This is a genomic window from Bradyrhizobium sp. UFLA05-108 (assembly GCF_059803455.1).
In genome coordinates, this window is the sequence record NZ_JBANAZ010000001.1 from 1 (window position 1) to 57442 (window position 57442).

Genomic DNA, 57442 nt, shown 5'->3' on the forward strand with positions numbered 1-57442 from the left:
CAAGCTCGCCGGCGGCGTCCACCGTCTCGACGGCCAGCTCATGGTCGTCCTCGACGTCGATCGCGTCCTCGAACTCGAAACCAAAGTGCAAATGGCTGCGTGAGCCCAACAACATCGAAGCCGGAGAATAAAAATGAAGACATGTTTGGTCGTCGATGATTCCAGCGTCGTGCGCAAGATCGCGCGCCGCATCCTGGAAGGCCTGGAATTCGAAGTTACAGAAGCCGAGGACGGCTCGAGGGCGCTGGAGATTTGCCAGCAGAAGCTACCCGATGCCGTGCTGCTCGACTGGAACATGCCGGTCATGGACGGCTTCGAATTCATGGGCCATATGCGCCGCCTGCCCGGTGGCGACCGGCCCAAGGTGGTGTTCTGCACCACCGAGAACAACGTCGCCCACATCGCCCAGGCGCTCAGCGGCGGCGCCAACGAGTACATCATGAAGCCGTTCGACAAGGACATCATCGCCGACAAGTTCGCTGAAGTCGGCTTGATCCCGGTCGGACAAGCCTTTGCCTAAGCCTTCCTGGCCTGAGTGTTCCGGTAATCCTGAAAGAGGCTGCCCTGTGACCCCGCCCGAGTACGAGTATCTGCGGAAGTTCCTGAGAGACCATTCCGGTCTCGACCTGTCTGCCGACAAGCAATATCTGATCGAGAGCCGGCTATTGCCGCTCGCGCGCAAGGCCGGACTCTCCGGCATCGGCGAGCTCGTCCAGAAACTGCAAGCTGGTTCGAGCGCGCTGATCACCAGCGTGGTCGAAGCGATGACCACCAACGAGACCTTCTTCTTCCGCGACAAGGTCCCGTTCGATCATTTCCGCGATACGATCATGCCGGAGGTGCTGAAGGCGCGCGCGCCGCGCCGGAGCGTGCGCATCTGGTGCGCCGCCGGTTCGACCGGGCAAGAGCCCTATTCGCTGGCGATGAGCCTGAAGGAGATGGGCGCGGCGCTCACCGGCTGGCGGGTCGAGATCATCGCCACCGACCTGTCGCAGGAGGTTTTGGAGAAATCCAAGGCGGGCATCTACAGCCAGTTCGAGGTGCAACGCGGCCTGCCCATCCAGCTCCTGGTCAAATATTTCAAGCAGACCGGCGAGACCTGGCAGATCAATCCCGAGCTGCGAGCCATGATCCAGCATCGGCAGCTCAACCTGCTGCACGACTTCTCCCAGCTCGGCACCTTCGATGTGATCTTCTGCCGCAACGTGCTGATCTATTTCGACCAGGAGACCAAGATCAACATCTTCAACCGCCTCGCGCGTCAGGTCGAGGGCGACGGCTTCCTGGTGCTCGGGGCGGCGGAAACCGTGGTCGGGCTGACCGACAGCTTCCGTCCGGTTCCGGAGCGGCGCGGCCTCTACAGGCCCAATGACACACGCAGCGCCGGCGCAAAGCCCGCGATGACGGCGGCGCCTCCGAGGACCGCTGCGATGGCAGGGCTGCGCGCATGAGCGAGGATGGCAAGGGTGCGGAACGTGTGACGTTCAGTCGCGGCTATGACGTCTGCATCATGGCGATCGACGGGACCTGGCGTCGCGATTGCAAGCTCAACGCGATTTCCGACACCGATGCCATCCTCACGGTCGAAGGCTCGATCCAGGGCCTGAACCTCAAGGAATTTTTTCTCCTGTTGTCCTCGACGGGCCTTGCCTATCGCCGTTGCGAGTTGGTGCGCGTCAACGGCGCGGAAATGGACATCCAGTTCCTGCGCGGCAAGAACAAGAAGAAACGCGCCGCCGCGGGTCATGACGCAACAGTCTGAGCACGGCAGCGGCCTCTTGCTCGCTTTCTTAACGCGTTGTGTCGGATTTGCTCAAAACATCCGATTGAATTCGCGGCCTCCATTTTACGCGGCCTAAGCGCGTGCGCTGTATGAATTGCCGGTCTCAATCGCAGGATCCGGTAATGCCAAGAAGCTCCTTCTCCTCTCTCCCGTCAAACCTGTCCGATGCCGGCGAACGGCGCCCGCTGCAGCTTCTGGTCGTCGATGACGATGCCACGCAGCGTAGCCTGATCACGGTCGCAGCCAAGCATGCTGGCCATGAGGTGACCGTGGCGTCCTCGGTTTCGGAGGCGATCAGCAAACTTCGCGCCGGGCGCTTCGACTGTGTGACGCTCGATCTCGTGCTGGAGGACGGCGACGGCATCGAGGTGCTGCGCGTGATGTCGGAGGCGAAATTCGCGGGCTCCGTGATTGTCATCAGCGGCATGGATGCCCGGCGCCGCAGTGCCGCCCGCCACTTTGCCCGCTCCGTGGGGATCGAACTGCAGAGCCTGCCGAAGCCGCTGGATCTCGCGGCGCTCCGTATCAGCCTCGCCAATCTCGGCAAGACCACGATGGGTCTGCCGACGATGCATACCTGGGGCGGCGTCGCCACCGATGCAATCGTGGAGCGTCACCGCGCCTAAGACGCGCGGCATGCGCGCCGACTCAGCCGATCAGGCGCGGCTGCCCCGCCGCTGCGGTCGTGGTTTCAGCCAATCTGCCGGAATCAGAGAGCGATTTTAAGGCGACGTCGAGACCGACCCTGCAGGCGCCAAGCGCCGCGCTCGCCGTGGCGTAGCGGGGCGTGAGGTCGTCCAGCACGAAGACGTCGATGGAACCCGGCGGATCGCAGGCGTCAACCAGCATGATCGCGGCCTCGATCCGGCGTATGCTGGTCTCGATCTGCGCGATCAAAGAGCGAAGATCGGCCGCGATCAACTGACGGCTGTCGGAAATGGCCGCCGCGACACGCGGATCGGTGCCAGCAAAATTTTGCATGGATATTCTCCGTCCCCCAGCCATTAGGCACTACGCCGCTACTTGTGCGTTAACTTCATGTCCCGTACAAATGCGGGGTGGGCCGAATCCGTGCCGATCGCCAAAACGCTTGGCGCGGACACAAGTCTTCTCATGCCGGATGGACGTGGCACATGGCCGAAAAAACCTCCCGTGGCGAGATCTTTGTGGTCGACGACGACCCTGCCGTTCGCGACACCCTGTCGATGGTGTTGAAGGCGGCGGGCTATGAGGTGATCTGTTTTGCCGACGGCGCCGCGCTGCTCGCGGTCGCGCGAAACCGCACGCCCGCCGCGATCCTTCTCGACGTCCACATTCCCGGCAAGTCGGGCCTCGACATCTTGAGGGAATTGCACGGCGAGGATTATCCCGCGCCGATCTTCATGATCTCCGGGCAGGGCGATATCTCGATGGCGGTCAGCGCCATCAAGAACGGCGCACTCGACTTCATCGAGAAGCCGTTCCGCGGCAGCGAGATCGTCAACCGGCTCGACGAGGCAATTGGGGCGTATGCACGTCGGCAGGCGGAGAGCGCCTCGCCCAAGTTCGGTCAGCTCCACTTTCCCGGACGCGAGCCCCTGACCCGGCGTGAGCGCGAGGTGCTCGAGCAGTTCGCCGCGGGTGCCTCCAACAAGGAAGCCGGCCGCACGCTCGGGATCAGTCCGCGCACCATCGAGGACCATCGCGCCAACATCATGAAGAAGCTCGGTGCCCGGAACGCGGCCGATCTGATCCGCATCGTGATGACGGCCGCGCAACGCGCGTCGTAGACGCTCCTCTCTCGTGCCCCGGACGCAGCGCGTCACGCAGTGATGCGCTGCTGAGCCGGGGCCCATCTCTCCAGTTTAGAGCAAGCGTTGTGGGTCCCAGCTCTGCACAGCAGCGCTGGCGCGCTGCAGTGCGTCCGGGACACGAGAGAAAGCTCGAAACGCTTGCCTCAGCCGCCCAGCGCCTTGCGCAAAATCCTTGCGAGATCCGACTTGCGGTACGGCTTGGCGAGCAGCAGCACGCCGGAGTCCAAGCGTCCGTGATGGATGATCGCGTTCTCGGTATAGCCTGATGTGTAGACCACTTTGAGATCTGGCCTGGTCTTCAGGATTTCGTTGGCAAGCTGCCGGCCGTTCATCTTGCCCGGCATGATCACGTCGGTGAACAGGAGGTCGAACGGCTTTCCGGCCGCGACGATTGCGAGCGCGTCAGCCGCATTGGCCGCCTCCAACGTCGCGTAGCCCAGCGAGTGCAGCTGCGCCAACACATAGTCGCGCACCAGGCGGTCGTCCTCGACCACCAAGATCGTCTCGTCTCCGCCCTCGAGTGTGGCCGGCGTCACGCCCTCGCTGCTCGCAGTCGCCGTCACGCCAGGCGGCAGGTACATCTTGATCGTGGTGCCGTGTCCCTCTTCGCTGTAGATCCTGATATGGCCGGCGGACTGCTTGATGAAGCCATAGACCATGGAGAGGCCGAGCCCGGTGCCCTTGCCGGGTCCCTTCGAGGTGAAGAAGGGATCGAACACCCGGTCCAGGAGCTTTGCCGGAATGCCGGCGCCGGTATCGCTGACCGCGATCAGCACGTAGTGACCGGGGCGGATGTCGTTGATGTTGGCGTAGACCTCGTCGAGATAGGCAGCTCCCGTCTCCAGGATCAGCTTGCCGCCGTTCGGCATGGCGTCGCGGGCATTGAGCGCCAGATTGAGAAGGGCGGTGGTGAGCTGGTTGGGATCGACGATCGCCACGCAGCCTTCCGCCTCGAACACGGATTCGATCTGGATCTGCTCGCCCAGCGTCGGGCGCAGCAGCTTGGCCGTGTCGACGATCAACGAATTGACGTCGATCTCGCGCGGTTGCAGCGGCTGCTTGCGCGCAAAGGCGAGCAGGTGCTGGGTCAGCTCGGCGCCGCGCGCTGCGGCCTCGTCGATCATCTTGGTGATGGCGGCAAGCTGCGGCTCCTTCTCGACTGCTTCCGCCAAAATCTCGATCGTCCCGGTAATGACGGTGAGGATGTTGTTGAAGTCGTGCGCCACGCCGCCGGTGAGCTGTCCGACCGCCTCCATCTTCTCGGCGTGGCGGATACGTTCCTCGGCCGCGATCTTGTCGGTGAGGTCGCGGTAAAAGACATTGAACAGCAGTCCTTCGCGACGGTTCAGCGCGGTGACGCTCAGCTCGGCCTCGAACTCCTTGCCGTCTCGGCGGCGGACCATCATCTCGCGCCGGCGCTCGAGGAGCGTGCCGTCTCCCGAGGTCACGAAGCGTTGCAGACCGGCCTTGATCGTTTCGCGCTCGCTCTCGGCGACGATCAGGTCGATGTTGTTCCTGCCCAGTGCCTGGTCACGCGACCAGCCGAACAGCTTTTCTGCCTGCGAGTTCCAGGCCAGGATGGTGCCGTTCTCGTCGGTCTGGACGAAGGCGTCGAGCGATGTCTCGATGATGTTGCGGGCGAGCTGCTCGCTTTCCCGTAGCGATTCCTGTGCAAGCCGGGCTTCGGTCATGTCGCGCCCGACGAAATAGAAGCGCTTCATCTCGGCAGACCAGGTCCCGAGCCAGGAGAGCCAGACCTCGTGCCCGTCCTTGTGGAGGCAGCGAGTGTCGGCGAGCTTCGGCCGTTCGCCGCGCCGCAAGGCCCGCATATCCTCGCGTGACCGCTCCAGATGATCGGAATGGATGAAGTCGGCGCCGCTGCGGCCGACCATCTCCTGCGGCCGATATCCGAGGATGGCTTCGGAGCTCGGACTGATCTGGGCGACATAGCCCCTCGCATCCATGATCATGATCAGGTCCTGCGAGGCGTCGAAGATCCGCCGGCGTTCCTCAAGCTGTTGCTGTAGCGCCCGCTCGGTGCGTCTGGCTTCGGTGATGTCACGAGCCGATCCGGACGCGCCGATGATCTCGCCGCCAGGACCCTTGATCGGCGACAGGCTGAGCGCGATCTCGACAGGGGTGCCGTCCTTGCGCAGGCGCACCGTCTCGAAGCGCTCGATCGGCTCGCCGCGTGCGATCCGTCGCAGATAATCCTTGCCCTGCTCGCGGCGGTCGGGAGGCACGATGATCGAGGTGTGCTTGCCGATCGCCTCGTCCGCCGAATAGCCATAGAGCCGTTCCGCCGCGGGATTCCAGCCGGTGATGATGGCGTCGAGCGACTGCATGACGATTGCATCGTCGGAGGATTCGACCGCAGCATTGAACAGGCGCTCGCGCGCGGCATGATGGCTTCGCGCGGCCTCAGTGCGGCGGTGCTCGCGGACCTCGCGTTCGAGAGCCGCGGTCTTGGCCTGCACCTCCGCTACCATGCGCGCGAAGGCCCGTGCGAGTGCGCCGGTTTCGCCCGGCGCATCGACCGGAATGGCGATCTCGCCGCCTCGGCCGACGGTCTCGACGGCGCGCGTCAGTTGCACGACCGGCCGTGTCAGGGTTCTCGCGAGGAGGAGCGCCAACGCGGCTGCGCCAAGCACCGCAATCAAGCCGACCGACAACGTCGTGTTCTGGATCGCCGCGGCGAAACGGGCGAAAGTCGTGTTGGGGGCAATCTCGATGATTCCGAGCCACTCTTTGCCGGCTAGTAGCGCCGGCGCGAAAGCTGCGCCGCCAACCCGGCCTCGCGCATCCCTGACGACTTGGCCAGCACCCTTGCTGGCCCCGATCAGACCCGCAAAATAGGGAAAATCCTTCACCCAATTGTTGGGCTCGCCGCGCGCAAGGCCGAACTCGCGGCTGCGGTCGGGATGCACGATATAGTCGCCGCGCGCATTCACGACGTAGAGCTGCTCGCCCGGGCGGACCAGCGAACGGAGACGCTCCAGCGCCGGACGCATATCGACATTGACGAGGATGATTCCGAACGGCTTGCCGTCCGGCGTGAACAGCGCAGCGGCCACGCGCAGCGTCGGTGTGTGGGCTGTCGTCGTGCCGCCCCGATCACTCGCCGGTTCGAGTTGCGAGACGTAGAGCTCGCCCGGGGGAAGACGAATCGTGTCCTGGAAGTAGGTGCGTTCACCCTTGCGTTGGAGCTCGTCATTCGGAGCAACCCGCGCCGAGCCGCCGGGGCCGGTTCGGTCCACCCGGACCAGCTCCGGCTCGCCCTCCTCGACACCGATAATACGAAACTGCGCGTAAGCCGGCTTGGAATCGATCTCGGCGGCAAGGCGCGCCGCGAGGCGGTCGCGCCAGGTTTTCTCGGACACGCCATCCTGCGTGTCGGTCCCGCCCGCAATATGCGCGCGGATCAGGCCGTTGAGTGCGGCTGCCGCGCGGTAGCTGGCGATATCGCCGCGCGCGCCGGCGACGTAGCCTTCGATGTCGGATGCCAGCAGCCGCGAGTGGGTCTCGAGCCGATCGATCACCCGGGGCAGAACGGCCTGCTCGACGCTCGAGGAGCTCAGCCAGCCCACCGCAGCCACGGTCATCGCAACCAGCAGAGTCATGGCGATAGCGAGCCGCGTCGCCAGCGTCATGTCGCGCGTCTCGCGGTTTCGGGCACGGTTCGGCTTGTCCTGGTGCGTCGCAGAACCGCTGCCCTCATCATCTGCCGCTGGTGCTGGCATCAGGAGTCCTTGGCTTCCTCGCCTGGAGGCAATCGTCGACGGCCGCAAGCAGCGCCTCGGGGCGGAACGGCTTGGGCAAGCTCGCCACTGCGCCGAGCCTCGTCGCCATCTTCAGGAAGTCCGGCTCGGAATAAGCATCGGGCGCGGCCGACCGGCCGGAAATCACGATGATCGGCACCGCCGGCGCTCGCGCCCGGATGTGCCGCATCGTCTCCAGTCCATCCATTCCGGGCATGAAAATATCCAGGAACAACAGCTCGAACTGACCTGCCTCGAACAGTGCAAGGCCCTGGCGGCCGTCGCCGGCGACCGTTACGCGGTGACTAGCCCTCTCCAGCAGCAGCCGGATCGTCATCTGCACGGCCGGATCGTCATCCACGATCAGGATGTTGGCCAAGTTCCAGTCCCCCGAGCCTGGTCCAGGTCGACCATGTCGGTCGAAGCAGGGACTGGGAAATTGTTGCGCGGATTCCGCGTAACCTGCAAGCACTTCGCGACGATGGAATGTGTCCTGTGGCGCGGCTCGGACGAGAGCTACCCATATGCGCGCTTGTAAGCCTACCATGTTACAGCCGGTGGCTGTACCGCGTCTAGTCGCTCAGATATTCCGGATAACGCGCCCGGATCCTGTCGAGCTCGCTGAGCGTGCCTGACAGATGCGTACGCAAGTGCTGCTGCGCGGTAACGGCGTCGCCGGCCTCGATCGCGCGGGTGATCAATCTGTGGTGCCGCACGATGTTCTGGGCCTTGCCGGGGGAAGGCAGGTGCAGCCGCCGCAAACGGTCGATATGTCCGCTGCGGCTGCGCACCAGCGTCCAGAGCTCCTGCTTCCCCGCGGCCGTGTAGAGCTGGGCGTGGAAATCATTGTCGCCAGCGATGAAGCTCTCGAAATCTCCGCCCTTGGCGAATTGCTGCTGGAGCGCGATCGCGTGGTCGAGGCGGATGATCAGGGATTCGTCATGGTTCTCCGCGAGCAGCCGCACGATCTCGAGCTCCAGCGCCTGGCGCAGGAAATGCGCCTGCTGGGCGCGGCCGACATCGACCCGGCTGACCACCGTCGCGTGCTGCGGAAACACGTCGACGAGCCCTTCTTCCTCCAGCCGCATCAATGCGTCGCGGATTGGCGTCGAGCTGACGCCGAATTGCGCGGCGAGAGCGGCGCGCGACAGCGGCGAGCCCGGCGGCAGATCAAGGGACAGGATCGCATTGCGCAGCCGCTCGAACACCTGTGGGGCGGCCTGCCGGGCGCGGTCGAGCCGCGCGCCGGGACGGGTCGCCGCGCGAGGCGCGGTATGGGGCACTTCCATGGCGGCGGCTCCGCGCGCTTGCCTTTGATGCACTAATGCATTAGTGCATCAGCAGCGCCGCCCGTCAATGCCGGCCGGAGGAAACGAACAACAATGATCAAGCAGTTCCAGCATGGCTTCGTTGCCGTCGCCCTGATCGTCGCCGTAAGCGCCACTCTGGCCGTATCGGCGGCCCCCGCGAGAGCGCAGCAGAAGTCCGAGGTCGCGCTGTCGCGCCAGCCCGGCATCTTCTACATGCCGAGCCACATCATGGAAAAACAGAAGCTGATCGAGAAGCATGCGGCTTCGCTCGGCGTATCAGGCGTTACCACCAAATGGATCACCTTTTCCGGCGGCGGCGCGCAGACCGACGCGCTACTCGCGGGCGGCGTCGACATCCTCAACACCGGCACCGGCAATCTCCTGCTGCTGTGGGATCGCACCCGCGGTGGTGTGAAGGGCATCGTCGCCACCTCGGCGCAGCCGATGACGCTGATCAGCAGGGATCCCAATATCAAGTCGATCAAGGATTTTGGCCCGACCGACAAGATCGCGGTCCCGACGGTGAAGGTCTCGACCCAGGCCATCGTGTTGCAGATCGCAGCTGCCGAAGCCTTTGGCGCCGATCAGTGGTCGAAGCTCGATGCCAACACGGTGCAGCTCGGTCACCCCGACGCCTATGCCGCGCTCGTCAATCCCAAGCACGAGGTGCACAGTCACTTCTCGATTCCGCCGTTCAGCTTCCTCGAGCTGAAGAACGTGCCGGGCGCGCATGTGGTGCTGAATTCACCCGACGTGATGGGCGGACCTTTGAGCCAGGCGCAGTTCTTCACCACCACAAAATTTGCCGACGCCAATCCAAAGATCATCCAGGCCGTGCGCGACGCGACCAAGGAAGCGCAGGACCTGATCCGCAGCGACACCAGGCAAGCGGTCGAGATCTACAAGGAGGTCACCGGCGACAAGACCTCGGTCGAGGAGCTGCTGGATCTGCTCAAGCAGCCCGGCATGATGGAATGGAATCTCGAACCGCAGGGCACGATGAAGTTCGCCGCCCACCTGTTCAAGACCGGAACGCTGAAGACCCAGCCGAAGGCGTGGACGGACTATTATCTCCCCGTTGCGCACGATCTGAAGGGCAGCTGAGCCCATGGCGCTTCTCGATGTCAGCGGGGTGACGCTGCGCTACAAGACCTCGAGCGCCGTCGTCACCGCGACCGAAAAGGTCTCTTTCACCGTCGACAAGTCCGATCGCTTCGTGCTGCTCGGACCGTCCGGCTGCGGCAAGTCGACTCTGCTCAAGGCAGTCGGCGGCTACATGATTCCGAGCGAAGGGCGGATGGCGATCCAGGGACGCGATATCGTCGGTCCCGGCGCGGACCGGATGATGATCTTCCAGGAGTTCGACCAGCTCCTGCCCTGGAAGACCGTGCTCGCCAACGTGATGTTTCCGCTCCTGACCGCACGGCGGCTGCCGCGCAAGGAGGCCGAGACGCGTGCGCGAGCCTATATCGAGAAGGTCGGGCTGACCCGCGTGGTCGATGCCTATCCGCACACGCTCTCCGGCGGCATGAAGCAGCGCGTCGCCATCGCCCGCGGCATGGCGATGGAGCCGGACATTCTGCTGATGGACGAGCCTTTCGCGGCGCTCGATGCGCTGACGCGGCGAACCTGCCAGGACGAATTGCTCCAGCTCTGGAGCGAGACCAAATTCACCGTGCTGTTCGTCACCCATTCGATCGCGGAGGCGATCCGGATCGGCAACCGCATCCTGCTGCTGTCGCCGCATCCCGGACGCGTCAAGGCGGAGGTCGTCGATGTCGACCGCGTCTCCACCGACGATGGCAGCGCCGGGCGGCTGGAGAAGGAGATTCATGATCTCCTATTCTCGTCCGCGGCAACGGCACATTGAGGGAGCCGGTCATGAGCGAAGCGAGAATTCTGCTGCGAGCCGCATCGGCTGCGGACGCCGTCAGTGCCGGGGAAGTCGAGCGCAAGCTGAACGCCCTTGAGCTGTTGTGGAACGACGGCTTCATCCGCAAGGCCGTCATCATCCTGTTCCTGGCCGCAATCTGGGAAGCTTACGGCGTTTATCTCGATAACCCCCTGCTATTCCCGACGCTGCACGACACCATTGCCACGCTGTTCGAGCGCGTCAAAGACGGTACCATTCCGCTGCGCGCCTGGACTTCGCTCAAGGTGCTGTTCATGGGGTATTCGGCGGGCATCGCGCTCGCCGCCATCTTCACCGTGCTCGCGATCTCGACCCGTATCGGCACCGATTTCCTGGAGACGGTGACGGCAATGTTCAACCCGCTGCCGGCGATCGCGTTGTTGCCCTTGGCGCTGATCTGGTTCGGGCTCGGCAATGGCAGCCTCGTCTTCGTGCTGATCCATTCGGTGCTGTGGCCGGTTGCGCTCAATACTCACTCCGGCTTCAAGAGCGTGTCCAACACGCTGCGCATGGTCGGGCGCAATTACGGCCTGCGCGGATTGCCTTATGTCGCAAAGATCCTGATCCCGGCCGCATTCGGCTCGATCCTCACGGGACTGAAGATCGGCTGGGCCTTCGCCTGGCGCACGCTGATCGCGGCCGAGCTGGTGTTCGGCGTGTCCTCGGGGCAGGGCGGCCTCGGCTGGTTCATCTTCGAGAATCGCAACCTGCTCGACATCCCCGCGGTCTTCGCAGGCCTCTTGACCGTCATTATCATCGGGCTCTTTGTCGAGAACCTGATCTTCCGCGCCATCGAGCGGAATACCGTCCAGAAATGGGGTACCCAATCATGACCAAGAAAAAGACGCCCGATCAGCTCCGCAGCGCGCGCTGGTTCGCCCCTGATGACCTCCGTTCGTTCGGCCATCGCTCGCGCACCATGCAGATGGGCTACGCGCCGGAGGAGTGGAAGGACCGGCCGATCATCGCCATCCTCAATACATGGTCGGACGCGCAGCCCTGCCACATGCACTTCAAGTCGCGCGTCGACGACGTCAAGCGCGGCATCCTGATGGCCGGCGGTCTGCCGATCGAGTTGCCGGCGCTGTCGCTGTCGGAATCGCTGCTGAAGCCGACCACGATGCTCTACCGCAACCTGCTGGCGATGGACGCGGAGGAGCTGCTGCGCAGCCATCCCGTCGACGCCGTCGTGCTGATGGGCGGCTGCGACAAGACCACGCCAGCGCTGCTGTTGGGCGCCACCTCGATGAACATCCCCGCGATCTATCTGCCGGCAGGTCCCATGCTGCGCGGCAACTGGAAGGGCAAGACGCTGGGCTCGGGCTCCGACGGCTGGAAGTACTGGGACGAGCGGCGCGCCGGAAAGATCTCCGACAAGGACTGGGTCGATATCGAAGCCGGTATCGCCCGCAGCTACGGTACCTGCATGACCATGGGCACGGCCTCGACCATGACCGCGATTGCGGAAGCGATCGGCATGACGCTGCCCGGCGCCTCCTCGATCCCCGCCGCTGACGCCAACCACATCCGCATGGCCTCCGAATGCGGACGCCGCATCGTCGAGATGGTCTGGGAGGATTTGACGCCGAAGACGATCCAGACGCGAAAGGCGTTCGAGAACGCGATTGCGGTTGCGATGGCGATGGGCTGCTCGACCAATGCGATCATCCACCTGATCGCGCAGGCGCGCCGCGCCGGCCAGGACATCGGCCTCGATGACTTTGAGAAGGCCAGCCGCAAGGTACCCGTGATCGCCAACGTGCGACCGAGCGGCGATGCTTATCTGATGGAAGATTTCTTCTACGCCGGCGGCCTGCCGGCTCTGATGGAGCAGATCAAGCAGCACCTGCATCTGGATTGCGTCACGGTCACCGGGAAAACGCTTGGCGAGAACATCACCGGCGCTGAGGTCCACAATGATGATGTCATCCGCCCAGTCGACAATCCCATCTACAAAGAGGGCGCGCTCGCCGTGCTCAAGGGCAATCTTGCGCCGGACGGCTGCGTGATCAAGCCGAGCGCTTGCGCGCCGCGCTTCCTCAAGCACACCGGGCCGGCGCTGGTGTTCGATGACTATCCGTCCATGAAGAAGGCGGTTGACGATCCCGACCTCGACGTCACCGAGGATCATATCCTCATCCTGCGCAACGCGGGGCCCCAGGGCGGGCCGGGCATGCCGGAATGGGGCATGCTGCCGATCCCGACGAAACTCGTGAAGCAGGGCGTGCGCGACATGGTGCGCGTCTCGGACGCGCGCATGAGCGGCACCAGCTATGGCGCCTGTATCTTGCACGTCGCGCCGGAGTCTTATGTCGGCGGCCCGCTCGCGCTGGTGAGGAACGGCGACCGCATCACGCTCGACGTCGCCGCGCGCACCATCAATCTGGATGTGCCGGAGGCCGAGCTCGCCAAACGCCGCGCGGAATGGAAGCAGCCCGAGCGCCGCTTCGAGCGCGGCTATGGCTGGATGTTCACCAAACACATCAAGCAGGCCAATGACGGCTGCGACTTTGATTTCCTGGAGACCGGTTTCGGCGCACCGATCGGCGAGCCGTCGATTTATTGATCCGCCCGTCGTTCCGGGGCGATGCGAAGCATCGAACCCGGAACCCATTGCTCCGCAGCGTTTGCGGCCCGATGGATTCCGGGTTCGCGCTTCGCGCGCCCCGGAATGACGAAAGAGAGAGTGAGAACAAAATGACAAAACTCAGCGACGCCACCCGCAACAAGCTCAAGTCGGTCTCCACCGCCACCGTCGCCACCGCGCTGTTCAAGCGTGGCCTGCGCATCCAGATGATCCAGGATGTGCACCCCTTGAGCCCCGATCAGCCGACCATGGTCGGCGAGGCCTTCACGCTGCGCTACATGCCGGCGCGCGAGGATCTCAACACCATCGATGTGTTCAAGGACCGCTCCCACCCGCAGCGCAAGGCGGTGGAGGATTGCCCGCCCGGGGCCGTGCTGGTGATGGACAGCCGCAAGGACGCGCGCGCCGCATCCGCCGGCGCGATCCTGGTGACGCGATTGATGAAGCGCGGCGTCGCCGGTGTCGTCACCGACGGCGGCTTTCGTGATTCCGCCGAGATCGCCAAGCTCGGCTTCCCGGCCTTCCATCACCGCCCGAGCGCGCCGACCAACCTCACGCTGCACCAGGCGATCGAGATTAACGTCCCGATCGGCTGCGGCGACGCGCCGGTGTTTCCCGGCGACGTCATCCTCGGTGATGCTGATGGCGTGATCGTCATTCCCGCGCATCTCGCCGATGAGATTGCCAACGAGACGTTCGAGATGACCGCGTTCGAGGACTTCGTCACGGAAGAAGTCGGCAAGGGCCGTGGTATCTTCGGGCTCTATCCGGCCACCGACCCGCAGACACTCACCGACTTCGCGGCCTGGCGCAAGGCGAACGGCCGTTAGAGCATGATCCGGAAAAGTGTGACGCGGTTTTCCCTCGCGACAAACGCGGAACGCGTTTGTGCGGAGATCATGCTCAAACAACGACCTGAAGCGCGATGACGATCCTCATCGCGCTTTAGTCTGCATCAACCACATCGTCACACGGGCCGGCCGTCATAACGGTCGGTTCAGAGCCAATCAGGAAGGAAACCTCAATGAATCTGTCACGACGCGATCTCTTGGCCGGTGCTGGTGCAGCGGCGGCTTCCACGCTGCTGGCGCGCACCGCGGGCGCGCAGTCTTTCCCGTTCTCGCCGAACCAGCGCTATCCGGATCCCGCCGTGCAGATCCTCGATCCGGGCTTTGCGAAATACCGGCTCTATTCCTCGACGATCGAGCAGGTCGCGACCGGCATGCGCTGGGCCGAGGGGCCGGCCTATTTCCCGGAGGGCGGCTATCTCCTGTTCTCGGACATTCCCAACAACCGGATCATGAAGTTCGACGAGAAGACCGGGCAGACCAGCGTCTTCCGCGGCAATGCCAACTACGCCAACGGCAATGCACGTGATCGCCAGGGGCGGCTGGTCACCTGCGAGCACTCCGTCACCCGCCGCATTACCCGCACCGAGAAGGACGGCAAGATCACGGTGCTGGCCGACAAGTTCGAGGGCAAGCGGCTGAACGCGCCGAACGACATCGTGGTGAAATCCGACGACAGCATCTGGTTCACCGATCCGACGTTCGGCATCAATGGCGAGTGGGAAGGCAAGAAGGAAAAGCCAGAGCAGGCCACCACCAACGTCTATCGCATTGCCAAGGACGGCAAGCTCACCGCCGTCCTCACCGATCTGGTCAATCCGAATGGCCTGGCGTTCTCGCCGGACGAGAAGAAGCTCTACATCGTCGAATGGAAGGGCACGCCCAACCGCAGCATCTGGAGCTACGATGTCGGCGGCGACGGCAGCCTTGGCGGCAAGACCAAGCTGATCGACGCCGCCGACCAGGGCTCGCTCGACGGTTTTCGCGTCGACCGCGACGGCAATCTGTGGTGCGGCTGGGGCTCGAACGGCGCGTTGCAGTCTGAGCCCACCGACGTGGGCGGCCGCAAGGTCTACCAGCTCAAGGGCAAGTCCGAGGATCTCGACGGCGTGATGGTGTTCAATGCGGAAGGAAAGCCGCTCGCCTTCATCAAGCTGCCCGAGCGCTGCGAGAATCTCTGCTTCGGCGGTCCCAAGAACAACCGCCTCTATATGGCAAGCTGTCACTCCATCTACGCGCTCTACGTGGAGGCGCATGGGGCGGTGTAAGGGAACTATGTGGCGGTAGCTTGCGCCTTAATCTCCAATGTCGTCCTGGCTTTCGCCAGGACGGTGATGGGGAGGCAGCGAGGCTTATGCCTCCGCCATCCCCGCCGCCCACAGTGCAAACGCGTAGACGATCGCGACTTCATCCAGTCGGTCGAAGCGCCCAGATGCGCCGCCGTGGCCCGCGCCCATGTTGGTGCGGAGCAGGACCGGGCCACCGCCGCTCATGGTGGCGCGCAGGCGCGCGATCCATTTGGCGGGCTCCCAGTAAGTGACGCGCGGATCGGTCAAGCCGCCCATCGCCAGGATCGCCGGATAGTCCTTCGCCGCAACGTTGTCGTAGGGCGAGTAGGACAGGATGGTGCGAAAATCCTTCTCGCTCTCGATCGGGTTGCCCCATTCCGGCCATTCCGGCGGCGTCAGCGGCAGCGTGTCGTCGAGCATGGTGTTGAGCACGTCGACGAACGGCACCTCCGCGACGATGCCTGCGAACAGTTCGCCGGCGCGGTTTGCGACCGCACCCATCAGCATGCCGCCGGCCGAGCCGCCGTGACCAATGATGCGCCTTGCGCTCGTGTACTTTGCCGCGATCAGCGCGCGTGCGCTCGCGGCGAAGTCGTCGAACGTGTTGGTCTTCTTCTCGCGCTTGCCGTCGAGATACCAGCCCCAGCCCTTGTCGGCGCCGCCGCGGATATGCGCGATGGCGTAGACGAAGCCGCGGTCGACCAGCGACAGGCGGTTGGTGTTGAAGGAGGCCGGCATCGCCGCGCCGTAGGAGCCGTAACCGTAGAGCAGCAGCGGCGCCGTGCCGTCGAGCGCAAGGCCGCGTCGATACACGATCGAGACCGGCACCTCGGCGCCGTCATCGGCTTTCGCCATGATGCGGGTGGTGACGTAGTCGGCCGCATTGTGACCGCTAGGAATCTCCTGGCGCTTGCGCAGGACACGTGAGCGCCTGGCCATGTCGTAGTCATAGACTTCCGACGGCGTCGTCATCGACGAATAGGAGAAGCGCAAGTTCGTCGTCTCGAACTCGTAGGAGCCCATCGTGTCGAGCGAATAGGCGGCTTCGTCGAAGGCGATGGCGTGCTCTTCGTTGTTGCCGAGATCGCGGATCACGATCGCCGGCAGCGCGTTGGCGCGCTCCAGCCGCACCAGGTGGCCGGCATAGAGATCAATATCGATGATGTAGATGCCCGGACGATACGGAATCAGATCGCGCCAGTTCTTACGCTCCGATATCGCGAGCGGTGCGGTGACGATCTTGAAGTCGATGGCATCATCGGCATTGGTGAGGATGAAGAGCTCATCGCCGCGATCGGCGAGCGAATACTGTACGCCCTCCTCGCGCGCCGCGACCAGTCGCGGCGGTGCGTCGGGATTGGCAAGATCGATCAGCCGCTGCTCGGAGGTCTCGTGGTCGCCGCCGGCGATCACGCAGAAACGTCCACTGGTGCTCTCGTGCAGATGGGTGAACCAGCCGGAGTCCTGCTCCTCATAGACCAGGAAATCGTCGGCCTGCTTCGTGCCGAGCCGGTGCCGCCACACCTGCATCGGTCGGTGATTGTCGTCGAGCTTCACATAGAAGAAGCTTTTGGCGTCCTTGCTCCAGACCACGCCGCCGTCGGTTTCCTCGACGAGGTCGTCGAGATCCTTTCCCGTCGCCCAATCGCGCACGCGGATCGAAAAATACTCGGAGCCCTTGGTGTCGGCTGTCCAGGCCTGCAGCTTGTGATCGGGCGAATGCCGGCTGCCGCCGAACCTGAAGTATTTGTGGTCCTTTGCGAGCGCATCGCCGTCGAGCACGATGTCGCTGTCGCCGCCATTGCGCGGCAGGCGGCCGAACAGCTCATGCTGTCCGCCTTCGCGAAACTTGCGGAAGTAGGCGAACGGGCCGTCCGGTGAGGGCACGCTGGAATCATCTTCCTTGATCCGGGAGCGCATCTCGCGCACAAGCGTCTTCTGCAAGGGCGCAGTATGGCCGAGCAGGCTCTCGGTATAGACGTTCTCTTCATCGAGATATTTGCGGATGTCGGGATCGAGCACCTGGGGATCGCGCAGCACCTCCTGCCATTTCGCATCCTTCAGCCAGGCATAGTCGTCGCTCACGGTGATGCCGTGTCGGGTGAACGAATGCGGCCGCTGCGGCGCGACGGGGGGCTTGGTGGGGCTGGCGGTTTTGGTCAAGTCGATCCTCGCGTCAGGGGGCGTGTCCTGCCTTTATATCGGAGCGAAAGTGGGGGATTTAAAGAAGCTCAATGCGGCTGTGGGGCTCGAAGGTCGCGTCAAACTCCGCCGTCGTCCCCGCGAAGGCCGGGACCCATACCCCCAGGGAGAAGTCGTCGCACGAGCTGGTAACCCCGAGTCTTCGCCCAACCACATCCTGTGGTACCGGGTCCCGGCCTTCGCCGGGACGACATTGGAGTGTTTGGCTTACGCCCAAGCCTAACCCAAGCCTACACCCCGACCTGCTCGCCGAGATAGGCGACCGCGGCCTCGAGCCCGCCCTTGCCGTGCGGGATCTTCAGTGCGTTGAGGCCCACCTCGATCACGCCGAGCGTGCCGAGCAGCATCGGTGCGTTGACGTGGCCCATATGGGCGATGCGGAAGGCCTGGCCGGAGAGATCGCCGATGCCGGTGCCGAGCACCACGCCGCATTTGTCCTTGCAATAGCGCTGCAGCACCGCGGGATCATGACCGTTGCCCACGGTCACGGTCGTCACCGTGTTGGAACGCTCGCTGTTCTCCAGAATGTTGAAGCCGAGCACCTGGCCCTCCGACCACATCGCGACCGCGCGCCGCGCGGCTTCGCCGAGCAGACTATGCCGACGGAATGCGTTCTCGAGGCCCTCCTCGTGCAAGAGGTCGATCGCCTGGCGCAGCGCGAACAACAGATGCACCGGCGCGGTGCCCGCATATTTGCGATAATGCTCGGTGCCTTCGCGCTCGCTCCAGCTCCAATAGGGCGTCGCCATGTTCGCCTTCTTGTGCGCCTCGAGCGCGCGATCATTCGCCGCGACGAAGCCGAGCCCGGGCGGCGTCATCAGGCCCTTCTGCGAGCCGGACATCGCGACGTCGATGCCCCATTTGTCCATCTCGAACGGCATGCAGCCGAGCGAAGCCACGGTGTCGACCATGTACAGCGCGGGATGGCCGCTCGCCTTGATCGCCTTGCCGATCGCCTCGATGTCGTTCTGTACGCCCGAGGCGGTATCGACCTGCACGACGACGACGGCCTTGATCTTGTGCTCCTTGTCACGGCGCAGGCGCTCCTCGACCTCGTGCGGCCGCACTGCGCGGCGCCAGTCACCCCTGAGCACCTCGACCTCGGCGCCCATCAGGGATGCCGCGTGGCCCCAGCCGATCGCGAAGCGGCCGCTTTCCAGCACCAAAAGCTTGTCGCCGCGCGACAGCACGTTGCTGAGCACGGCTTCCCAGGCGCCGTGGCCATTGGCGATGTAGATGTAGGATTTGCCCTTGGTCGCGAACAGTTTTGAAAGATCGCTGATCAGGCTCTCGGTCAGGTCGGTCATCTGCTTGGAATAGATGTCGATCGCCGGACGATGCATCGCCCGCAGCACCTCGTCGGGCATCGTGGTGGGCCCGGGGATGGCCAGAAATTCCCGGCCCGCGCGAACGGTCATTGTTGTTCTTCCTTATGTGATGAAGACGATCTGGAGGGTCATCGACTTACGCTTTTACGCGCCGTCGGGCCCTAAGAAAAGCACGTAAAACGCGGGATAATCATGCAAGAAGCCGATCGTTCGGACATGACTATCGCCGTGTCTCGCGGCATCCTGCGGCTTCGGCTTCCTCCACCGAGCAGAACCAGCGGGTGCCCTTGCTGATCTTCATCTTGATCTGCGCGTACCACCGGCTGGTCGGCTGGTGAAAGATGCATTCGCCGGCGCTGTTGACGTTGCCCTTGATGGTGCAATCCGGGGACGGCGCGACGGCGCCCGATGCCGAGGCGAGCAGGATCGCATGGGCCCCTTCGGGCGGCTTGGTGGCGCCGAGGATCGCGGTCTTCCTGTTGCGCACGCGCCAGTCCCAGGGGGCGATGAAGGCGCCCTGCCACATGCCGGCCTTGGCTTCGCGCGCGACCGCTTCGTCGGCTTCATAGTCGTGGGAGATCCGGGTGAAGGCCAGCGCCCAGCCGTTGCGCACCAGCCATTTCTGGATGTCCTCGCCGTCGACCTCGCAGCGCGCCACGGTGCGGCCGCGGCGGTCGATCGACCTCGCATGGCAGACCCAGTTCTTGCCCTCGGCGTATTTGGCGAGCTCCTCGCGCGCCGCCACGCCGCAGGTCCAGCGCTCGCCCTTGGTGTTGAGGCAGAGCTGGTCGGTCGAGGGTGCATCGATGCCGCCGAGCCGGATGCGGGTATTGCCGATCTGGAGTGTATCGCCGTCGCGGATCTTTGCCGTGCCGGTGATGTCGGCAGCCTGCGCCAGCGACGGCAAGGCGAAGAGGAAAATCAAGCCAAGAAATGTTCGCGACATGCCGGTCCGCGCGTAATGAAAATTCCGATAAGCCCAGCAATTGTGGTCGGTATTTGGCCGCCGGGCCAGCACCTGCCCAACATATGGGCTTTCAACTTCCTGTCATCGGTGGGGCGAGTGGCGAATTGTGAATAGCGAGTAGGGAGACTGATGGTGGCTCCCATTCGTTATTCGCCATTCACCATTCGCCGCCTCGCAACCGCCAGCCCCATCAGCACGAAGGCCGACGTGACTTCGGGGCCGCCGACCAGAATTCGTGTCGGGGTCTTCATCTTGTTCCATTCATAGGCACGGAACGGGCCGCGGCGGCCGCCTTCGCCGAGAGCTCTGACGATGCAGTTCAGCGCCGGCGCGAAGGTCTTGGGATCGGCGCCGAGATGGCCGAGCGCGATCAAGGCGAGCGCCGCGTCGAATGCGTTCATCTCGGCGACGAGCATCTCGCCCTGGACATAGCCGAGCACGCGGGCGCGGATGAAATCGAAGGTGCCGTCGGGATCGATCGCGGCCTGGGCGGCCAGCGGCAGCGACAGGAAGGCGGCGTAGCAGCGGCCGAAATAGGCGCTGTAGAGCTCGGGCAGATAGTAGATGTGCGAGCGCGGATTGGCGAAGGCGCCGCTCGCCGCCAGCCGCTTCTGGAAGGCGATGATGCGATGCACGGTGGCGAGCCGCGCCGGCGTCTCCAGAATCTTCCAGCGTTTAAGATTGCGGAAGGACACTTCGAGGATGTCGAGGTTCAGCGTTGGATCGAGATCGTTGCCATAGGGCCGCTCGCCGGCGAGATTGTCGATCCAGGTGGCGACGCCGCCTTCGTAATCGATGTTGTCGTTGAGCGGCACGGTGACGCGCGGCTCATTGACGCCCTCACGCACCTGGTAGCCCACGTAGAAATCGAGCAGGGGCTGGGCGAGGATCGGATCCTCGGAGCCGGCCTGCGTCGCGGCCGAGAACGAACACGCCGTGGTGTCGCAGTCCGGCACGTAGACGCCGAAGCCGAGGTCCTGCTTGATCTGCGCGAAGAAGCGGGAGAAGCGCGGATGCGGCGGCGGTGCGAGCGCGGTGATGACGTCGAAGCGCGTGCCGTCCGTGCCGCTCACCGCCTCGCGGCTGATGTTGATGCAGAAATCGACCATGTCCGCGATCGCGGCCTGCGCGGCGGTGGCGTCCGCGGGCGAGGCGAGGCCGGTCTCGCGATAGGCGAGCAACGCCTCGATGAAGAAGGCGTCGTAATAGGCCGAGCGGTGGCGGATCTGCACCGGCTCCCACATCGGCTCGGCGATGCCCCGCCAGGGCGGATTGATGATGGCGCCTGCGCTCGAGCGCGCGATGAACACGCGCGCCAGGTTGAACAGCAGCGAGGAGTTCTTGTAGCCGCGCGAGTTCAAGCCGGTCAGCGCCATGATCAGCTCGCGCCCGCGCAGGTCCGGGTCGCCGATCAGGTTGAACGCGGCAAAGGTCGGCAGAAAGCCGTTCTGGCGGTAGCTGCGGAGCAGATGATGCGCGCAGTCGCGGATCACGCTGTCGATTTCCGCCAGCGCCGGCGCCACACCGTTGAACGGCATCGGTGGCGGCTTGGGATGGTCGAGCGCGATGGTATCGAGGAGGTCGGCGACGGGACGGCCGACCGCTTCCCAGTCGGGCATGGCATCGTCACGCGCGCGGGTCAGTGCCGTGCGCAGCCGGGTCAGCCTCGCCTCATCGCGCAGGTCGGGCAGACCGGCGCGGCGGAGCAGCGCCCGCAGGGCCGGATTGCCAAGCGCGGTCTTGTAGAATTTTGCCAGATGCGGATCGCCGGTGGCCGGGCCCGCCAGCACGGGATCGCAGACGTCGTAAAGCGAGGGGCCGTCCTTCCGTGCCGTCAGGGCGCGGAAGGCGTGCCCGGCGAAATAATGAAAGCTCATGAATTACCTGGTCGCGCGGGGCCTTGCCGGGGTTCACGGCACGCCGTCCCGGCAGCGCGCCCATGTCTCCGCAAGTGATTGAAAAGTGTCACGAATTCGCGGGGAACACAAATGTGACCAATGTCACGGAAAAATTGGACACAGGAGCTGCCCGATCAGGGCTGAAAAAGGGCTCAAAGGATGACAAAATCCTCATCTGTGACGCTGCCAATTAACCAGCATATTCAGTGCTTTAGCTAAAAAGAAGGGCAATCTATTGCCGTGGGGGCGATATCCGGTTAAGGGTTTGTTTGGTGCGGCGCCGCAAATTGCGCGCAATTCGGGGACACATCCCCGGCCAATCCCTCAAACCTAAAGACGCCATCGCGCTACTCAGACAAGTGCGCGCGCCGCGATGGCTCCTGACAGGAATGAACCGAGATGAATGTAAGGCAGCTCGACATTTCCCGACGCACCATTGCGGTCGCCGCCGCCCTGATCGGCACGGTGTCGCTGGCGATCGGCGCCCACGCTGCCCTCAACATGCGCGCCCTCGATGCCGCCAAGGCGGTCTCGACCGCTGAGGTCACCGGCTCGGTCGGCCACACCTCGCGTCTCGCCCTCGTCATCGGCAATGGTCATTATCCCGACGCCAATGCGCCGCTGTCGCAGTCGATCAACGACGCACGTGCGCTGTCGTCCTCGCTGCGCAAAGGCGGCTTCGACGTTGACATGGTTGAGGACGCCAGCAAGGACGACATGGTCCGCGCCGTCAACCGCCTGAAGTCGAAGATCACGCGCGACAGCGTCGTCATGCTGTTCTTCGGTGGCTACGGCGTGCAAGCCGGCCGCGAGAGCTACATGCTGCCGGTCGATGCCGTGATCTGGAAGGAAAGCGACGTCCGCCGCCACGGCGTGTCGATCGAGAGCGTGCTCGAGATGATGAAGGAGCAGGGCGCCAAGGCCAAGCTCGTCGTCGTCGATGCTTCGCGCCGTAATCCCTATGAGCGCCGCTTCCGCTCATACAGCCACGGGCTGGCGCCGATCAGTGCGCCGGACAACGCGCTGATCCTCTCCTCTGCCTCGCCGGGCAAGGTCGCCGACGACGGCAAGGGCGAGCACAGCGTGCTGGTCAGCGAGCTCCTGAACAACCTCAATGCGCAGGGCAGCGCCGAAATCGTCTTCAACAAGACCCGTGTCGCCATCTCCCGCGCCTCCGAAGGCGACCAGGTCCCGACGGTGTCGTCCTCGCTCCTGGAAGACGTTCAGTTCGACCAGGCTGGCGGCTAGTTCCTCACACCCTGCAAGGTCTCGTGCCCCGGACGCGGCGCATCATGAAATGATGCGCTGCTGAGCGGGGGCCCATGCCTTCATGCGGAGCTTTCGGGAGAGATGGGTCCCGGCCCAGCGCAGCAGCGTGCACGCTGCTGCGCGTCCGGGACAAGAGCCCTTCTTACGCGTTTACTTCGTCTCCGCGCTCGCCGTTACCGGGCGAACTGGGTCGCCTTCGCGCAATAGCGCGCCGGCGCGGGCGACGACGATGTCGCCTTCATTGACGCCGTCGCGAATCTCGATATTGCCGCCGGACATCAGCCCGATCTCGACCCGCTTGGTCTCGACGCGGTTGCGGCGGATGATCTGCACCACGGTGCCGGCGGGACTGTACTGCACGGCGGTCAAGGGGACTGCGACATTGCAGCTCTGCCCGGTCTTGATCAGCGCGCGTCCGCTGGAATTCAGCAGCAGCCGCCGCGGCGTCGAGATGCCGATATAGACCATGCCCTGCTGGATGTTCGGCTCGACCGTCGGCCCGATCTTGCGCACCTTGCCGTCGATGTCGCCGGCACCCGCGACGCGCACGGTGGCCGGCTGATTCACCGCGAGCTTCTTCATGTCGGCGGTGGCGACCAGGCCGACGAGGTCATATTCGCTGCGCGCCACGATCGAGAACAGCGCTTCGCCGCGCGCCGAGGCCGGTGCGCCGATCTGTGCCGTCGAAGCGGAGATCACACCCGCGACCGGCGCCGTCACCTGGACTGTACCACCTTCGGGCAAGGCCAGCCGCGCCAGCACCTGGCCGGCGGTGATGGTGTCGCCGGCTTCCGCCAGCACCTCCGTCACCTTCAATCCGGGACGCTCGGGCCGCACCGAGCTTTCCTCGCGCGCGATGATCGTGCCGCTCGCCTCCACGATGTCTGAGAAACAGGACTTTGCCGCCTTCAGCACCGTGACGGCCGGTCCCTTGGGTGCCTCCTCATCGGCGGCGCGGGCCGGGAGAAGGCCAAGAAAAAGGCCAAGCCCCAGTGCGGTGGCCGCTGGAAGCAGGGTTTTGCGAGATTTGCGGGTGCAACGACGCATCGGACCAATCCACGGGATCAAACGCTTCACTCGATAGCAGATGGCGAGGGTCCACACCATGGCGCCCGAGTGGCAGGACGGATCGCCGCAGGTGCAGGTCACGGCAAGCCTTTGATTAGTCGCGGGATTGAAGATCAGGTTCGGCGCCTCGCGCCATCCGTCAGCTAGGGCGTTCGCCGAGCAGCCTACCGGTCGTGCGATTGATCAGGTGCAGGCGCGCGCACGCCGGACACGTCACCGAATCGTGCGTATCCCTGGAATCGGACAGCTCGGCCGTAAGCCGATGCTGAACGTTCATGCCGGTCTGCGGGCATTTGAAGACAATATGACGGTCCATCGCGTGCCGGAATATGACGGCAGCGAGCCGCGACCGAAACTACGGATGATTGCGTAGGTCGGTCGCAACTCCCGCCCTCTTACTGCAGCGCGATGAACTCCACCCAGTTCGGCTTCTTGCCGGTCGGATAGGACTTCAGTTTGGTTAACGCGCCGCTGGTTTGGTCGATCGCATAGACCGACATGCCGTCGGACAATTCGCCGAGGGCGGCGAGATAGCGGCCGGTGGGATCGATGTTGAAGCCGCGCGGCTGCTTCTCCGTCGGCACGGTGCCTACCGTGGTGAGTTTGCCGCTTGCCGGATCAATCTTGTAGGCGGTCAGCGTGCTGGTGGTCCGCTCCGAGGCATAGAGGAAGCGGCCGTCGGGCGTGACATGGATGTCGGCGGCCCAGGGTTTGCCGGTGAAACCTTCGGGGAGCGCCGTAGTCCGCTGGATCTCGCTCCACCCGCCGGACTTGGCGTCATAGCTGAACGCCGCGACGTCGCCGTTCAGTTCGTGGATGAGATAGACGTATTTGCCGTTGGGGTGGAATACGAAGTGCCGGGGACCCGATTTCTCAGGTACCTTGTAGACCGGCGGATCGCTCGGCGTCAGTTCGCCGGTGGTGGCATTGAAGGCGAAGGCCAGCACCTGGTCGGAGCCGAGATTGGTCGCAAACGCAAAGCGATTGTCGGGCGAGGGGATCAAGGCGTGCGCATTGAGCCCGGTCGGGATCACCTGCTTGGGCTCGCCGACGACGCCGGTATCAAGCAGCGGATTGAGCGTGACCTTGTTACCGCCATAGGAAGCGCTGAGCACGAACTTGCCGGTGCGATCGGTCATGACATAGGCCATGCTGTCGGCGAGCGGCCCGTTGCCGATGTGCTTGAGCGTGCCGGTCTTCGGATCGATCGCAAAGCTCACCGCCGAGAACGGCTGCGAGCGCACGCCGGCGATCAGCACGCGGCGATCGGGTGTCACCGCCAGCGGCGTCGAGGAGCCGGGCTTCTCTATGCCGGCGAAAGGCGCGGTCTGCACCGGGCTCATCTCGCCCTTGTCGTCGATGCGGAAGACGGAGATGTCGTTGCTGTCGGCATTGCCGACATAGGCAAATGTGTCGGCCATACCGGCGCGGACTCCGAATTGGGTGGCAAGAATGACGGCGCATGCCGCAAGCGGCAGTCGTTGCAGGATAGTACGGGGGGGCGGTCGAGACATCAGGCTTCCTCCAGCTTTCCAAAATCGCCCTTGCCGTCCGGCATGGCTTTTCTTGGTTGCCGGCGAGGATACAGGGCTCCCTGCCATTCCGCCAAAATCCACGTTGGATCGATCGATGTCGAAATTGTATCGGTCGGGTGTCGCAAAGCCGGCACCGTGACGCGAACCAATGTGGTGTGCATGAATTGAGTCCGGGCAGGCCTCAGAGGAGCTTGGTCATTGCCCCGCGAAAACGATCTTGAGGGTAAGCCCGATATGGGCGGCAAGCATGGCGGCCAGGCCGGCCAGCCTAAATCTCCGCCACGCCCAAAAACCAGCCAGCGCGATGAAGACGCGGTGGCAAAGCATCGGGGCCATCAAACCGAGCAGAGGCCGCCACCGACCAACAAGAGATAGTTCGGCAAGATATTGGCCCCAGGATAATGGCCTTGGGTGCGCTCACAGGCCGCAGCAGAAGAGGAACGGCATCGTCGTTCGGCTGTTCTAGAATTCCTGCTTGCGGCGGGAGGCTTTTGCGGAGGCTGACGTGTTTTGGATTTATTGGGACACCGCCTGGTCGATCATCATCAGCGGCATCATGTTCGCGACCATCGTCGCGCATCCCGACGCTGAGTTCGCGGAAGTGCGCGCGGCAAAACGATCCTGAGGCCTGCACTGCGTCGGGGCCGCGTGTCTCCGTAGTTCTGCGGAGTCAGCGCCGCCGCGCGTCGTTGTTCGATGCGACGGCCTTTGCCCGTATCGAGGTGAACCAAATCTTAGGCGCGCGACGGTAATTTTCCGCATCTTTCATAGGATGCGGCCCGCAATGAAATTGTCTGGCAATCCCTCCATTCGTTCGGTTCTGGGCGCCATCATCGGCATCCTCGGCCTGTTTCTGCTCGCCCAGCTCGCGACCGGACTCTATGGCGCGGTTGAGCGCAACGCCGCGGCGCAAAAGCTCGAGCGCTTTGCGGGCACCGACCAGCAGCTCTTTGCGACCCTGCTCGGCTTTCGCCTGGAGCGCGGCACATTCCTGTCGGCGCTGCTGGCGGAGGGGCCGGCCAACGCCAATGCTGACAATCGCATCGCCAGCAACCGGCAATTGTCGGAAGCCGCCTATAAGAGCGTGCTCGAGCGTCTCGAGGGCGTGACCGATTCCCGTCTCGCCGGTGCCCTGAGCCGGCTGGTCGCAATTCATGACGCGCTCGTGTCGCTTCGGCCCAAGGCGGAAGCCGCCATCCACCAGGCGAAGGCCGAGCGCGTCACGAAGCTCGCCGACGATTTCCGCAAGACCGCGCAGGATTATCTCGACGCGATTCTGGCGCTGACGGGCGAGCTCGAGAATGCGCTGAAGCTGAGCGATCCCGTGGTCGATCATCTCCTGGGCGTGAAGCAGTCGGCCTGGGCCGCGCGCAATTTCGGCGGCCTGATCGCGATCCGCCTGGAAGCCGCGGCGGCCAGTGCAAAACCCTGGAGCGCCGCCGACATGGTCGGCGCCGCCGAGGATACCGGCCGTGCCAAGCAGGCCTGGAGCCAGGTGCTGGATGCAGCCGGCCGCGCCGATGCGCCCGCCAGCCTCACCGACGTTGTCGCGCGCTCGAAGCAGGGCGAAGCCGCGGCCATGGTCGAGCGCCAGCAGGGTTTCATCAAGGCGCTGAGCAACAACCAGACGATCGACATCAAGATCGAGGATCTCTCCAAGCTCAACACCGCCATCCTCAACTCCAGCGTCGAGGCCGGTCAGGTCGCGCTGGCCGAGATGGTCGCGCGTGCCGGGCAGCAGATGAGCTCGGCGAAGTGGAGCCTGGTGTTCAATGGCGCGATGATGCTGGTCGCGCTCGCCATCACCGTGTTCGGCTTCATCCTCGTCAACCGCCGCGTCAGCGTCCCGATCCGGAAGTTGACTCAGGCGATGCGCCGGCTTGCCGAGCGCGACTATGCGATCGAGCTCGCCGGCATCGAGCGCGGCGGTGAGATCGGCGAGATGTCGCGCGCGGTGTCGGTCTTCAAGGAGAACATGATCACGGGTGATCGTCTCGCCGAGGAGCAGGCGGCAGAGCAGGCGCGCAAAGAGCGGCGCCAGCTTGTCGTCGAGCGGCTGATCGGAGAGTTCGAGAAGACCGTCACGGAATCGCTGCATACGCTAGCCTCGGCGTCCGGCGAACTGAACGCCACCGCGCACTCGATGTCGTCAACCGCCGAGCAGGGCTCGTCGAAAGCGGCCTCCGTTGCGTCCCTGTCGGGCGACGCCTCGTCCAATGTCCAGACCGTTGCCGCTGCCACGGAAGAGCTGTCGGCCTCGATCGCCGAGATCAGTCGCCAGGTCGCCGAATCGTCGAGCATTGCCGGGGCCGCCGCGGCGGAAGCTGATCGCACCAATGGCGAGGTCCAGGCGCTGGCGGACGCCGCCCAGCGCATCGGCGATGTCGTTGCGCTGATCACGGGCATTGCCGAGCAGACCAATCTGCTCGCGCTCAACGCCACCATCGAGGCCGCGCGTGCTGGCGAAGCCGGCCGCGGCTTTGCCGTGGTCGCATCCGAGGTGAAGAACCTCGCCACGCAAACCGCGAAGGCGACTGAGGAGATCACCGGGCAGGTCGCCGCAATCCAGGGCGCGACGCGTTCGTCCGTGACTGCGATCCAGTCGATCGGCACCACCATCCAGCGCGTCAACGAGATCGCAGCCGCAATTGCCGCCGCGGTCGAGGAGCAGGGCGCCGCCACGCGCGAGATCGCCCGCAACGTGCAGCAGGCCTCCCAGGGCACTAGGGAAGTCTCGCGCCATATCTCCGGCGTCTCACAGGCCGCCGGCCAGACCGGCGCGGCCGCCGGCGAGGTGCTCGATTCCGCCAAGGTGCTGGCGCGCCTGTCGGAGGATCTGAAACGCGAGGTCGAAAGCTTCGTCGAAGATCTCAGGGCAGCGTAGCGCGACTCCGCTCCGCTCTCCGTGCCCCGGATGCTGCGCAGCGCGCCGCCCTTCGCGGCGTGATGCGTTGCTGATCCGGGGACCACACCGAACGGCAAAGCGAGGTCCCGGTTCAGCAGCGCATCACGTCATGCTGCCGGGCATGAAGCAGCGTATCAGCGTGCGGCCGTTGACGTAATACGGCCAGACCATGGTGCGACCGGCGCGGTTCGGCTCGGTGATCACGGTGTCGTCGGGCACCTCCACCCACATACCTTCGAGACGAACGCGGTAATGGCCGTCCCGGGTGTCCCAGTCGGCATCGGCTACCGCGGTGCCGTCGGCGTCCGCGCAGCACGGGCCGCCGCCTTTGCTGTGCAGGCTTTCGAACCAGCCTTTGAGGGGGGAATTCGCAAACCGGCCGTCGTCGCGGCCTTGTACGGGGGCGCCGATCACGGCAAGCGCCACAACGAGAGGGGGTAACCGATAGCCGACAGACATCCTTTCGCCTCTTGGGTTTCGCACGCAAAACAAAACGTCCGGCCCCGAAGGCCCGGTGCGCACGTGATGCATTTTCAGCTGACACCCCCCGGCCGGACTGTTCCGCATCAGCGATTGCGACAACCCACGGGTCGAAGGTTTGATCCTATTTGGGAACGCGCATCATTGCGGCCCTATCGGTCAGAATCTGTGACCGATTGCCGATCGTCCATTTTGTCGACTTGATGCGGGAGCGAATTGAGCGCAGGTTTGCGCCCGTGATTTGTCGTGAAGGGCTTAAGGGGCTTTGGGATTCATGGTGATCGCATCGAGGGCGACAATTGCCGTTTGCTCGTTCCTGCTGGTTGCGGCCGGCGGTACCGCGATCGCTGTCGGCACCGGCGGGCTGTGGCAGGCGTTGCGCGGCGGGGCCGAGGTCAAGGTCGCCGACGGCAAGGCCCAGGTCGAATCCAAGCCGGAAGCCGGGGCGGCGCTCGCGGCGCCGACATTCCTGCCGCCGAGCGCGCCGTCCGTCGCACCGTCAGCGGCGCCCAGCAATGACGTCGCCACCGCGCTCGGCAAAGCGCAGTCCGCGCTCGCCGATCTGCCGGCGCCGACCGCTCCGCCGCCGGCTGCTAGCGAGGAGACCGGGCCGCGTTTCGATGTCGCTCGCGTCGATGATGACGGCGAGGCGGTGATCGCCGGCCGCGCCGCGCCGGGCGCACGCGTCGAGCTGCTGCGCGATGGCGAGAGCCATGCCTCCGCAGTTGCCGATGCGTCCGGCCTGTTCGTGATGACCCCGCCAAAGCTGCCGCCGGGCAGCTACAAGCTCAGCCTGCAATCGACGGCGCCGGACGGCAGCGTGACGAAATCGAGAACCGACGTTCCCGTGACGCTGAACGCGATGGCGCAGCCACCGCGCGCCGCACAAGCGCGTACCGATGTCGCCAAGGTTGCGAAGGACACGCCCACCGGCGAAGCTCCTGTGAAGGAGGCCAGCGCGGCAGCCTCACCGGCCGCCGCGCCGAGCACCGCGCAATCCACTTTGGCACTCGCCGCCGCGCCGTCCGCCGAGAAGGGTCCGTTGCGCTCCAAGGTGGAGACGACGGGTTCGACTAGCTCCAACCGCATCGTCATCCGGGGCGACAGCCTCTGGCAGATCAGCCGCCGCGCCTACGGCGATGGCCTCAGCTACGCCCTGATCTACAACGCCAACCGCGACAAGATCCACAACCCGGACCGGATCTATCCCGGCCAGACATTCGTCTTGCCGCGCAAGGCAAGGTGAGGGGTTCTCGATCCCGCAAATCCTAAGGTGGGTTGCCTGAGCGTGGGAACTTTCTGTTCCAACGCGCGTCATTGACGTTATGACGAGATGCGGCTTGGCGCGAAGGAGGGAGCCAAGGTGACCATCATGTCGAAATCCCGCCTTGGACTCGCGGTGGCCGGCATCGCGCTGATCATTCTCGCGCTGCTGCCTGGCGTCGCCGAGGCCGGCTTCGGCCTGCGGGTCGGCGGTCCTCTCGGCGTCGCGCGTTTTGCGATGGGGCGGATGCTGGGTGTCGCCGGAATTCGCCACATGCGCATGGCCGCGCGGCACAATCGTGCCCGGATGGCCGCGCTGCGCCCGCAGGACCTCCGCCCCGCCGCGGACGCCGTGCGCCCTACCGTTCGCGCCCAGCTCACGGCGGTTGCTGCACTCGCAGGCTGGCGCGGTGGCCGCGCCGGGCAAGGCTGGTGGCAGCACGGCGATGGGACCTATGGCTGGGTCGGCCCCCTGTTCTGGCCGTTTGCTGATGACGACATCACCGATTTCACGATGCGCGGCGACGGCACCGCGCTGTGGGCCTATGGCTACGGCGATATCTATGCCGCAATCTTCGCGCCCTACGCCCCAACCGAGCTCGCCGCCTACACGGCGCCTGGCCGCCGTCACCGCAGGGTCCCCGAGCTCCAACAGCTCTGCGACACCGGCGATGCCGTGGGCCTTCCGATCGATGCGATCCTGCGCACGGTGCAGCCGAACGAGGTCCAGCGCGCCGGCCTCGACGAGCTCGCAAGTGGTTGGGCCTCGGCAGGCGCGACTATCCGCGCCGCCTGCCCGACCGAGGCGGCCGCCAATGCACGCGATCGCTTCGCGCTGATGCAGCGCCGCCTCGAGGCAATGATCAACGCGGTGGATGCGGTCGCGCCGCAGCTTGAAAAATTCTACGGCCTGCTCGACGACGAGCAGAAGTCGCGCCTCAACGCGCTCGGCAAGGAGGGCCGCGGGAACGCCGCCGAGACCAAGCGCAAGGAGATGCAGGCTGCAGCCTGCAGGGCGCCCAGCGAGCCCATGAGCGACGAGCAGGCCCAGCGCCAGTACGAGCAGCTCGCGAAGCAGCAATGGCCGGCCGACGATATCGGGGCCGCGCTGCGGCTCGACGATACCAAGCGCGCCGCGCTGGAGGTGCTGCAAGACACCACCATGGGCACCATGGAAGCCCTATCTCCCTGTGCGCCGCAGAACCTGCACACCCCGCAAGCCCGCCTCAAGGCGGTGAGGGCGCGGCTGGATGCCATGCTCGAGGCGGTGAAGACCGTGGGCGACGCGCTCGACGATTTCGAGTGGGGCCTCTCCGACGAGCAGAAGACGCAGTTCGAGGCGATGGGGCTGAAGCGCGGGGTGTGATCGGATGCTGCGCGCGCAAAAGCCGCGGAGAGCGCGCAAGCGCTCTCCGTATCACAGCTCTCTTGCTCAGCTGAAGAAGTGCCCGCCCGAGGCCAGCGCGTAGGCCTGCCATTGATGATCGAGCACGATCGTCTCATGACTGCCATTGCTCTGGCTGATATCGAGCACGAGGTCGTTGGCGCCGCCGCGATGGGCGGAAACATCGGCGGAATCCTTGACGAGGTCGACCAGCGCCGCCATCGAGTTCACCACCGCGCCGGATCCAGCGCCCTCGCCGGTGTCGAGCACGGTTGCGGGGTGCGTGCCAGTCGAGGCGAATGTGCCGGCCTCGTAGTCGTAGAGCACGAGGCTGTCGCCCTTGCTAAAGTTCAGGTCGAACACCGCGTCGGTGGCGTGCTGGCCAGCCGTCTGGTCGGTGCCGTTGAAGCGGAACTGGTCCGCGCCCCGGCCGCCATAGAGCAGATCGTTGCCGCCGCCGCCATTGAGCACGTCGGAGTGCTGTCCGCCGATAAGGACGTCATTGCCGCCCTTGCCGTCGAGGAAGCTGCCGACCGGGCTGAACAGTCGTGCGACGAGCAGATTGTTGCCATCCGTTCCCTCGACCAGATTGTCCGAAACGACGGTGACGTTGGTGCCCCCGTTGCCGTCGGAGGCGAGCTGGAAATTCAGCCCCGACGCATAGGCATGTGCGTCGAGCTGGAGTGTGATCGTCCCCGCGTTGCCGCCGGTGATGGTGAGCACATTGTCGGCCGATAGCGTCGCATGCGTCGCCTTGCCGATGCCGGCAAGATCGATGGTATCGCCGACGGCAAAGCCTTCGATCGTATTGTCGAGATGGCCGTGGCGGAGCGCTGCCTGGTCGATCTTCAGCGTCTGCGCGCCGTCCTCGAAGGTGATCGCGCCGGTGCCCGCGGCATCCAGCGCCGCGAGCTCCAGCGTGCCGGCATGCAGCGTGGTGCCGCCGCTGTAGCTGTTCGTTTGCGTGAGCACGGTGGTGCCGGCACCGGCCTGGTCGAAGGCGCCGCCGCCGGAGATCACGGCGTTGAACTGGAACAGGTCCGAATGCTCGACGGCGAATTTGCCGTTGTCGGTGACGTTGCCCGTCAGCGAGCCGCCGTCGGCGACCGCAAGTTCCGCGCCATGCGCCACCGTGATGCCGGACGAGAAGCTTTCCGCGTCGGTGACGGACCAGTTGCCGCCTTGTACGTCGAGCACCTCGAAGTTCACCGCATGCGCCAGCGTGCCGGAGCCCGTGCCGAGCAGGTTGAACGTATCGGTGCCGTCGCCACCGTCGATCGTCGCGGTGAAGGTCGACCCCGTGTAGTCATTGAGCACATCGTCGCCGCCGCCAAGCGCGACACTGCCCTCGATCGTGCCGTGATTGGTGATGGTATCGGCGAACGTGTCCGTGATGGAGATCGCTTCGCCATTCCCGCCGTGGATGAGGCCCCAATTCTGGATCGTCGTGGGCGCCCAGCCATTGCCGCCGTTGCTGCCGTTGCTGCCGTTGGGTCCGCCGGCGCCGTCGCTGTCGTTGACGGTGATCGCGCGCTCGAAGCTGGTGATGACGCCGCCGATCTCATTGATGATCGTGCCGCCGCCGATGGTGACGGCCTCCTGGAGATCGACCGTTCCGTCCGACTCGACGACATGCACGCCGGTCGCCTGGATGGTGCCGAAATTGTCGAGCGTCAAAAGGCCGTCCACGTCGATACCGTCGCCGTCCACGGCCTGCGACGGATCGCCGCCGAGATAGCCGCCGGTGCCGACGATCGTGCCGTGATTGGTCACGTACGTCATCGAGAGGCTCGGCGTGTCCATGTTGATGCCGCTACCGAGATGCCCGGTGATCGTGCCCTCGTTGTAGACGGTGATCGGCTGCTCGCCCGTGATGCCGTGGCGGGCGCCGTCGATGGTACCGCCAGCAAAGTTGTTGACGATGCCGCCGCCCGCATTCGACTGGAAATCGATGCCGTCGTTGCCGCTGTCGCCGGCGCCGTTCTGCGCGACGATCGCGCCCCAATTGTTGATCGTGGCGTGCGCGCCGGGCCGGATGGCGTCGGCGTCGGCTGCGCCGATCAGTCCCCCGGCGTAATTGTTGATGGTGACGATCGCGGATTTGAGATTGTCGAAATCGAGCGCCTGGCCGCTGGCGGTGCCGCTGATCGTGCCGCCGCTGTAGCTGCCGGAGACGATGACGCCGGAATTGTTGACGGTGACTGATCCCGCATGGCCGTCGGCGGCGGGAGCGATATCGGTGTTGATGCGAATGCCGTCATTGGTTAGCGACACGAGCTCGGCGCCGCTCGCATTGTTGAAGGTGAGGCTGCTGCCCCGGTGAGCGAATTCTTGCCGGTGTCGATGCCCCGGGTCGTTGCGCTGATGATTCCGAAATTGTCGATTTCGGTCGTGCCGCCGGTCCAGGTGATGTCGGTGGTGTCGGATAGCGTGCCGCCGGCGGCAATCGTGCCGATGTCGCCATTGCCGACGGTTTTCGCTTTCGTGTCTGTCACGCCGCTCGCCACGGTGAACGAAGCCATGATCCCTCCCTGTGTCCCGGAAAAATCGACGCCGGACGGCGTCAGCGCATGATGTTGGTTGCGGCCGCGAGCCGTAGCGGGAGTGCATGACGACGGGATGACGATTGATCAGCCGGCTGTGGACTTCCGACACGAATTGATTTGCCCGGACGCCGGCGGGCGCCAGGGAAGAATGCCCGGCTGCGTCTCCGCACGACACCGCGACGATGTCCTCGCCATGGACGCGATAGTCGTCCGGCAGCTTCAAGGTATCTAGTCGTCGTCCTGGCCTTCGCCAGGACGACCCTGGAGACGATCTGGCGCTCCTCACGGCCGAGGGAGCCGCAATAGCTCACATCCTCCGCCGCGCCGCCGACGCATCCACGACATTGTCGACTTCCTCGCGCCAGCTCAGGATCTCCATTGCGAGCACGGGGTGATTGAAACCCTTGAGCTGGAGATCGTCGAGCGGGCGGGCTTCGACCCATGGCTCGACGATGCCGTAGACGCGCCGCGCGACCACGATCTGGCCGGCCTTGGCCTCGTCGCACAGGCGCGAGGCGAGGTTGGTGACGCTGCCGATCGCGGCATATTCCAGTCGCTGCTCGAAGCCGATCTGGCCGAGCGTGGCATAGCCGAGCGCGACGCCGACGCCGAAGCCGAGCGAATGGCCGCGGTTCTTCCATTTCTCGGTCAGCTTGCCGACCGCATCGCGCATCTCGACCGCCATCTTCACCGCGCGCTTGGTGTGGTCGGCGAATTGAATCGGTGCGTTGAACAGGATCATCACGCCGTCGCCGGCGAAGCGGTCGAGCGTGCCCTCGTAGCGATGGATCAATTCGCCGAGCGCTGCGTGGTATTCCCGCAGCACGTTCATCGCCTCTTCCGGCTCGGTCGCTTCGGTGAATGAAGTGAAGCCGCGCAGATCGCAGAATACGACGGTGACCTCGCGGCGGTGGCTGTCGAGCAGCGCATCGTGGCCGTCCGAGGAGGCGATGAGCTGCGCGACCTGCGGGGCGAGGAAGCGTTCGAGGCGCTTGATGCGGCCGATCTCGCCGAGCTGCTTCTCGACGCGCTCCTCCAGCGAGCGGTTCCAGTTGCGCAGCTGCTCGGTCTGCTCCTGAAGCTTCGCAGCTTGCTGCTGCACCGTCTCATGGGCAGCCGCAAGCTCGCGGCCCTTGTGGTCGACCTCGGTGAAGAGGCGCGCATTGCGCATCGCCAGCTCCGCCTGGTGCGCGAAGGTGCGCATCAATCCGGTGAGGCTGCTTGCGAACTCGCCGCTCGCGCGACGCAAGACCACCAGCGAGCCGAGCGTGCCCTGCTGGTCGACCAATGGCACCACGAGCACGGAATGGAAGCCGGCGTTGACGGCGACGTCGCGCAATGGCTGCCCGGTCGCCTCATCGAGATCGGGAAGCGCGATCGGCTCGCCGCTCCTTGCGGCATCGCTGAGCAGGCTCGCGCCCTCGTCGATGGTGACGTGCGCGCCGTCGGCCGACTTGTCGATGCCATTGGCCTCGACCAGGTTGAACTGGTGTTTCTCGGCATCGTAACCGTAGATCAAGACCGCATCGGCCTGGGTGATCTCGAGCGCGCGCGCTGCGATCGTCGGCAGCACGGCATCGAGATCGAGCGAGGAGGCGACGGCGCGGCCGACCTCTTCCAGCACTTTGAGCTCGTTGATCGACTGTGCGAGGTCGCGCGTGCGCTCTTCAACTTTGGTTTCCAGGCTCGAATAGGTCTCCTGGATCTGGTTCGCCATGCTGTTGAACTGATTTGCCAGTCCCTCCAGCTCGTCGGAGGTGCGCACGTCGATGCGGTGGCTGAAATCGCCCTCGCCAAGCCGATGCGCGCCGGCGCTGAGCGCGGTGATCGGGATGAGCATGCGCCGCGCCAGCAGCGTGCCGGCAAGGATCGCGACCAGCAGGCCCATGCCGATCAGGAGCGCGACCCGCACCAGCTGGTCGCGGATCGGCGTCAGCGCCTGCGCAGTCGGCTGCTCGAACAGCACCGTCCAGCCGAGCTTTGGCACTTCGCTTGTGGCCGTCAGCACCGCGTGGCCGTTGAAGTCGGTGCCGGAGGACGCACCGTCGCGATCGGAGGCGATCGCGGCTGCGACCTGTGGCAGCTTCGAAAGGTCGGCGGCGACTTCGGGCCCCTTCGACGATGTCGCCAGCACCCTGCCATGCGGATCGACCACATAGGCAAACGCAACCTTGCCGACCTGGGCGTCGGACAGGAAGTCGGCGATGAAGCCGAGGTCGACCTCGGCGAGCGTGACGCCGGGCTTGAAGCCGGAATGAGCGACCGAGATCGACATGAACGGCTCCTGGTCGACGAAATGAGCCGGTGCGTAACTGGTGCCGCGGGCGACGGCGTCGGTGAAGCGCATGTCGCGCGCGTAGTCCGTGCTGCTGCCGCTGGAGACCGCGGCGCGCGACACGCGCTGCACCACCTGGCCCTCGCCGTCGAGTTGGGTGAGCCTGCTCACGGCCGAAACCTGGTTCAGGAGCTGGACATAGTCGGCGCGGCGTTTCTCGATGGTGTCCTGCGAGGCGCGCGTCACCCAGCTGATCTGGCGCTCGAGATCGAACATCGATTGCTCGATGCGCTTGGAGACGGCCTGCGCCTTCTCCTCGAGGCCGTCGGTCAGACTTGTCCTGGTGGCGCGATAAGAGATCCAGGTCTCCATCGCGCCATTGACCGCGAGCACGAACACGACGAGGCCGACGAGGGACGCGACATATTTGGCGAACAGGCCCTCGCGGAAAAACCAGGTCTTGTCTTTCGCTCCCGCCATCCAGATCCTCACGCGCCACGGCCGATGCAGGGGCTGCCGGCCGTTCTAGCACAGTTCCGCCTGCACAGCCGCCCAAGCCTGCCGGATATGGGATAAGGCGCTGGCCGAACAGGAGATTAATTGTCGCTGCAACCCAGCTCTTTCCGTTCCCGCCCCCCGTTGCGGGGGAGGGCAGTACCCCGGCAAAGGCTGCCCAAAGGAACACCCGCTGTTGCAAAAACTACCGGTTAAACAACTGACGCAGCACGTCATTCATCGGCTGGCTGTCTTGCTGCTCGGCGGGCGGATTGTCGGGCGGGGTGTTCTGGGCCGGCGGCGTCGGCGAGGCTTGCGGCGCCGGATGCGCCGGCGTTCCGGGCAGGCCGCGGCTGCGGCCGGTGCTGGTCCCGGGGGCGGCGCCGGACAGGCCCTGCTGGATCAGATTGCCGATCGCCTCGCCCAGCGCGCCGCCGAGCGGATTGTTTTGCGACGGCTGGCCTTGAGGATTGGCATTGCCGGCATTGTTTCCGCTTGGCGCAGTGCCGCCGAGACCGAAGCTGCCCAGGATGTTGCCGAGTCCGGCGCCATCGGGACCAAACAGGCCCTTGCCCATTTCGCGCAGCTTTGCGTAGGCCGCCTCCGGATTGTCGAGCACGCCCGCCATGTCCGGATAGATTTTCGGCTGCGACCAGGAGCCCTCGATCATCACGGGAATGCCGAAGCCGACGGGATCGGAGGTGCGGCCCTGGCCCTCGGTGGTCATCACCAGTTTCGGTTCGACGCGAAAACCCATCATCTTGGTGTCGAGCGCGATCGTGCCGGCGCCGGTCACGCGCACCAGCGGGCCGATCAGGTTGAGATCGGTCGTCACCGCCTGGCCCTTGTCGATGCGGAAGGAGGCAGAGAGCTGCGTCAGATCCGTGCTCTGCTCCTGGCTGTCCTGCCAGCCGGACAAGGTGGACGTGGTTAGCGATCGGATCATCTGCGCGACATTGATGCCGCGGATGGCGCCGTCCTGGAAGTTGGCGAACACCGTGCCCTGCATGTTCGCCATCAGCGCGCGCTGGCTGGTGCCTGCGGAGCGCACCGCGATCTTTGCCTGCAGCTTGCCGTCGAGCCGGTCGAAATCGGCGAGCCCCTTGAGCAGCGGCAATGCGCGCACGCCGACGAGGTCGGAATGCATGGCAAAGTTCGGCGCACCGCCGGTCGCATCCAAAATCACCTCGCCGGAGACCTGGCCGCCATAGGCGCCGAGATCGGTCGTGCCGGCCTTCAGCACGCCGCCGGCGAGCTTTGCATCAACCGCGAGAGGCGCAAAACGTGCTTCGCCGATATTGGCCTCGGTCGCCGAGACCCTCATCTGCGCGTCGACATAGTTGAGTCCGGAGACGCTGATCGGCGCATCGCTCCAGGGTTGACCGGCGGCACCGTCGGCGGATTTCGACAGGGGAATGTCGAGCCGCTGGAAGTCGAGATCGAGCTTGAGCAGCGGTTTGCTGGCGATGTCGACCGAGGCCCAGCCGTTGAACGCGCCATCGCCGAGCGTGCCGGTGATGCCGTTGATCATCACGATTGAGCCGTTCAGCCGCGCCTCGGCGTGGCCGCCGAGCTGCGATTGCAGCAGGCTCGGCGCGTCGACGGCGAAGTCGAGCGGAATCGTCTGCCGCTCGACCGGCGCCGTGGGCACCACGGCCTTGATGTCGAACTTGATCCCGTGATCGCCAGCCCGCGCCGTGCCCTTGAAGTTGACCTTGCGATCGGCATTCACGGTCGCGTCCGCATTGATCGCGCTGAGCCGGCTCTCGACACGGTCGCGCGCGACCGAGAACGCCACTTCACCGTCGGTGACCTTGATGCGATCGATGCTGACGTCACCGGCGGCCAGCGGCACCGCCGGCTTCGATGCCGCGGCCGCGTTCGGCATGCGCTCGCGCAGCAGCGGCTGGTAGAGTACGGGATGGGTGACGAGGAGATCGCCGATCCTCGGATGGCCCGACCACACGCTCGCCAGCGACATGTCGGCCTGAACGCTATCGACGGTGAGGCGGCTGATGCCGGTGCGGTCCTTCGGATCCTGGAGCGTGAGGTCGCTCAGCGTCACGTTCAGCGTCGGCCACAGGCTGACCTTCGTGTTGCCGGCGATCGTCAGGCGGTAGCCGGTCGCGCTTTCCACCCGCGAGGTAATCGCCGAGGTCAGGAATCCGGAGGGGACCCCGATCACCAGTAGAAGCGCGATGACGATGATGACGGCGGCGACCGCAGCGCCGGCGAATTTCACTGCTCTCATGTCGACTTTCCAAACGGATAGCGGCGTCGAACCCGGCCGGGCCGATAACCCGTCCGTTGCCCGTCAGTCTATCCCGGGAGGGGAAACCGCTCCAAGCTGCCAAAAATAAACAGGGGGTGCTGCAAAGTTATGTGACTTATGACACACTTCCCTCCGCGGGTTTTCCGCGAAATCTGATGTTGATGGTTCCAAGGGAATTGCCAAGGGTTTGCCAAGGGATTGCCGAGGGGGATTTGCCAGGGGGACTACCAAGAAATCTGAAAAAGGGAATTGCAATGAGCAAACAGGCCGAATTTGCGGTCATTCTGAAAATGAATGCGATGTTCGCCGACCTCGGTGCGGACGAACTTCAGCGCTTGTCCAATCTCTGCCACACCCAGCATCTGGCGAATGGCGAAGTGCTGTTCCAGAAGGGCGACCCCGGCGATGCGCTGTTCGGCGTCCGCCGCGGCCAGGTCCGGATCGAAACCGGTGCCTCCGACGGCAGTCGGCTGACGCTGAATTTCATGGGACCGGGAGACCTGTTCGGCGAGGTCGCCGTGCTCGACGGCCAGGACCGCACCGCGGATGCAACCGCGGGCGAGGCCAGCGAGTTGTTCGTGCTGCGGCGCGAGGACTTCCTCACCTTCCTGGAGCGCGAGCCGAAGGTCGCGATCAAGATCATCATGCTGCTCTGCCAGCGCATCCGCTGGCAGAGCGAGCGCATGGAAGAATCCATGCTCCAGCCTCTGCCGGTGCGGCTTGCCCGCAGGCTCTGCGCGCTCGCCGCCGATTTCGGCTCGGAGGTGCATATTTCGCAGGAGCAGCTCGGCATCTTCGTCGGCGCCGCCCGCGAAAGCGTCAACCGTCAGCTCCAGGCCTGGCGCAAGGAAGCGATCCTCGACCTGCAGCGCGGTCGGATCCTGCTCAAGAACATGCCCAAGCTGACGTCGATCGCGCGGAATGAATAGGGGTAGGTAACACCTACTCCGCGGCCGGATGCACAATGCTCTTCGGCACCGGCGTCGCTTGAGTAGGCGCAGCCGCAGCCGTCGGCGCAGCATGGTGCTCGTCGGCGTCCGTATCGGCGCTGTGCACGATCAGTCGCTTGCCGAAGCGCCAGATCAGCGCGCCGATGTCGTCCATCACCATGAACATCGCGGGCACGAAGACCAGCGACAGCACGGTCGAGAAGATCAGGCCGCCGATCACCGCGAGCGCCATCGGCGAGCGGAACTCGCCGCCGGCGCCGACCGCGAGCGCGCTCGGCATCATGCCGGCGACCATTGCGATCGTGGTCATCACGATCGGGCGGGCGCGCTTCATGCCGGCGTCGATCATGGCTTCGTCGCGCGGCTTGCCCGCGTGGATCGCTTCGATCGCGAATTCGACCAGCATGATCGCGTTCTTGGTCACGATGCCCATCAGCATCAAAATCCCGATCCACACCGGCGTGGTCAGTTGCTTGCCGGTCACGAGCAGCGCCGCGATCGCGCCGCCGATCGACAGCGGCAGCGAGAACAAGATGGTGATCGGCTGCAGGAAGGTGCCGAACAGCAGCACCAGCACGGCGTAGACCATCAACAGGCCGGCGGTGATCGCGGTGGCAAAGCCATCCGACAGCTCGTTCAGGCTTTCGGCGTCGCCGGACGGGCTGACCCTCACGCCCTTCGGCAGGCTCTTCATCACCGGCAGCTCGTAGATCTTCTTGGTGGCATCGCCGAGGGCGGCGTGGCCGACGAGGTCGGCGGCGACGGTCGCCTGGCGTTCCCGGTCATAGCGGTTGATGGTGGTCGGACCCTGGTCGAGCTTGACGTCGGCGATGACCGAGAGTGGCACGCCGCCCTTCTCGCCATGCTCGCCGAGCGGCACCCGCAACTGTTCGAGCGTTTTCAGATTGCCACGCGCGGCATCTTCGAGCTGAACGCGGATCGGCACCAGCCGGTCGCCGACGTCGAACTTCGCGAGCGCAGGTCCGACGTCGCCGATGGTCGCGACGCGGATGGTCTGCGACAGGATTTCGGTCGAGACGCCGAGCCGCGCCGCAAGCTCGGCGCGGGGCTCGATACGCAGCTCGGGCCGTTCGAGCGCGGTTTCCGAGATCACGTCGGAGATGGTCGGGATCCGCTTCATCTGCGTCGCAAGCTCGCTCGCGACGTTGTTGACGATGTTGGCGTCGACGCCGGTGACGACCAGCGAGATTGCGCGCAGGCCGTTCTCGTCGAGGAACCAGAAGCGGATGTCGGGGATGCTCTCGAGCTCCTGGCTGATCGAGGATTCCAGCTCGCGCTGGGTGATCTTGCGGTCGCGCTTCGGTGTATAGTTGATAATCAGGGAGGCGCGCCGGACCTCCTGCGTGCCCGGCGGGACTCGGCCGCCGTCGACGAATATGCTCTTGACCTCGGGCCGCTGGCGCAGGCGCGCGACGATGTCCTCGGTGACCTTCTCGGTATAGGAGAGCTGGGTGCCCGGCGGCAGCTCGATCGCAAGCAGCGATCGTGCGCTGTCCTGCGCCGGCAGGAAGCCCTGCGGCAACAGCGTGATGCTCCAGATCGAGGCAGCGAAAATGCCGAAGCCGATCAGCACGGTGATGAAATAGTGCTTCACCGACCATGCCACGATCTTGTGGTAGGTGCGCAGCACGCGGCCGGGTGGCGGCTCCTGGTGATTGTGATGCTTGAGGAAATAGGCGGCCAGCATCGGGGTGACGAAGCGCGCGGCAAGCAGCGAGAAGAACACCTGTACCGAGACGGTGATGCCGAACTGCTTGAAGAACTGCCCGGCGATGCCGGACATGAAGCTCGCGGGGGCAAAGATCGCGATGATCGTCAACGAGATCGCGATGACCGCGAGCCCGATCTCGTCGGCAGCTTCCAGCGCGGCACGGTAGGGCGACTTGCCCATGTTCATGTGCCGCACGATGTTCTCGATCTCGACGATGGCGTCGTCGACCAGAATACCGGTCGACAGCGTGATGGCGAGGAAGCTGACGAGGTTGAGCGAGAAGCCGAGCAGGTCCATCGCCCAGAAGGCCGGGAAGATCGACAGCGGCAGCGAGATCGCGGCGATGATGGTGGCGCGCAGGTCGCGCAGGAACAGCAGCACGATGATGACGGCAAGGATCGCACCCTCGAACAGGGTCGAGATCGCCGCCTCGTAATTGCCCTTGGTATATTCGACCGAGGTGTCGATCAATTTCAGGTCGACGTCGGGATAGGCGATCTTGAGCGCATCGATGCGCTTCTGCACGGCGGCGGCCACCACCACGTCGCTGGCGCCCTTGGAGCGCTTGATGCCGAGGGCGACGACCGGCTCGCCGTTGAAGCGGGCGAAGGTGCGGCGGTCGGCGATGGTGTCGGTGACGGTGCCGAGATCGTCGAGCCGGACCTCGCCGCCGCCGAACAGCGGGATCATGGTGCCGGCCAGATCGCTCAGCGTCTTGGCGCCGGCCAGTGTCCGGATCGCCTGGTCGTTCTTGCCGATCTCGGCGCGGCCACCGGCGACGTCGACATTGGTGCCGCGCAGGCTCTGGCTGACATTGACGGCCGTCAGCCCCATGGCCTGTAACCGGTCGGGATCGAGCGAGACCAGAATCTCGCGCTCGACACCGCCGATGCGCTCGACCTGGGCGACGCCGCGCACGCCCTGCAGCGCGCGTTTGACCACGTCGTCGACGAAATAGGAGAGCTGTTCTGGTGTCTTGCCGGGCGAGATCGCGGCATAGGTGACGATCGGCAGGCCGATGACGTCGACGCGCTGGATCAAGGGCTCGGTGACGTTCTGCGGCAGGTTGGAGCGCACCCGCGTGACCGCGTCCTTGACGTCGTTCAGCGCGCGGTCGGTGTTGGTTTCGAGCGCGAACTGGATCGTGGTCACCGACAGGCCGTCGGTGATCTGCGAAGTGATGTGTCGCACGCCCTCGACGCCGGAGACCGCGTCTTCAACCGTCTTCGTGACCTGGGATTCAAGCTCGGCGGGAGCTGCGCCGAATTGCGACACCGCGACCGAGATCACGGGGATGTCGGCCGAAGGCAATCGCGTCACCGCGAGCTTGGTGAAGGACACCCAGCCCAGGATCAGGAGAATGATGGAGAAGACGACCGACGGCAGCGGATTGCGGATCGACCATGCCGAGATATTGAGAGCCATCAGCGTACTCGCGATCGATCGAGTTCATCGGCGAAGACGGTCTTGATCTGGTCGCCGTCATGGAGCGAAGAGCCGGCGTCGGCCACGACGATTTCGCCGACGTCGAGACCTTCCAGGATTTCCGTTGCGGTGTCGGACGTCAGCCCGACCCGCACCCGTCGCGTCTCGACCGTGTTCCCTTTGACCACCTGGACGGTGAGATGGTCAATGGCGGTTTTGGGAACCGCAACGCCGCAGCTCCGCTTGGCGTCGATGGAGGCGCGGGCGAACATGCCGACCCTCAGTGACGGATTGTTGGCAACGCTGATCCGGACGTGGCCGAGCTGCGTGGCGCGGTCGATCTCGGGTGAGACCAGCCGGACGCGCCCGATCAGGTCGGGAGCATCGTCCCTGCTGATCCGCACCGTGGCGCCGGGATTGAGCTTGGTCATATGCACGGCCGGCACCTGCGCATCGAGCTCGATCTCACCGCCCACGGCAATGCGGAACATCGGACCCGCCTGCGGCGAGGCCGGGGCACCGACGACGGTGCGGACTTCGGTGACGAGGCCCGCGGCAGGCGCCTTGAGCGAGATCGGTCCTTGCGGTCCCGGCCGTGCCGGCTGTCCTGGCATCTGCGGGGGCGGGCTCAATCGCGCCAGTTCCTGGTTCTCAGTGACCGTGGCGCCTTCGGCGACGAAGAGGTCGGTGACGCGCGACCCTTCCTGGTCGACGGTCACCACGGCCTCGCGGCGCGGCACGAAAAAGCCGGTCACGCGCACCAGATCGGAAAAGCAGGCATTGGTCGATTTCGTCACGACCACGACGGCGTCTCCGGGTGTTTCCTTCACCTCCGGGCGATGGCGGTTCTCGAACCAGTAATAGCCGACGCCGAGCACAACGATGAACGCCGCGGTTCCCGCGGGCTTGATATATTCGGTGATGTTCATCGCCGGATCATCCTGGCCTGGCTCGCTGTCGCCGGCTCGCGGCCTGCCACTGAAAGAGTTTCCCCGAAACGAAGCTGCGTCCCGCAAGGCTGCGGGACGCGCGTCGGACGCACGAACTTACACCACACGACCGGTCACTTGCACAACGTGTCGGGGTTATTTGGCCGCAGTAGTCTTGTTTTCCATATTGACGACCTGCACCCGGCGATTGACCTCCGCCATCGGCTGGCTCGGATCCTTCAGCTTGCTCTTGCCATAGCCGACGGTGACGAGATCACCTGCGGAAATGCTGTACTTGTCGATGAGGTAGCGCTTGATCGCGTCCGCGCGGCGCTCCGACAGGTCCTGGTTATAGGCCTCGCCGCCGGCGGCGTCGGTGTGGCCGGCGACGACGAAGGTCGAGCCCTTGAGGTCGGGATTGGTCAGCGCGCGGCCGAGCGCCTGCACGGATGGCATCGACTTGGCACTGATGTTGGCTGAGTTGTAGTCGAAGGTGATCTCGAGATCGATATTCGGCTTGTCCTTGGCGGCGGTTGCGATTTCCTCGCGTTCGGCCACTGAGAGCGAGCGCGTGGCGCGGCCCCGCACGCTCTGGAGCAATTTGGTCTCGGCGGCGCTCGGCGCTGGATCGGTGGTTTGCGGTCCGATCGAGAGGCCACGGGTCAGGGGCTTCTTCGGCGGCGCCAGCGCCCGGACGATCTGGTCCTCGGTGACGTTGTTATTGGTGTCCTTGTCGTCGCCAGCGAATGCGCTCGATAGCGGCAGCGTCAGTGCGGCGCCGATCGTGAGGATCGAGAGGATCGCGGTCACACCCTTTGCAGCCAATCTCATTGCCAGTCCCTCCTGCAAAAAATTCCTGCAACGAGCCCGGAAGAGCCCTTGCGGCATCCTTCCCTTGGTCTCCGCGGGGCTCTCGGGGGTTCGAGGCCGCGCCTCGAATCTCAAAAAAATATCAACGGACTCCGTAGCTTGCAAACTCCTGGACGATGTTCGGATCCATCGCCTTGGCGTTCGCAATGTCCAGCGCGCCTTCTGGGGCCGAGCCGTTGCGCTGCTTGGCAAGGCCCCGTCCATAAAGCGATGAGGTCAGGCGCGGGTTGATCTTCAGCGCCGCATCGAAATCCGCGATGGCGTTCTTCACCGCGCCGGATTTCAGGTTGACCAGGCCCCGGCTGTCGAGCGCATCGACGAAGTTCGGGCGCAGCCGCAGGGCCTCGTTGCAATCCTTCAGCGCGCCCTGGAGGTCGCCGATCACGGTGCGGGTCCAGCAACGGTTGTTCAGGGCCTCGACGTCCTTGGGATTGATCCGGATCGTATCGTCGAAATCCTTGATCGCAAGGTTATAGGCGCCCTTGCTGGCATAGACCTGGCCCCGCCGGTACAGCGCGTTCACGTCGTCGGGGTTGGCCGCAATCTTGGCGGTCAGGCCCTTGATGGTCGGATCGTCGGCCAGCGTGGCCTGGCTCGGTCCGGTGTCGCCGGTATTGGGGCTGGTGCCGGCGTCGGCCGGCTTCGCCGGCGGCTGCGGCGGGGGAATAGCCGCCTCAACCTGCGGCTTCGGTGACGGCGCAGGAGCCGGCGCGGGAGCGGGAGGCGGAGCGACATTTGCTTCGACCTGCGGCTTCGGCGGGGCGGGCGGTGCCGGGGCAGCGGGAGTTTGTGCCGGAGTTTGTGCAGGCGTCGGCGCAGGCGGCGGGTTGTTGGCAACCACCGGCGGCGTGGGCGCGGGTGGGTTCGGCGGCTGCGCCGTGGCGGTCGGCCGCGATCCGCCGGCGCCGGGAATGAAGGAGAAATCCTCGGCCAGCGAGGACGAGATCCACGGCACCTGCTCGTTGCGCGAGGCACGGGTGACGCCCATCTTGGTGCGGTTCAGCGTTTCCTCCGCCATCAGGTCGGGGACGCGGATTTCCTTCAAAAGCTCCTGGACGAACAGGCTGCGGTCACCACCGGCATCCGAGGTCACCGAGCTCAACGCCGCCGAATACATCACCAGCGTGCCGTTCGGCGCGATCACGGGGGCGAGGCCCGCGGAGAAGCTGCGGAACCGACGCTCGAACGGGTTGCGCCGGGAGGCATCGATCAGCGCGATCTTGACGCCCGCGCCGCGGGTGTTGATCTCGCCGAGCACGGTCTCGATGCTGAAGCCGTCGCGGCGCACGTCGGACTCGGTCCAGATCTGGGCGTCGACCGGGATCATGTAGCTCTGGCGTGCCGACTGGATGCCGAAGCCACTGTAGAACACCAGCACGACCGCGCCGGGCTTGACCTTGCCATAGAGCTTGTCGAAGGCGCGGCGCATGCCGTCGCCGGTCAGGTTCTCGCCGACATCGACGGTAAATCCGTCATGCTTGAGCTCGTCGGCGACGTCGCGTGCGTCGTTGATCGGCTCCTTCAGCGGGCTGTCGGCATCCGGGTATTTGGCATTGCCGATGACCAGCGCATAGCGGTCGCCGGCGGCAAAGGATGGCGCGGTCAGGACGACCCAGAACATCGGGAGCAGAAGCGAAAGAAAGCGAATCTTCATAACGAGCGCGGTCCAGCCAAAAAGGCGCCGTTCGCAAGCTTTGCGCCGCGGCGACCTTAACTTACGCAATTTGCATTATCAAACCGGGGGGTGGGGGCGTCAACCGCTTGGAGACACGGCATTATCGCGACAATTGACCGCGACGCTGGGGAAAGATGGAGGGGCCAAAGCGGCTGTCACGGCATTGCTCGATCGGAGGGGGAGGGTCCGGCGGATATATCTCTTAGCGCAGCCATCGCGACAAAAATGTGATCGGTCTCACATCTCGGCCGCACGCGAGGCGCGTTTGACCTTTGCGTCCGGCGGTGGCTTGGTGATCTTCAGGCTCCCCTCAACGAAAAAAGTGCAACCATGGGAAACCTCTACGAAGTCTACGCGCTGCGCTACGCGACGATGTCGCCCCGCACCCCCCACATGAACTTCCTGTCGCCGGACCCGCATGAGAGCGCCGCGCAGGATCTTGACTATTTCGTCTGGCTGATCCGAGGGCAGGGCCGCGACATCCTCGTCGATACCGGCTTCAACGCCGAGGAAGCGTCCTTGCGCGCCCGCAAGCTGACGCTCAATCCGGTCGACGCGCTGGAGCGCTTTGGCGTCAAGGCATCAGCCATTGCCGACATCATCGTGACGCATCTGCATTACGACCACGCCGGCAATCTCGATCGCTTCCCGAACGCGCGCTTCCATCTGCAGGAGCGCGAGATGGCTTACGCGACAGGCCGCTGCATATGCAACGGCTTATTGCGACATCCGTTCTCGGTCGAGCACGTCACGCAGATGGTGCGCCATGTCTATGGCGAGCGCGTCACGTTCTATGCGGGCGATGGCGAGGTCGCGCCCGGCGTGACCGTGCACCGCGTTGGCGGCCATTCCGACGGCTTGCAGGTCGTCAGGGTCGAGACGGCGCGCGGGCCTGTGGTGCTCGCCTCCGACGCCGCGCATTACTACGCCAATCTGCAGCGGCGCAGCCCGTTCCCGATCGTCTACAATGTCGGCGACATGGCCGCAGGCTGGGAAACGATCGAGCGCCTCGCCGGTCATCCAGATCGCTTCATCCCCGGACATGATCCACTCGTCACCGAGCTCTATCCGCGCGCCAGCGACAAGGTCGATGCCTGGGCGCTGCATCTGCCGCCGACGCGGTCGTTTGTGAAGTGATGTATCTCCGTCATTCCGGGGCTCGCGACTTCGTCGCGCCCCGGAATGAAGAGGTGAGGGAGCGAAACCCCGCTCTCAATCCCCCATCCTGAGGAGGCCGCGCAGCGGCCGTCACGAAGGATGCGGGCCCCAGTTGGGGTTGCAAGCGTAAGTTGTGTAAATCGGTCGAGTATAATACGGTACTGCCATGCGTGCGGACTTAGAGAAGGCGATGATGGCGCCGAACGATGATTGCGCAGTGTCGTCGCGCGTGAGTCGACTATGGGGCTAGTCATCCTTACAGGTGCATCGGGCTCGGGCAAGACGACGATTGCAGACAGGATACAGCAGCAACATCCCGAACTGGCTCGCGTGTTCCTGTTCGATAGCATTGGTGTGCCGTCACCAGAGGAACGGTTAGCGGGGTGGGGGTCCGGAGGCGGTTGGCAGCGCGCGATGACCATTGAGTGGCTGGTTCGGATCGCGAACGAACCTGACGCTCATCCTATCCTGTTTGAAGGCCAGATGCGCCTGTCGTTCATAAAGGAGGGGCTGGCAATTGCTGGAATTGCGCGGGCTCGCATAGTGCTGGTGCATTGTGACGATGCGACCCGAACGCATCGCCTTTGTAGCGAGCGCAACCAACCGGATTTGGCCAATGCAGAGATGATGAATTGGGCAAAATTTCTTCGACGCGAGGCCGAGGCGGGCGGATTCGAATTGTTGGACACATCGAAGATTTCGATCGAAGAGAGCGTTAGTTACGTTTGCGAGCGTCTGGGAAATTGACAATGCGGCGGGGGCAAAAGCGCCGGGATCGTTGCGGACGAACCGGGTTCGCTCACGGACAGCAGATCTCAGCGAGGTGCCGAGCGATTTCGCCCATGCTTACGAGTACTAATACGCCTGCTTGGCATCCGCCTCTTCGCTGGTCTGGATCAGATCCAGACTCTGCTCGATCTTGCCGAGCAGCGCCGACAATTGCTTGCGCTCTTGCGTGGAAAGGCAGCTGAGGATTTCGTCCTCCCGCCGCAACAATTGCGGGAACAGCTCTTCATAGAGCGCGCGACCCTTCTTCGTGAGCTGCAGGCGGAATTCGCGGCGGTCGGCTTCGTTCTCGACGCGCTCGATCAGGGCGTCATGCAGCAGCGCAGTGACCGCGCGGCTGATCGTGGATTTGTGCGTGCGGGTGCATTGCGAGATGAACTGCGCGCTACAGGCGTCGTTGCGGAAGCCCAGCGTGGCAAGCACGCGCCAGGCCGGAATGTCGAGCCCGTGCTGCTCCTGGTACTCGACCGCAAGCGCGGAGCTCACCTCCGCCGCCAGCCGGTTGAGGCGGAACGGCACGAACTTGAACAGATCGAGCCGCGCCTTGGGCTTCGGCGATGCCTCTTCCGCTTCCTTCGCCTTCAGCGCGGTATCGCCCAATGTCCTCGTCAAAAATCGCTCCGAATGCCAGTTGACGGACGGCGGTCGCCGGTCCAAGATAGTTGCACGTGAGACTATCTAGCAGATAAGTCCCCTCCTGACCAGAGCGAAAGGTTAGCGCATGGCGCAGGCAAAAACCCAGTTCGGCTATCGCCGCCACCCCGACCAGGATCGCCCCGACCAGACTCCGGCCGAGCACGCGACCGTGGTCGTGGGTGCCGGGCCGGTTGGGCTGTCGCTTGCGATCGATCTGGCGCAGCGCGGCCAGCGCGTGGTGCTGCTGGATGACGCGGATCGCATCGGCGAGGGCTCGCGTGCGATCTGCTTTTCAAAACGCTCGCTGGAATATTGGGATCGGCTCGGCGTCGGCGACCGCATGGTCGAGAAGGGCGTGGTGTGGAGCGTCGGCAGGATCTTCCACGGCGAGTCCCAGCTCTACCAGTTCAACCTCTTGCCGGAGGAGGGGCACAAGCGGCCCGCCTTCATCAACCTCCAGCAATATTACGCCGAAGCCTATCTCGTCGATCGCATTAGGGATCTGTCGGAGATCGACCTGCGCTGGCGCAACAAGGTGACGGCGCTCGAGCAGCGCAACGATTCCGCCGTGCTGACGATCGAGACGCCCGAAGGCGCCTATCGCATCTCCGCGCAGTACGTCGTCGCCTGCGACGGCGCGCGCTCCTCGCTGCGGCAGATGGTCGGTGCGGAATTCGCCGGCCAGGTGTTCGAGGATCAATTCCTGATCGCCGACGTCAAGATGACCGCAGAATTCCCGACCGAACGCTGGTTCTGGTTCGATCCGCCGTTTCATGCCGGGCGCTCGGCGCTCTTGCACAAGCAGCCTGACGACGTCTGGCGCATCGACCTCCAGCTCAATCGCTATGCCGACCCCAGCGTCGAGAAGAAGCCGGAAAACGTGCGGCCGCGGATTGCGCGCATGCTTGGGCACGACCAGTTCGATTTCGAATGGATCTCGCTTTACAAATTCCAGTGCCGGCGTATGGATCGCTTCATCCATGGCCGCGTGATCTTCGCCGGCGACTCCGCGCACCAGGTCTCGCCCTTCGGCGCGCGCGGCGCCAATTCGGGGCTTGAGGACGCAGAGAATCTGTCCTGGAAGCTCGATCGGGTGCTGCGCGGCCAATCGCCGGTGACCTTGCTCGAGAGCTACCACGTCGAACGCAGCATGGCGGCGGACGAGAACATCCGCGAATCGACCCGCTCGACGGATTTCATGGCGCCGAACTCGCATCAGGAGGCGCGGCTGCGCAAGGCGGTGCTGTCGCTGGCGAAGGAAACCGAGTTCGGCAAGCGCATGGTCAATGGCGGTCGGCTCTCGGTGCCTTGCAGCTATGACTCGCCGCTGTCCTCCGCCGACGCGGAGCCGTGGAGCGGTGGTCCGCGTCCCGGCTGTTCCATGCTGGATGCGCCGATCACGACGCGTGCGGGCGAGGGCGCGTATCTGACCGATATGTTCCGCAAGGGTGGAACGGGATTTGCCGTGCTCGGGTTTGGCAATGATGCGGCCATCGAGCTGCCCGACGGCTTGAAGGACATCCGTATCGGCCGCGAGAACGGACTGATCGACCCCGACGGGCTCTTGGCGAAGCGCTACGACGCCGAGCCTGACACGGCCTATCTGCTGCGGCCCGACGGCTACGTCGCAGCGCGATTCCGCCATCCAACGCAAGCGAAAATCGCAGCGGCATTGTCGCGCGCTCAAGGCTTGAATTGAAGGTTTTGCGAATGGCTCTCTCCACCAGCTCGAACTTCGCGCGGCCTGATGACGCCTTCCGCGCCATCGTCGAGGCGCATCGCGGTCTGACGGAGGAGCAGAGTGCAGACTTTGATGCCGCTCTGGTCCTGATCCTCGCCAACCATATCGGCGACATCGAGGTGCTCAAGGAAGCGATCGTGCTCGCCAGGCGCCGCATGGTCGATGGCCAGCAGCAGCAACAGCAACAACAATAACCGTGCAAGGAACGAACTGATGGCGAAGAACTTCGCATCCACCGGCGATCTCGCGGAGAAGAAGGTCACCTTCTCCGAGATCGGTCCCGATCTCTATGCCTTCACCGCCGAGGGCGATCCGAACTCCGCCGTCATCGTCGGTGAGGACGGCTGTCTGGTGTTCGACGCGCAGGCAACGCCGGCGATGGCGAACAAGGTGATCGAGCGCGTGCGCACGGTCACCGACAAGCCGATCAAATACGTCGTGCTGTCGCATTATCACGCCGTGCGCGTGCTCGGCGCATCCGCCTACAAGGCGCAAGGTATCGTCGCCTCACAGGAGACCTATCGGCTGATCGAGGAGCGCGGCAAGCAGGACTGGGATTCCGAGTATGGTCGATTTCCTCGTCTATTCCAGGATGCGCAGAGCATTCCCGGGCTGACCTGGCCGACGCTCACCTTCGAAGGCGAGATGTCGCTCTATCTCGGCAAGCGCGAGGTGCGGCTGCTGCAGCTCGGGGCCGGCCATACCTCCGGCGACATCGTCGCCTGGGTGCCGGATGCCGAGGTGATGTTCTCCGGCGATCTCATCGAATACCACTCGGCCTGTTATTGCGGCGACGCGCATTTGCGCGAATGGCCGCTGACGCTGACCGAGATCCGCAACTTCAATCCCAAGGCGATCGCGCCGGGCCGCGGCGATGCGCTGAAAGGCACCACCACCGCGCGCGAAGCGATCGCGATGACACGCGACTTCGTCACCACGCTCTATGGCGCGGCGGAAATCTCCGTCGCCAAGGGCCGCACGCTGAAGGAGACGATGGCGGCAGCGCGCGAGGTGATGGATCCCAAGTTTTCGAGCTTTGCCATCTACGAGCACTGCCTGCCGTTCAACGTGTCGCGCGCCTTTGACGAGGCGTCCGGGATCGACGACCCCGTGATCTGGACCGACAAGCGCGACCAGGAGATGTGGGCTGCCTTGCAAGGAGGAGGATAGTCATGAACGTCAATACCTCGCCTGACCAGATCGTTCGCAGCACGGCCCAGGTCACGCCGGGCTACATGTCCGGCTTCGGCAACAGCTTTGAAACGGAGGCGCTGCCGGGCGCGCTGCCGATGGGGCGCAACTCGCCGCAGCGCTGCGCCTATGGGCTCTACGCCGAGCAATTGTCAGGCTCGCCCTTCACCGCGCCGCGCGGCACCAATGAGCGCTCCTGGCTCTATCGCATCCGCCCGTCAGTCAAGCATTCGGGACGCTTTGAGAAAGTCGACGCCGGACTGTGGCGCTCGGCGCCGTGTCATGAATACGACCTGCCGATCGCGCAATTGCGCTGGGACCCGACGCCGATCCCGCAGGAGGAGGTGACGTTCCTTGGGGGCGTGCAGACCATGACGACAGCCGGCGACGTCAATACGCAGGCCGGCATGGCCGCGCACGTCTACCTCATCACCAAATCGATGGTGGACCAGCATTTCTACAATGCCGACGGCGAGCTGATGTTCGTGCTCCAGCAGGGCAATCTTCGTCTCGTCACCGAGTTCGGCCGCATCGACGCCGAGCCCGGCGAGATCGTGGTGATCCCGCGCGGCGTAAAATTCCGCGTGGAGATTCCGAACGGTCCGGCCCGCGGGTACCTCTGCGAAAACTATGGCGGCGCCTTCACGCTGCCCGAGCGTGGGCCGATCGGCGCCAATTGCCTTGCCAATGCGCGCGACTTCCTGACGCCGGTCGCCTGCTACGAAGACAAGGACACGCCGACCGAGCTCTACGTCAAATGGGGCGGCTCGCTGTTCAAGACGCAGCTAGCCCATTCGCCGATCGACGTGGTCGCCTGGCACGGCAATTACGCGCCGTACAAATACGATTTGCGCACCTTCTCGCCGGTCGGCGCGATCGCCTTCGACCATCCCGATCCCTCGATCTTCACGGTGCTGACCTCGCCGTCGGAGACGGCGGGCACGGCGAATATCGACTTCGTCATCTTTCCGGAACGCTGGATGGTCGCGGACAACACCTTCCGGCCGCCCTGGTATCACATGAACATCATGAGCGAGTTCATGGGGCTGGTGTACGGCGTCTACGATGCCAAGCCGCAAGGGTTTGTGCCGGGCGGTATCTCGCTCCACAATTGCATGCTGCCGCACGGCCCCGACCGCGACGCCTTCGATCACGCCAGCAACGGCGAGCTCAAGCCGGTCAAGCTCACCGGCACGCTCGCCTTCATGTTCGAGACCCGCTACCCCCAGCGCGTCACCGCGCATGCCGCGAAGTCGTCGATGTTGCAGGACGATTATGCCGATTGCTGGAAAGGCCTGGAGAAGCGCTTCGATCCGAACAGGCTGTGATGATTTGTTTTGCTCGTCATCGCCGGGCTTGACCCGGCGATCCATCACTCTTCGAGGTGATGGATGCCCGGGTCAAGCCCGGGCACGACGATTTTCCGATTGGAGAAATGAGTGCCCCACCCCAACGACCCCAGCCTCCGCTCCTTCATCGACGTCGATCCCTCCTCCGACTTCCCGATCCAGAACCTCCCCTATGGTGTGTTCTCGACCGCGGCCTATCCGGCGCCGCGCGTCGGCGTTGCGATCGGCGACTACGTGCTCGACCTCTGGGAGCTCGAGCAGGACTCCCGCCTGGATGTCGGCCCGCTCGGCGTGTTCTCGGCGCCGTCGCTCAATCCGTTCATGGCGCTGGGGCCAAAAGTCTGGGCAAAGACGCGGGCGCGGATCAGTGAGCTGCTCCGCCACGACCATCCGGAGCTGCGCGACAACGAGGAGCTGCGCAAGCAGGCTCTGCTGCCGATGCGCGACGTGCGGCTGCATCTGCCATTCGCGGTTTCCGGCTACACCGATTTCTACTCGTCGAAGGAGCACGCCACCAATGTCGGCGTGATGTTCCGCGGCAAGGACAACGCGCTGCAGCCGAACTGGCTCTACATGCCGATCGGCTATAACGGACGCGCCTCGACCGTCGTCGTCAGCGGCACCAAGGTGAGGCGGCCGCGGGGGCAGTTGAAGCCGCCGAATGTCGAGGTACCGAGCTTCGCAGCCTGCAAGCGGCTCGATTTCGAACTGGAGATGGGCGTCGTCATCGGACAGCCGTCGCCGATGGGCGGCATGCTCAGCGAGCAACAGGCCGAGGAGATGATTTTCGGCTTCGTGCTGCTCAACGACTGGAGCGCCCGCGACATCCAGCAATGGGAATATGTGCCGCTCGGCCCGTTCCTCGCAAAGGCCTTCGCGACCTCGATCAGCCCGTGGGTGGTGACGCGCGAGGCGCTGGAGCCGTTCCGCACTAAAGGTCCCGAGCAGAGCCCGGCGCCACTCGATTATCTCGCGCAAGCCCGGCCGCAGAACTATGATGTCGAGCTCGACGTCTCCTTGCGCGCCGCCGGCACGAACGCGCCCGCCAGCATCAGCCGCACCAATTTCAAGTACATGTACTGGTCCTCGGTCCAGCAATTGATGCACCACGCCTCCTCAGGCTGCGCGATGAATGTCGGCGATCTCCTGGGGAGCGGCACGATATCAGGGCCGGAGAAGAACCAGCGCGGCAGCCTGCTGGAGATTTCCTGGAATGGCACCGAGCCCGTGGAATTGCCCGGCGGCACCAAACGTTCGTTCCTGGAGGATGGCGACAGCCTCGTGATGCGCGGCTGGTGCCAGGGCGACGGCTACCGCGTCGGCTTCGGCGAGGTCGAGGGGACGATTCTTCCGGCGGAATAGGACGGCGCCACGAATTGTAGGGTGGGCAAAGGCGCGCTCTTCGCGCGCCGTGCCCACCACGTCTGCTGCATTCGCGGAGAGATGGTGGGCACGGCGCTGACGCGCCTTTGCCCACCCTACGAGTTCAGCGCTCCGCCGGCGGTACGCCGCGAATCCTTGCGCAATGCGCCGCGACATCCTCCGGGCTGTACTTCAAATGCACCCGCTTGTCTGACGGCACGTGCTTGGCCACGCACACGCCCGGCCGCCATTCCTTGGCGGGCCGGATCGGGCGCGGCGTGAAACCACCGCCGCAGTTCGGACAGACATTGAAGAGTTTCGTCTCCACGCAGTCTGCACAGAACGTGCATTCATACGAGCAGATCCGCGCGTTCGCAGCATTCGGCGGCAGGTCGCAGTCGCAATATTCGCAGTTCGGCCGAAGCTGCAGGGCCATGACGCAATCTCCCGGAGCATGATCCGCAAAAGTGTGCAGCGGTTTTCCGAAAAGATCATGCTCAAACAATTAGGTCGGCATCGATCATCGCAGATCGCGCACCATGCGCGAATGCCGCATTTCCCTCGATTTCAGCCAGGTGCGAGCCCTTTCAACGGCAGCCGCGAGCTTTCCTTCAGGCGGTCGAGCACGATCGAGGAGCGCACATGCGCCACGCTCTGGTGCGGCATCAGCACGTCGTTGACGAGGTTGGAGAGGCCCTTGAGATCGCGCAGCACGGCCTTCAGCACATAGTCGGCATCGCCGGTGAGTGAATAGGCCTCCTGGATCTCGTCGATGCGGCCGACGAGGGTGCGGAATCGCTTGGCATTGTCGGGCGAGTGCGTCGCCAGCGTCACCTGGATGAAGGCGACGACGCCGAAGCCGAGCGCCTCGCTGGAGAGGTCGGCATGATAGCCCGCGATCACCTTCTCCTCCTCGAGCCGCATGCGCCGCCGCGAGCATTGCGAGGCCGAGAGGGCCGCGAGATCGGCGAGCTCCTGGTTGGTGAGGCGGCCGTCGTCCTGCAGCGCGGTCAGGATCTTGAGATCGAAGGCATCTATCTGGATCATGCGTCATTTGTCCATTTCATGCACAAACCGTGCATACAATACCGGAAATGGGTCCCGTTTGCACGCCCATTGCGCGCCCCATGAAGGATAGTTCAGGCGAACAATCCGGGAGAGATCGCCAATGGGTCCGTTTCCGCACGATGCACCGCCCGCCACCATCAGCGCCGACAATCCGATGGGCACCGACGGGTTCGAATTCGTCGAATATGCCCATCCCAATCCGCAAGAGCTGCACGCGCTGTTCAAGCTGATGGGCTTTGCGCCCGTCGCGCGCCACAAGACCAAGACAATCACGGTCTATCGCCAGGGCGACATCAACTACCTCGTCAACGAGCAGCCCGGCACGCATGGCTTCGATTTCGTCGCCGCGCACGGGCCGTGCGCACCGTCGATGGCGTTCCGCGTGGTCGATGCGCAAGCGGCCTACGACCGCGCGATCGCGCTCGGTGCCGAGCCGGCGGACGTCACGTCCGCGCAGAAGACGCTGGATGTGCCCGCGATCAAGGGCATCGGCGGCAGCCTGCTGTATCTCGTCGATCGCTATGGCGCGAAGGGCTCGGCCTATGATTCCGAGTTCGAATGGCTTGGCGCGCGCGATCCGCGGCCCCATGGGGCCGGCCTGTTCTATCTCGACCATCTCACCCACAACGTCCATCGCGGCCGCATGGATGTCTGGGCCGGCTTCTACGAAAAGCTCTTCAACTTCCGCCAGATCCGCTTCTTCGACATCGAGGGTCGCGCCTCAGGCCTGTTCTCGCGGGCGCTGACCAGCCCCGACGGCAAGATCCGCATTCCCATCAACGAGGATGCCGGCGATTCCGGACAGATCGAGGAGTATCTGAAGATCTATCGCGGCGAAGGCATCCAGCACATCGCCTGCGGCTGCCACGAGATCCACGGCACGATCGAGGGCCTGCGTGAGGCCGGCCTGCCCTTCATGCCGTCACCGCCCGACACCTATTTCGAGAAGGTCGATACGCGGCTGCCCAAGCACGGTGAGGACGTCGCGCGATTGCAGCGCAACGGCATCTTGATCGACGGCGAGGGCGTCGTCGACGGCGGCCAGACCAAGGTGCTGCTCCAGATCTTCTCCGCCAACGCGATCGGCCCGATCTTCTTCGAGTTCATCCAGCGCAAGGGCGACGATGGCTTTGGCGAGGGCAATTTCAAGGCGTTGTTCGAATCGATCGAGGAAGACCAGATCCGCCGCGGCGTGCTGAAGGTGGACAACGCGGCGTAAGCACGCTGCCGTAGCTGTAGGGTGAGCAAAGCGTAAGCGTGCCCACCGCTTCTCTCGCAATCCTGGTTGGATGGTGGGCACGGCGCTACGCGCCTTTGCCCACCCTGCGAGGCCGTTGCTACCGGCTCGCCTTCCACGCGCTTGCCACCGCGCCGATCTCCGCAGCCTCAGGGTCGCGAACCGC

Annotated in this window: 49 protein-coding genes and 1 pseudogene (1 of these 50 cut by a window edge); 26 read left to right on the forward strand and 24 right to left on the reverse strand. The window is 64.6% G+C overall.

Annotation, left to right across the window (positions count from 1 at the left end):
* The 5 genes and pseudogenes from SO140_RS00005 to SO140_RS00025 all read left to right on the forward strand — a co-directional run.
* Positions 1-103, forward strand: a pseudogene (locus SO140_RS00005) (chemotaxis protein CheW); the annotation flags it as partial.
* Between the two features lie 30 nt (positions 104-133).
* Positions 134-520 carry a response regulator gene (locus SO140_RS00010; RefSeq protein WP_449384155.1) on the forward strand — a complete coding sequence of 129 codons (387 nt, stop codon included), beginning with the start codon at positions 134-136 and terminating at the stop codon, positions 518-520.
* Positions 521-566: 46 nt separating this feature from the next.
* Positions 567-1451 (forward strand): CheR family methyltransferase, encoded by an 885-nt coding sequence (locus SO140_RS00015; protein ID WP_449384156.1) that lies wholly within the window; start codon positions 567-569, stop codon positions 1449-1451.
* A complete protein-coding gene (locus tag SO140_RS00020; protein WP_212402411.1) occupies positions 1448-1762 on the forward strand; it encodes a PilZ domain-containing protein in 315 nt (104 codons plus the stop codon). Before SO140_RS00015 ends, SO140_RS00020 begins: the two co-directional genes overlap by 4 nt.
* A 143-nt stretch (positions 1763-1905) precedes the next feature.
* The gene (locus SO140_RS00025) at positions 1906-2409 is read left to right on the forward strand and encodes a response regulator (protein WP_449384157.1); all 504 of its coding nucleotides are present in this window, start codon (positions 1906-1908) and stop codon (positions 2407-2409) included.
* A 22-nt stretch (positions 2410-2431) separates the two neighbouring features.
* On the opposite strand, the gene SO140_RS00030 is transcribed toward SO140_RS00025, so the two are convergent.
* Complete coding sequence (locus tag SO140_RS00030) at positions 2432-2764, reverse strand: hypothetical protein (protein ID WP_449384158.1); 333 nt, start codon at positions 2762-2764, stop codon at positions 2432-2434.
* A 152-nt stretch (positions 2765-2916) separates the two neighbouring features.
* On the opposite strand from SO140_RS00030, the gene SO140_RS00035 reads away from it, so the two are divergent.
* Entirely contained in the window at positions 2917-3552 is a 636-nt protein-coding gene (locus tag SO140_RS00035; RefSeq protein WP_449384159.1) for a response regulator transcription factor, read from the forward strand.
* A gap of 167 nt (positions 3553-3719) precedes the next feature.
* Here SO140_RS00035 and SO140_RS00040 read toward each other — a convergent pair whose 3' ends face one another.
* From SO140_RS00040 to SO140_RS00050, 3 genes are all read right to left on the reverse strand, one after another.
* Positions 3720-7316: a PAS domain S-box protein gene (locus tag SO140_RS00040; RefSeq protein WP_474802259.1), complete on the reverse strand. Its 3597-nt coding sequence runs from the start codon at positions 7314-7316 to the stop codon at positions 3720-3722.
* Positions 7294-7713 carry a response regulator gene (locus SO140_RS00045; protein WP_474802261.1) on the reverse strand — a complete coding sequence of 140 codons (420 nt, stop codon included), beginning with the start codon at positions 7711-7713 and terminating at the stop codon, positions 7294-7296. Before SO140_RS00045 ends, SO140_RS00040 begins: the two co-directional genes overlap by 23 nt.
* A 193-nt stretch (positions 7714-7906) precedes the next feature.
* A complete protein-coding gene (locus tag SO140_RS00050) occupies positions 7907-8623 on the reverse strand; it encodes a GntR family transcriptional regulator (RefSeq protein WP_449384162.1) in 717 nt (238 codons plus the stop codon).
* Between the two features lie 93 nt (positions 8624-8716).
* On the opposite strand from SO140_RS00050, the gene SO140_RS00055 reads away from it, so the two are divergent.
* From SO140_RS00055 to SO140_RS00080, 6 genes are all read left to right on the forward strand, one after another.
* The gene (locus SO140_RS00055; protein ID WP_449384163.1) at positions 8717-9748 is read left to right on the forward strand and encodes an ABC transporter substrate-binding protein; all 1032 of its coding nucleotides are present in this window, start codon (positions 8717-8719) and stop codon (positions 9746-9748) included.
* A 4-nt stretch (positions 9749-9752) separates the two neighbouring features.
* Complete coding sequence (locus SO140_RS00060; protein ID WP_474802264.1) at positions 9753-10514, forward strand: ABC transporter ATP-binding protein; 762 nt, start codon at positions 9753-9755, stop codon at positions 10512-10514.
* Between the two features lie 11 nt (positions 10515-10525).
* Positions 10526-11389, forward strand: a complete 864-nt coding sequence (locus tag SO140_RS00065; protein WP_449384165.1) for an ABC transporter permease — start codon at positions 10526-10528, stop codon at positions 11387-11389.
* Complete coding sequence (araD, locus tag SO140_RS00070; RefSeq protein ID WP_474802266.1) at positions 11386-13122, forward strand: L-arabinonate dehydratase; 1737 nt, start codon at positions 11386-11388, stop codon at positions 13120-13122. Before SO140_RS00065 ends, araD begins: the two co-directional genes overlap by 4 nt.
* 131 nt (positions 13123-13253) lie before the next feature.
* Entirely contained in the window at positions 13254-13973 is a 720-nt protein-coding gene (locus SO140_RS00075) for a ribonuclease activity regulator RraA (protein ID WP_449384167.1), read from the forward strand.
* Positions 13974-14167: 194 nt separating this feature from the next.
* Positions 14168-15259 carry an SMP-30/gluconolactonase/LRE family protein gene (locus tag SO140_RS00080; protein ID WP_474802268.1) on the forward strand — a complete coding sequence of 364 codons (1092 nt, stop codon included), beginning with the start codon at positions 14168-14170 and terminating at the stop codon, positions 15257-15259.
* 84 nt (positions 15260-15343) lie between these two features.
* Here SO140_RS00080 and SO140_RS00085 read toward each other — a convergent pair whose 3' ends face one another.
* From SO140_RS00085 to SO140_RS00100, 4 genes are all read right to left on the reverse strand, one after another.
* Positions 15344-17443 (reverse strand): S9 family peptidase, encoded by a 2100-nt coding sequence (locus tag SO140_RS00085; RefSeq protein ID WP_474802270.1) that lies wholly within the window; start codon positions 17441-17443, stop codon positions 15344-15346.
* A 269-nt stretch (positions 17444-17712) separates the two neighbouring features.
* The gene (locus SO140_RS00090; RefSeq protein WP_449379731.1) at positions 17713-18900 is read right to left on the reverse strand and encodes a pyridoxal-phosphate-dependent aminotransferase family protein; all 1188 of its coding nucleotides are present in this window, start codon (positions 18898-18900) and stop codon (positions 17713-17715) included.
* Between the two features lie 130 nt (positions 18901-19030).
* Complete coding sequence (locus tag SO140_RS00095) at positions 19031-19756, reverse strand: thermonuclease family protein (protein ID WP_449379732.1); 726 nt, start codon at positions 19754-19756, stop codon at positions 19031-19033.
* A 167-nt stretch (positions 19757-19923) separates the two neighbouring features.
* On the reverse strand, positions 19924-21654 hold the full coding sequence (locus tag SO140_RS00100) for a hypothetical protein (RefSeq protein ID WP_449379733.1): 1731 nt from the start codon (positions 21652-21654) through the stop codon (positions 19924-19926).
* A gap of 420 nt (positions 21655-22074) precedes the next feature.
* Here SO140_RS00100 and SO140_RS00105 point away from each other — a divergent pair, with 420 nt between their 5' ends.
* Positions 22075-22923, forward strand: a complete 849-nt coding sequence (locus SO140_RS00105; RefSeq protein ID WP_449379734.1) for a caspase family protein — start codon at positions 22075-22077, stop codon at positions 22921-22923.
* A 171-nt stretch (positions 22924-23094) separates the two neighbouring features.
* On the opposite strand, the gene SO140_RS00110 is transcribed toward SO140_RS00105, so the two are convergent.
* Positions 23095-23991 carry an efflux RND transporter periplasmic adaptor subunit gene (locus SO140_RS00110; RefSeq protein ID WP_449379735.1) on the reverse strand — a complete coding sequence of 299 codons (897 nt, stop codon included), beginning with the start codon at positions 23989-23991 and terminating at the stop codon, positions 23095-23097.
* Positions 23992-24118: 127 nt separating this feature from the next.
* Between SO140_RS00110 and SO140_RS00115 the strand changes: the two genes are divergently transcribed.
* Complete coding sequence (locus tag SO140_RS00115; protein WP_449379736.1) at positions 24119-24385, forward strand: hypothetical protein; 267 nt, start codon at positions 24119-24121, stop codon at positions 24383-24385.
* 22 nt (positions 24386-24407) lie between these two features.
* On the opposite strand, the gene SO140_RS00120 is transcribed toward SO140_RS00115, so the two are convergent.
* Positions 24408-25526, reverse strand: a complete 1119-nt coding sequence (locus SO140_RS00120; RefSeq protein ID WP_449379737.1) for a lactonase family protein — start codon at positions 25524-25526, stop codon at positions 24408-24410.
* Entirely contained in the window at positions 25526-25708 is a 183-nt protein-coding gene (locus tag SO140_RS00125; RefSeq protein WP_449379738.1) for a hypothetical protein, read from the reverse strand. The genes SO140_RS00120 and SO140_RS00125 overlap by 1 nt, the downstream gene beginning before the upstream one ends.
* 623 nt (positions 25709-26331) lie before the next feature.
* Here SO140_RS00125 and SO140_RS00130 point away from each other — a divergent pair.
* On the forward strand, positions 26332-28431 hold the full coding sequence (locus SO140_RS00130) for a methyl-accepting chemotaxis protein (protein ID WP_498542184.1): 2100 nt from the start codon (positions 26332-26334) through the stop codon (positions 28429-28431).
* Positions 28432-28554: 123 nt separating this feature from the next.
* Here SO140_RS00130 and SO140_RS00135 read toward each other — a convergent pair whose 3' ends face one another.
* The gene (locus SO140_RS00135) at positions 28555-28911 is read right to left on the reverse strand and encodes a hypothetical protein (protein WP_449379740.1); all 357 of its coding nucleotides are present in this window, start codon (positions 28909-28911) and stop codon (positions 28555-28557) included.
* Between the two features lie 295 nt (positions 28912-29206).
* Between SO140_RS00135 and SO140_RS00140 the strand changes: the two genes are divergently transcribed.
* Positions 29207-30178 (forward strand): LysM peptidoglycan-binding domain-containing protein, encoded by a 972-nt coding sequence (locus tag SO140_RS00140; protein ID WP_449379741.1) that lies wholly within the window; start codon positions 29207-29209, stop codon positions 30176-30178.
* 126 nt (positions 30179-30304) lie between these two features.
* Positions 30305-31561, forward strand: a complete 1257-nt coding sequence (locus SO140_RS00145) for a Spy/CpxP family protein refolding chaperone (RefSeq protein ID WP_449379742.1) — start codon at positions 30305-30307, stop codon at positions 31559-31561.
* Between the two features lie 66 nt (positions 31562-31627).
* On the opposite strand, the gene SO140_RS00150 is transcribed toward SO140_RS00145, so the two are convergent.
* The 4 genes from SO140_RS00150 to SO140_RS00165 all read right to left on the reverse strand — a co-directional run bounded on the left by SO140_RS00150 (position 31628) and on the right by SO140_RS00165 (position 39146).
* A complete protein-coding gene (locus SO140_RS00150) occupies positions 31628-33853 on the reverse strand; it encodes a beta strand repeat-containing protein (protein WP_449379743.1) in 2226 nt (741 codons plus the stop codon).
* On the reverse strand, positions 33844-34101 hold the full coding sequence (locus SO140_RS00155; RefSeq protein WP_449379744.1) for a hypothetical protein: 258 nt from the start codon (positions 34099-34101) through the stop codon (positions 33844-33846). Before SO140_RS00155 ends, SO140_RS00150 begins: the two co-directional genes overlap by 10 nt.
* A 331-nt stretch (positions 34102-34432) precedes the next feature.
* The gene (locus SO140_RS00160) at positions 34433-36880 is read right to left on the reverse strand and encodes an adenylate/guanylate cyclase domain-containing protein (protein WP_449379745.1); all 2448 of its coding nucleotides are present in this window, start codon (positions 36878-36880) and stop codon (positions 34433-34435) included.
* Positions 36881-37100: 220 nt separating this feature from the next.
* The gene (locus SO140_RS00165; protein WP_474802277.1) at positions 37101-39146 is read right to left on the reverse strand and encodes an AsmA family protein; all 2046 of its coding nucleotides are present in this window, start codon (positions 39144-39146) and stop codon (positions 37101-37103) included.
* Positions 39147-39421: 275 nt separating this feature from the next.
* Here SO140_RS00165 and SO140_RS00170 point away from each other — a divergent pair, with 275 nt between their 5' ends.
* Entirely contained in the window at positions 39422-40096 is a 675-nt protein-coding gene (locus SO140_RS00170) for a Crp/Fnr family transcriptional regulator (RefSeq protein ID WP_449379747.1), read from the forward strand.
* 13 nt (positions 40097-40109) lie between these two features.
* Here the strand turns inward: SO140_RS00170 and SO140_RS00175 are convergent, their stop codons facing one another.
* The 4 genes from SO140_RS00175 to SO140_RS00190 all read right to left on the reverse strand — a co-directional run bounded on the left by SO140_RS00175 (position 40110) and on the right by SO140_RS00190 (position 46727).
* Entirely contained in the window at positions 40110-43274 is a 3165-nt protein-coding gene (locus tag SO140_RS00175; protein WP_449379748.1) for an efflux RND transporter permease subunit, read from the reverse strand.
* Complete coding sequence (locus SO140_RS00180; protein WP_449379749.1) at positions 43274-44203, reverse strand: efflux RND transporter periplasmic adaptor subunit; 930 nt, start codon at positions 44201-44203, stop codon at positions 43274-43276. The genes SO140_RS00175 and SO140_RS00180 overlap by 1 nt, the downstream gene beginning before the upstream one ends.
* A gap of 156 nt (positions 44204-44359) precedes the next feature.
* A complete protein-coding gene (locus SO140_RS00185; RefSeq protein WP_449379750.1) occupies positions 44360-45034 on the reverse strand; it encodes an OmpA family protein in 675 nt (224 codons plus the stop codon).
* A gap of 121 nt (positions 45035-45155) precedes the next feature.
* Complete coding sequence (locus SO140_RS00190) at positions 45156-46727, reverse strand: caspase family protein (protein WP_449379751.1); 1572 nt, start codon at positions 46725-46727, stop codon at positions 45156-45158.
* A 351-nt stretch (positions 46728-47078) separates the two neighbouring features.
* Between SO140_RS00190 and SO140_RS00195 the strand changes: the two genes are divergently transcribed.
* Positions 47079-47885, forward strand: a complete 807-nt coding sequence (locus SO140_RS00195; protein WP_449379752.1) for an N-acyl homoserine lactonase family protein — start codon at positions 47079-47081, stop codon at positions 47883-47885.
* A gap of 261 nt (positions 47886-48146) precedes the next feature.
* Entirely contained in the window at positions 48147-48653 is a 507-nt protein-coding gene (locus SO140_RS00200) for an ATP-binding protein (protein WP_449379753.1), read from the forward strand.
* A 108-nt stretch (positions 48654-48761) separates the two neighbouring features.
* Here the strand turns inward: SO140_RS00200 and SO140_RS00205 are convergent, their stop codons facing one another.
* The gene (locus SO140_RS00205; protein WP_449379754.1) at positions 48762-49304 is read right to left on the reverse strand and encodes a MarR family winged helix-turn-helix transcriptional regulator; all 543 of its coding nucleotides are present in this window, start codon (positions 49302-49304) and stop codon (positions 48762-48764) included.
* A 109-nt stretch (positions 49305-49413) separates the two neighbouring features.
* On the opposite strand from SO140_RS00205, the gene SO140_RS00210 reads away from it, so the two are divergent.
* The 5 genes from SO140_RS00210 to fahA all read left to right on the forward strand — a co-directional run bounded on the left by SO140_RS00210 (position 49414) and on the right by fahA (position 54971).
* Positions 49414-51027 carry an FAD-dependent oxidoreductase gene (locus SO140_RS00210; protein WP_449379755.1) on the forward strand — a complete coding sequence of 538 codons (1614 nt, stop codon included), beginning with the start codon at positions 49414-49416 and terminating at the stop codon, positions 51025-51027.
* An 11-nt stretch (positions 51028-51038) separates the two neighbouring features.
* Positions 51039-51263: a DUF2783 domain-containing protein gene (locus tag SO140_RS00215; protein WP_449379756.1), complete on the forward strand. Its 225-nt coding sequence runs from the start codon at positions 51039-51041 to the stop codon at positions 51261-51263.
* Positions 51264-51282: 19 nt separating this feature from the next.
* Positions 51283-52239: an MBL fold metallo-hydrolase gene (locus SO140_RS00220; RefSeq protein ID WP_449379757.1), complete on the forward strand. Its 957-nt coding sequence runs from the start codon at positions 51283-51285 to the stop codon at positions 52237-52239.
* 2 nt (positions 52240-52241) lie between these two features.
* Positions 52242-53588: a homogentisate 1,2-dioxygenase gene (gene hmgA / locus SO140_RS00225; protein ID WP_449379758.1), complete on the forward strand. Its 1347-nt coding sequence runs from the start codon at positions 52242-52244 to the stop codon at positions 53586-53588.
* 111 nt (positions 53589-53699) lie between these two features.
* Complete coding sequence (gene fahA / locus SO140_RS00230) at positions 53700-54971, forward strand: fumarylacetoacetase (RefSeq protein ID WP_449379759.1); 1272 nt, start codon at positions 53700-53702, stop codon at positions 54969-54971.
* A 124-nt stretch (positions 54972-55095) separates the two neighbouring features.
* Here the strand turns inward: fahA and SO140_RS00235 are convergent, their stop codons facing one another.
* Together SO140_RS00235 and SO140_RS00240 are read right to left on the reverse strand one after the other, a co-directional pair.
* Positions 55096-55407, reverse strand: a complete 312-nt coding sequence (locus SO140_RS00235) for a DUF1272 domain-containing protein (protein ID WP_449379760.1) — start codon at positions 55405-55407, stop codon at positions 55096-55098.
* Positions 55408-55538: 131 nt separating this feature from the next.
* Entirely contained in the window at positions 55539-56018 is a 480-nt protein-coding gene (locus tag SO140_RS00240) for an Lrp/AsnC family transcriptional regulator (protein ID WP_449379761.1), read from the reverse strand.
* 121 nt (positions 56019-56139) lie between these two features.
* On the opposite strand from SO140_RS00240, the gene hppD reads away from it, so the two are divergent.
* The gene (hppD, locus tag SO140_RS00245; RefSeq protein ID WP_449379762.1) at positions 56140-57258 is read left to right on the forward strand and encodes a 4-hydroxyphenylpyruvate dioxygenase; all 1119 of its coding nucleotides are present in this window, start codon (positions 56140-56142) and stop codon (positions 57256-57258) included.
* A gap of 118 nt (positions 57259-57376) precedes the next feature.
* Here the strand turns inward: hppD and SO140_RS00250 are convergent, their stop codons facing one another.
* Positions 57377-57442, reverse strand: partial view of a CaiB/BaiF CoA transferase family protein gene (locus tag SO140_RS00250; RefSeq protein ID WP_449379763.1) — the 3' portion only. 1071 nt of this gene lie beyond the right edge of the window; only the last 66 of its 1137 coding nucleotides appear in the window; the start codon falls outside the window, past its right edge; it ends in the stop codon at positions 57377-57379.

What these genes read in the sequence shown, in the direction of transcription:
- SO140_RS00010 (WP_449384155.1), top strand. Translation starts at nt 134, where the DNA reads ATGAAGACATGTTTGGTCGTCGATGATTCCAGCGTCGTGCGCAAGATC.
- SO140_RS00020 (WP_212402411.1), top strand. Translation starts at nt 1,448, where the DNA reads ATGAGCGAGGATGGCAAGGGTGCGGAACGTGTGACGTTCAGTCGCGGC.
- SO140_RS00025 (WP_449384157.1), top strand. Translation starts at nt 1,906, where the DNA reads ATGCCAAGAAGCTCCTTCTCCTCTCTCCCGTCAAACCTGTCCGATGCC.
- SO140_RS00030 (WP_449384158.1), bottom strand. Translation starts at nt 2,764, where the DNA reads ATGCAAAATTTTGCTGGCACCGATCCGCGTGTCGCGGCGGCCATTTCC.
- SO140_RS00035 (WP_449384159.1), top strand. Translation starts at nt 2,917, where the DNA reads ATGGCCGAAAAAACCTCCCGTGGCGAGATCTTTGTGGTCGACGACGAC.
- SO140_RS00040 (WP_474802259.1), bottom strand. Translation starts at nt 7,316, where the DNA reads ATGCCAGCACCAGCGGCAGATGATGAGGGCAGCGGTTCTGCGACGCAC.
- SO140_RS00050 (WP_449384162.1), bottom strand. Translation starts at nt 8,623, where the DNA reads ATGGAAGTGCCCCATACCGCGCCTCGCGCGGCGACCCGTCCCGGCGCG.
- SO140_RS00055 (WP_449384163.1), top strand. Translation starts at nt 8,717, where the DNA reads ATGATCAAGCAGTTCCAGCATGGCTTCGTTGCCGTCGCCCTGATCGTC.
- SO140_RS00060 (WP_474802264.1), top strand. Translation starts at nt 9,753, where the DNA reads ATGGCGCTTCTCGATGTCAGCGGGGTGACGCTGCGCTACAAGACCTCG.
- SO140_RS00065 (WP_449384165.1), top strand. Translation starts at nt 10,526, where the DNA reads ATGAGCGAAGCGAGAATTCTGCTGCGAGCCGCATCGGCTGCGGACGCC.
- araD (WP_474802266.1), top strand. Translation starts at nt 11,386, where the DNA reads ATGACCAAGAAAAAGACGCCCGATCAGCTCCGCAGCGCGCGCTGGTTC.
- SO140_RS00075 (WP_449384167.1), top strand. Translation starts at nt 13,254, where the DNA reads ATGACAAAACTCAGCGACGCCACCCGCAACAAGCTCAAGTCGGTCTCC.
- SO140_RS00080 (WP_474802268.1), top strand. Translation starts at nt 14,168, where the DNA reads ATGAATCTGTCACGACGCGATCTCTTGGCCGGTGCTGGTGCAGCGGCG.
- SO140_RS00090 (WP_449379731.1), bottom strand. Translation starts at nt 18,900, where the DNA reads ATGACCGTTCGCGCGGGCCGGGAATTTCTGGCCATCCCCGGGCCCACC.
- SO140_RS00095 (WP_449379732.1), bottom strand. Translation starts at nt 19,756, where the DNA reads ATGTCGCGAACATTTCTTGGCTTGATTTTCCTCTTCGCCTTGCCGTCG.
- SO140_RS00100 (WP_449379733.1), bottom strand. Translation starts at nt 21,654, where the DNA reads ATGAGCTTTCATTATTTCGCCGGGCACGCCTTCCGCGCCCTGACGGCA.
- SO140_RS00105 (WP_449379734.1), top strand. Translation starts at nt 22,075, where the DNA reads ATGAATGTAAGGCAGCTCGACATTTCCCGACGCACCATTGCGGTCGCC.
- SO140_RS00110 (WP_449379735.1), bottom strand. Translation starts at nt 23,991, where the DNA reads ATGCGTCGTTGCACCCGCAAATCTCGCAAAACCCTGCTTCCAGCGGCC.
- SO140_RS00120 (WP_449379737.1), bottom strand. Translation starts at nt 25,526, where the DNA reads ATGTCTCGACCGCCCCCCCGTACTATCCTGCAACGACTGCCGCTTGCG.
- SO140_RS00125 (WP_449379738.1), bottom strand. Translation starts at nt 25,708, where the DNA reads ATGCACACCACATTGGTTCGCGTCACGGTGCCGGCTTTGCGACACCCG.
- SO140_RS00130 (WP_498542184.1), top strand. Translation starts at nt 26,332, where the DNA reads ATGAAATTGTCTGGCAATCCCTCCATTCGTTCGGTTCTGGGCGCCATC.
- SO140_RS00135 (WP_449379740.1), bottom strand. Translation starts at nt 28,911, where the DNA reads ATGTCTGTCGGCTATCGGTTACCCCCTCTCGTTGTGGCGCTTGCCGTG.
- SO140_RS00140 (WP_449379741.1), top strand. Translation starts at nt 29,207, where the DNA reads ATGGTGATCGCATCGAGGGCGACAATTGCCGTTTGCTCGTTCCTGCTG.
- SO140_RS00145 (WP_449379742.1), top strand. Translation starts at nt 30,305, where the DNA reads ATGTCGAAATCCCGCCTTGGACTCGCGGTGGCCGGCATCGCGCTGATC.
- SO140_RS00155 (WP_449379744.1), bottom strand. Translation starts at nt 34,101, where the DNA reads ATGGCTTCGTTCACCGTGGCGAGCGGCGTGACAGACACGAAAGCGAAA.
- SO140_RS00160 (WP_449379745.1), bottom strand. Translation starts at nt 36,880, where the DNA reads ATGGCGGGAGCGAAAGACAAGACCTGGTTTTTCCGCGAGGGCCTGTTC.
- SO140_RS00165 (WP_474802277.1), bottom strand. Translation starts at nt 39,146, where the DNA reads ATGAGAGCAGTGAAATTCGCCGGCGCTGCGGTCGCCGCCGTCATCATC.
- SO140_RS00170 (WP_449379747.1), top strand. Translation starts at nt 39,422, where the DNA reads ATGAGCAAACAGGCCGAATTTGCGGTCATTCTGAAAATGAATGCGATG.
- SO140_RS00175 (WP_449379748.1), bottom strand. Translation starts at nt 43,274, where the DNA reads ATGGCTCTCAATATCTCGGCATGGTCGATCCGCAATCCGCTGCCGTCG.
- SO140_RS00180 (WP_449379749.1), bottom strand. Translation starts at nt 44,203, where the DNA reads ATGAACATCACCGAATATATCAAGCCCGCGGGAACCGCGGCGTTCATC.
- SO140_RS00185 (WP_449379750.1), bottom strand. Translation starts at nt 45,034, where the DNA reads ATGAGATTGGCTGCAAAGGGTGTGACCGCGATCCTCTCGATCCTCACG.
- SO140_RS00190 (WP_449379751.1), bottom strand. Translation starts at nt 46,727, where the DNA reads ATGAAGATTCGCTTTCTTTCGCTTCTGCTCCCGATGTTCTGGGTCGTC.
- SO140_RS00195 (WP_449379752.1), top strand. Translation starts at nt 47,079, where the DNA reads ATGGGAAACCTCTACGAAGTCTACGCGCTGCGCTACGCGACGATGTCG.
- SO140_RS00200 (WP_449379753.1), top strand. Translation starts at nt 48,147, where the DNA reads ATGGGGCTAGTCATCCTTACAGGTGCATCGGGCTCGGGCAAGACGACG.
- SO140_RS00210 (WP_449379755.1), top strand. Translation starts at nt 49,414, where the DNA reads ATGGCGCAGGCAAAAACCCAGTTCGGCTATCGCCGCCACCCCGACCAG.
- SO140_RS00215 (WP_449379756.1), top strand. Translation starts at nt 51,039, where the DNA reads ATGGCTCTCTCCACCAGCTCGAACTTCGCGCGGCCTGATGACGCCTTC.
- SO140_RS00220 (WP_449379757.1), top strand. Translation starts at nt 51,283, where the DNA reads ATGGCGAAGAACTTCGCATCCACCGGCGATCTCGCGGAGAAGAAGGTC.
- hmgA (WP_449379758.1), top strand. Translation starts at nt 52,242, where the DNA reads ATGAACGTCAATACCTCGCCTGACCAGATCGTTCGCAGCACGGCCCAG.
- SO140_RS00235 (WP_449379760.1), bottom strand. Translation starts at nt 55,407, where the DNA reads ATGGCCCTGCAGCTTCGGCCGAACTGCGAATATTGCGACTGCGACCTG.
- SO140_RS00240 (WP_449379761.1), bottom strand. Translation starts at nt 56,018, where the DNA reads ATGATCCAGATAGATGCCTTCGATCTCAAGATCCTGACCGCGCTGCAG.
- hppD (WP_449379762.1), top strand. Translation starts at nt 56,140, where the DNA reads ATGGGTCCGTTTCCGCACGATGCACCGCCCGCCACCATCAGCGCCGAC.